Origin of the sequence: Micromonospora sp. WMMD712 (genome assembly GCF_029581295.1) — a bacterium.
GTDB lineage: Bacteria > Actinomycetota > Actinomycetes > Mycobacteriales > Micromonosporaceae > Micromonospora > Micromonospora carbonacea.
In genome coordinates this window covers 4,293,853-4,350,258 of the sequence record NZ_CP120743.1, presented here as the reverse complement: position 1 = coordinate 4,350,258, position 56,406 = coordinate 4,293,853, and the positions used below count along the sequence as shown (strand labels likewise).

55 protein-coding genes (1 of these 55 only partly in view) are annotated in these 56,406 nt (G+C 75.4%); 22 read left to right on the top strand and 33 right to left on the bottom strand.

Annotated elements, in window-relative coordinates; all coding sequences use genetic code 11:
• The 3 genes from O7633_RS18785 to O7633_RS18775 form a co-directional block, all read left to right on the top strand.
• Positions 1-374 carry the 3' portion of a MogA/MoaB family molybdenum cofactor biosynthesis protein gene (locus O7633_RS18785; protein WP_074478309.1) on the top strand. Its footprint begins 97 nt before the window's first position, so 374 of the gene's 471 nt are visible here — the last part of the coding sequence; its start codon lies beyond the left edge, outside the window; it ends in the stop codon at positions 372-374.
• 69 nt (positions 375-443) lie between these two features.
• Positions 444-1,706 (top strand): molybdopterin molybdotransferase MoeA, encoded by a 1,263-nt coding sequence (locus O7633_RS18780; protein WP_282323361.1) that lies wholly within the window; start codon positions 444-446, stop codon positions 1,704-1,706.
• Between the two features lie 13 nt (positions 1,707-1,719).
• The gene (locus O7633_RS18775) at positions 1,720-2,151 is read left to right on the top strand and encodes a molybdenum cofactor biosynthesis protein MoaE (RefSeq protein WP_282323360.1); all 432 of its coding nucleotides are present in this window, start codon (positions 1,720-1,722) and stop codon (positions 2,149-2,151) included.
• Here O7633_RS18775 and O7633_RS18770 read toward each other — a convergent pair.
• Together O7633_RS18770 and O7633_RS18765 are read right to left on the bottom strand one after the other, a co-directional pair.
• Positions 2,138-3,583 carry a glycosyltransferase 87 family protein gene (locus tag O7633_RS18770; RefSeq protein WP_282323359.1) on the bottom strand — a complete coding sequence of 482 codons (1,446 nt, stop codon included), beginning with the start codon at positions 3,581-3,583 and terminating at the stop codon, positions 2,138-2,140. The genes O7633_RS18775 and O7633_RS18770 overlap by 14 nt on opposite strands.
• A 215-nt stretch (positions 3,584-3,798) precedes the next feature.
• The gene (locus tag O7633_RS18765) at positions 3,799-4,344 is read right to left on the bottom strand and encodes a DoxX family protein (RefSeq protein WP_282323358.1); all 546 of its coding nucleotides are present in this window, start codon (positions 4,342-4,344) and stop codon (positions 3,799-3,801) included.
• Positions 4,345-4,560: 216 nt separating this feature from the next.
• On the opposite strand from O7633_RS18765, the gene O7633_RS18760 reads away from it, so the two are divergent.
• Complete coding sequence (locus O7633_RS18760; protein WP_074478176.1) at positions 4,561-5,106, top strand: N-acetyltransferase; 546 nt, start codon at positions 4,561-4,563, stop codon at positions 5,104-5,106.
• 61 nt (positions 5,107-5,167) lie between these two features.
• Here O7633_RS18760 and O7633_RS18755 read toward each other — a convergent pair whose 3' ends face one another.
• From O7633_RS18755 to O7633_RS18745, 3 genes are all read right to left on the bottom strand, one after another.
• The gene (locus O7633_RS18755; protein ID WP_074478174.1) at positions 5,168-6,403 is read right to left on the bottom strand and encodes an ATP-binding protein; all 1,236 of its coding nucleotides are present in this window, start codon (positions 6,401-6,403) and stop codon (positions 5,168-5,170) included.
• A gap of 145 nt (positions 6,404-6,548) precedes the next feature.
• Positions 6,549-7,403 (bottom strand): hypothetical protein, encoded by an 855-nt coding sequence (locus O7633_RS18750; RefSeq protein WP_282323357.1) that lies wholly within the window; start codon positions 7,401-7,403, stop codon positions 6,549-6,551.
• A 72-nt stretch (positions 7,404-7,475) separates the two neighbouring features.
• Positions 7,476-7,958 carry a hypothetical protein gene (locus O7633_RS18745; protein WP_278136291.1) on the bottom strand — a complete coding sequence of 161 codons (483 nt, stop codon included), beginning with the start codon at positions 7,956-7,958 and terminating at the stop codon, positions 7,476-7,478.
• Positions 7,959-8,888: 930 nt separating this feature from the next.
• Between O7633_RS18745 and O7633_RS18740 the strand changes: the two genes are divergently transcribed.
• Together O7633_RS18740 and O7633_RS18735 are read left to right on the top strand one after the other, a co-directional pair.
• Complete coding sequence (locus O7633_RS18740; RefSeq protein ID WP_282323356.1) at positions 8,889-9,863, top strand: EamA family transporter; 975 nt, start codon at positions 8,889-8,891, stop codon at positions 9,861-9,863.
• Between the two features lie 10 nt (positions 9,864-9,873).
• The gene (locus tag O7633_RS18735) at positions 9,874-10,638 is read left to right on the top strand and encodes a prepilin peptidase (protein WP_282323355.1); all 765 of its coding nucleotides are present in this window, start codon (positions 9,874-9,876) and stop codon (positions 10,636-10,638) included.
• 142 nt (positions 10,639-10,780) lie between these two features.
• On the opposite strand, the gene O7633_RS18730 is transcribed toward O7633_RS18735, so the two are convergent.
• From O7633_RS18730 to O7633_RS18710, 5 genes are all read right to left on the bottom strand, one after another.
• A complete protein-coding gene (locus O7633_RS18730) occupies positions 10,781-13,969 on the bottom strand; it encodes a UvrD-helicase domain-containing protein (protein ID WP_282323354.1) in 3,189 nt (1,062 codons plus the stop codon).
• Between the two features lie 103 nt (positions 13,970-14,072).
• Positions 14,073-15,317 carry a metallophosphoesterase gene (locus tag O7633_RS18725; RefSeq protein WP_282323353.1) on the bottom strand — a complete coding sequence of 415 codons (1,245 nt, stop codon included), beginning with the start codon at positions 15,315-15,317 and terminating at the stop codon, positions 14,073-14,075.
• A gap of 9 nt (positions 15,318-15,326) precedes the next feature.
• Positions 15,327-15,590, bottom strand: coding sequence for a MoaD/ThiS family protein (locus O7633_RS18720; RefSeq protein WP_282323352.1), 264 nt, complete (start codon positions 15,588-15,590; stop codon positions 15,327-15,329).
• 3 nt (positions 15,591-15,593) lie between these two features.
• The gene (moaA, locus tag O7633_RS18715; RefSeq protein WP_282323351.1) at positions 15,594-16,682 is read right to left on the bottom strand and encodes a GTP 3',8-cyclase MoaA; all 1,089 of its coding nucleotides are present in this window, start codon (positions 16,680-16,682) and stop codon (positions 15,594-15,596) included.
• Positions 16,679-17,596 carry a fructosamine kinase family protein gene (locus O7633_RS18710; RefSeq protein WP_282323350.1) on the bottom strand — a complete coding sequence of 306 codons (918 nt, stop codon included), beginning with the start codon at positions 17,594-17,596 and terminating at the stop codon, positions 16,679-16,681. Before O7633_RS18710 ends, moaA begins: the two co-directional genes overlap by 4 nt.
• 163 nt (positions 17,597-17,759) lie before the next feature.
• Here O7633_RS18710 and O7633_RS18705 point away from each other — a divergent pair, with 163 nt between their 5' ends.
• Both O7633_RS18705 and O7633_RS18700 read left to right on the top strand, forming a co-directional pair.
• Positions 17,760-18,800, top strand: coding sequence for a DUF4192 domain-containing protein (locus tag O7633_RS18705; RefSeq protein WP_282323349.1), 1,041 nt, complete (start codon positions 17,760-17,762; stop codon positions 18,798-18,800).
• A 280-nt stretch (positions 18,801-19,080) separates the two neighbouring features.
• The gene (locus tag O7633_RS18700) at positions 19,081-20,580 is read left to right on the top strand and encodes a cellulose binding domain-containing protein (protein ID WP_282323348.1); all 1,500 of its coding nucleotides are present in this window, start codon (positions 19,081-19,083) and stop codon (positions 20,578-20,580) included.
• A 238-nt stretch (positions 20,581-20,818) separates the two neighbouring features.
• Here the strand turns inward: O7633_RS18700 and O7633_RS18695 are convergent, their stop codons facing one another.
• Complete coding sequence (locus O7633_RS18695) at positions 20,819-22,180, bottom strand: helix-turn-helix domain-containing protein (RefSeq protein ID WP_278130378.1); 1,362 nt, start codon at positions 22,178-22,180, stop codon at positions 20,819-20,821.
• Between the two features lie 153 nt (positions 22,181-22,333).
• A complete protein-coding gene (fdhD, locus tag O7633_RS18690; protein ID WP_282323347.1) occupies positions 22,334-23,215 on the bottom strand; it encodes a formate dehydrogenase accessory sulfurtransferase FdhD in 882 nt (293 codons plus the stop codon).
• Positions 23,216-23,333: 118 nt separating this feature from the next.
• On the opposite strand from fdhD, the gene O7633_RS18685 reads away from it, so the two are divergent.
• Together O7633_RS18685 and O7633_RS18680 are read left to right on the top strand one after the other, a co-directional pair.
• Positions 23,334-23,882, top strand: coding sequence for a sigma-70 family RNA polymerase sigma factor (locus tag O7633_RS18685; RefSeq protein WP_348776296.1), 549 nt, complete (start codon positions 23,334-23,336; stop codon positions 23,880-23,882).
• Between the two features lie 38 nt (positions 23,883-23,920).
• A complete protein-coding gene (locus O7633_RS18680; RefSeq protein ID WP_282323346.1) occupies positions 23,921-24,613 on the top strand; it encodes a hypothetical protein in 693 nt (230 codons plus the stop codon).
• Between the two features lie 50 nt (positions 24,614-24,663).
• Here O7633_RS18680 and O7633_RS18675 read toward each other — a convergent pair whose 3' ends face one another.
• Positions 24,664-25,095, bottom strand: coding sequence for a hypothetical protein (locus O7633_RS18675; protein ID WP_282323345.1), 432 nt, complete (start codon positions 25,093-25,095; stop codon positions 24,664-24,666).
• Between the two features lie 132 nt (positions 25,096-25,227).
• Complete coding sequence (locus O7633_RS18670; protein ID WP_282323344.1) at positions 25,228-25,833, bottom strand: flavoprotein; 606 nt, start codon at positions 25,831-25,833, stop codon at positions 25,228-25,230.
• A 356-nt stretch (positions 25,834-26,189) separates the two neighbouring features.
• Between O7633_RS18670 and O7633_RS18665 the strand changes: the two genes are divergently transcribed.
• The 3 genes from O7633_RS18665 (at position 26,190) to O7633_RS18655 (ending at position 30,152) form a co-directional block, all read left to right on the top strand.
• A complete protein-coding gene (locus tag O7633_RS18665; protein WP_282323343.1) occupies positions 26,190-27,380 on the top strand; it encodes a hypothetical protein in 1,191 nt (396 codons plus the stop codon).
• A 73-nt stretch (positions 27,381-27,453) separates the two neighbouring features.
• On the top strand, positions 27,454-29,565 hold the full coding sequence (locus tag O7633_RS18660; protein WP_282323342.1) for a tetratricopeptide repeat protein: 2,112 nt from the start codon (positions 27,454-27,456) through the stop codon (positions 29,563-29,565).
• Entirely contained in the window at positions 29,562-30,152 is a 591-nt protein-coding gene (locus O7633_RS18655) for a flavin reductase family protein (RefSeq protein ID WP_282323341.1), read from the top strand. Before O7633_RS18660 ends, O7633_RS18655 begins: the two co-directional genes overlap by 4 nt.
• Here the strand turns inward: O7633_RS18655 and O7633_RS18650 are convergent.
• A complete protein-coding gene (locus O7633_RS18650) occupies positions 30,139-33,051 on the bottom strand; it encodes an AAA family ATPase (RefSeq protein WP_282323340.1) in 2,913 nt (970 codons plus the stop codon). The genes O7633_RS18655 and O7633_RS18650 overlap by 14 nt on opposite strands.
• A gap of 222 nt (positions 33,052-33,273) precedes the next feature.
• Here O7633_RS18650 and O7633_RS18645 point away from each other — a divergent pair, with 222 nt between their 5' ends.
• From O7633_RS18645 to O7633_RS18635, 3 genes are all read left to right on the top strand, one after another.
• Positions 33,274-33,873 (top strand): NTP transferase domain-containing protein, encoded by a 600-nt coding sequence (locus O7633_RS18645; protein ID WP_282323338.1) that lies wholly within the window; start codon positions 33,274-33,276, stop codon positions 33,871-33,873.
• The gene (locus tag O7633_RS18640) at positions 33,870-34,124 is read left to right on the top strand and encodes a DUF6457 domain-containing protein (RefSeq protein WP_074478143.1); all 255 of its coding nucleotides are present in this window, start codon (positions 33,870-33,872) and stop codon (positions 34,122-34,124) included. Before O7633_RS18645 ends, O7633_RS18640 begins: the two co-directional genes overlap by 4 nt.
• A 149-nt stretch (positions 34,125-34,273) precedes the next feature.
• Complete coding sequence (locus O7633_RS18635; protein WP_282323336.1) at positions 34,274-35,410, top strand: hypothetical protein; 1,137 nt, start codon at positions 34,274-34,276, stop codon at positions 35,408-35,410.
• 282 nt (positions 35,411-35,692) lie between these two features.
• Here O7633_RS18635 and O7633_RS18630 read toward each other — a convergent pair whose 3' ends face one another.
• Entirely contained in the window at positions 35,693-36,148 is a 456-nt protein-coding gene (locus O7633_RS18630; protein WP_043960922.1) for an Lrp/AsnC family transcriptional regulator, read from the bottom strand.
• Between the two features lie 59 nt (positions 36,149-36,207).
• Between O7633_RS18630 and ddaH the strand changes: the two genes are divergently transcribed.
• Positions 36,208-37,041 carry a dimethylargininase gene (gene ddaH / locus O7633_RS18625; protein WP_348776295.1) on the top strand — a complete coding sequence of 278 codons (834 nt, stop codon included), beginning with the start codon at positions 36,208-36,210 and terminating at the stop codon, positions 37,039-37,041.
• Between the two features lie 76 nt (positions 37,042-37,117).
• Here ddaH and O7633_RS18620 read toward each other — a convergent pair whose 3' ends face one another.
• Together O7633_RS18620 and O7633_RS18615 are read right to left on the bottom strand one after the other, a co-directional pair.
• Positions 37,118-38,323 (bottom strand): ABC transporter substrate-binding protein, encoded by a 1,206-nt coding sequence (locus O7633_RS18620; RefSeq protein ID WP_282323331.1) that lies wholly within the window; start codon positions 38,321-38,323, stop codon positions 37,118-37,120.
• 78 nt (positions 38,324-38,401) lie between these two features.
• A complete protein-coding gene (locus O7633_RS18615; RefSeq protein ID WP_282323329.1) occupies positions 38,402-39,199 on the bottom strand; it encodes a prolyl oligopeptidase family serine peptidase in 798 nt (265 codons plus the stop codon).
• 94 nt (positions 39,200-39,293) lie between these two features.
• Between O7633_RS18615 and O7633_RS18610 the strand changes: the two genes are divergently transcribed.
• Positions 39,294-39,896: a bacterial proteasome activator family protein gene (locus O7633_RS18610; RefSeq protein ID WP_074478295.1), complete on the top strand. Its 603-nt coding sequence runs from the start codon at positions 39,294-39,296 to the stop codon at positions 39,894-39,896.
• A gap of 40 nt (positions 39,897-39,936) precedes the next feature.
• On the opposite strand, the gene O7633_RS18605 is transcribed toward O7633_RS18610, so the two are convergent.
• The 3 genes from O7633_RS18605 to O7633_RS18595 all read right to left on the bottom strand — a co-directional run bounded on the left by O7633_RS18605 (position 39,937) and on the right by O7633_RS18595 (position 42,535).
• Positions 39,937-40,749: an HAD family hydrolase gene (locus O7633_RS18605; protein ID WP_178066937.1), complete on the bottom strand. Its 813-nt coding sequence runs from the start codon at positions 40,747-40,749 to the stop codon at positions 39,937-39,939.
• Complete coding sequence (locus tag O7633_RS18600; RefSeq protein ID WP_178066936.1) at positions 40,749-41,570, bottom strand: HAD family hydrolase; 822 nt, start codon at positions 41,568-41,570, stop codon at positions 40,749-40,751. The genes O7633_RS18605 and O7633_RS18600 overlap by 1 nt, the downstream gene beginning before the upstream one ends.
• 278 nt (positions 41,571-41,848) lie before the next feature.
• Positions 41,849-42,535 carry a hypothetical protein gene (locus O7633_RS18595; protein WP_278130354.1) on the bottom strand — a complete coding sequence of 229 codons (687 nt, stop codon included), beginning with the start codon at positions 42,533-42,535 and terminating at the stop codon, positions 41,849-41,851.
• 160 nt (positions 42,536-42,695) lie between these two features.
• Here O7633_RS18595 and O7633_RS18590 point away from each other — a divergent pair, with 160 nt between their 5' ends.
• The 3 genes from O7633_RS18590 (at position 42,696) to O7633_RS18580 (ending at position 44,516) form a co-directional block, all read left to right on the top strand.
• On the top strand, positions 42,696-43,127 hold the full coding sequence (locus O7633_RS18590) for an OsmC family protein (protein ID WP_043960915.1): 432 nt from the start codon (positions 42,696-42,698) through the stop codon (positions 43,125-43,127).
• 127 nt (positions 43,128-43,254) lie between these two features.
• Positions 43,255-43,596 (top strand): metallopeptidase family protein, encoded by a 342-nt coding sequence (locus tag O7633_RS18585; RefSeq protein WP_074478293.1) that lies wholly within the window; start codon positions 43,255-43,257, stop codon positions 43,594-43,596.
• Between the two features lie 197 nt (positions 43,597-43,793).
• Positions 43,794-44,516 (top strand): AIM24 family protein, encoded by a 723-nt coding sequence (locus O7633_RS18580; protein ID WP_074478126.1) that lies wholly within the window; start codon positions 43,794-43,796, stop codon positions 44,514-44,516.
• 102 nt (positions 44,517-44,618) lie between these two features.
• On the opposite strand, the gene pheA is transcribed toward O7633_RS18580, so the two are convergent.
• The 5 genes from pheA to O7633_RS18555 all read right to left on the bottom strand — a co-directional run bounded on the left by pheA (position 44,619) and on the right by O7633_RS18555 (position 48,240).
• Positions 44,619-45,575, bottom strand: a complete 957-nt coding sequence (pheA, locus tag O7633_RS18575) for a prephenate dehydratase (protein ID WP_178066933.1) — start codon at positions 45,573-45,575, stop codon at positions 44,619-44,621.
• Between the two features lie 9 nt (positions 45,576-45,584).
• Complete coding sequence (locus O7633_RS18570; protein WP_278136290.1) at positions 45,585-46,112, bottom strand: hypothetical protein; 528 nt, start codon at positions 46,110-46,112, stop codon at positions 45,585-45,587.
• Positions 46,113-46,369: 257 nt separating this feature from the next.
• On the bottom strand, positions 46,370-46,753 hold the full coding sequence (locus O7633_RS18565; RefSeq protein ID WP_278130349.1) for an ACT domain-containing protein: 384 nt from the start codon (positions 46,751-46,753) through the stop codon (positions 46,370-46,372).
• 112 nt (positions 46,754-46,865) lie between these two features.
• The gene (locus O7633_RS18560; RefSeq protein WP_278130347.1) at positions 46,866-47,324 is read right to left on the bottom strand and encodes a hypothetical protein; all 459 of its coding nucleotides are present in this window, start codon (positions 47,322-47,324) and stop codon (positions 46,866-46,868) included.
• Positions 47,325-47,499: 175 nt separating this feature from the next.
• Entirely contained in the window at positions 47,500-48,240 is a 741-nt protein-coding gene (locus tag O7633_RS18555) for a hypothetical protein (protein ID WP_043960910.1), read from the bottom strand.
• A gap of 164 nt (positions 48,241-48,404) precedes the next feature.
• Between O7633_RS18555 and O7633_RS18550 the strand changes: the two genes are divergently transcribed.
• Positions 48,405-49,601, top strand: coding sequence for an arginine deiminase (locus tag O7633_RS18550; protein ID WP_282323328.1), 1,197 nt, complete (start codon positions 48,405-48,407; stop codon positions 49,599-49,601).
• A 58-nt stretch (positions 49,602-49,659) separates the two neighbouring features.
• Here the strand turns inward: O7633_RS18550 and O7633_RS18545 are convergent, their stop codons facing one another.
• From O7633_RS18545 to O7633_RS18515, 7 genes are all read right to left on the bottom strand, one after another.
• A complete protein-coding gene (locus O7633_RS18545; protein WP_282323327.1) occupies positions 49,660-50,550 on the bottom strand; it encodes a DUF5926 family protein in 891 nt (296 codons plus the stop codon).
• A gap of 72 nt (positions 50,551-50,622) precedes the next feature.
• On the bottom strand, positions 50,623-51,039 hold the full coding sequence (locus O7633_RS18540; protein WP_176735029.1) for an ATP-binding protein: 417 nt from the start codon (positions 51,037-51,039) through the stop codon (positions 50,623-50,625).
• A 78-nt stretch (positions 51,040-51,117) separates the two neighbouring features.
• Positions 51,118-52,572 (bottom strand): PAS domain-containing sensor histidine kinase, encoded by a 1,455-nt coding sequence (locus O7633_RS18535; protein ID WP_282323326.1) that lies wholly within the window; start codon positions 52,570-52,572, stop codon positions 51,118-51,120.
• 172 nt (positions 52,573-52,744) lie between these two features.
• Positions 52,745-53,536 (bottom strand): glycerophosphodiester phosphodiesterase family protein, encoded by a 792-nt coding sequence (locus O7633_RS18530; protein ID WP_282323325.1) that lies wholly within the window; start codon positions 53,534-53,536, stop codon positions 52,745-52,747.
• Positions 53,537-53,547: 11 nt separating this feature from the next.
• Positions 53,548-53,883, bottom strand: a complete 336-nt coding sequence (locus O7633_RS18525) for a rhodanese-like domain-containing protein (RefSeq protein WP_282323324.1) — start codon at positions 53,881-53,883, stop codon at positions 53,548-53,550.
• A gap of 115 nt (positions 53,884-53,998) precedes the next feature.
• On the bottom strand, positions 53,999-54,937 hold the full coding sequence (locus tag O7633_RS18520; RefSeq protein WP_282328594.1) for an LCP family protein: 939 nt from the start codon (positions 54,935-54,937) through the stop codon (positions 53,999-54,001).
• A 190-nt stretch (positions 54,938-55,127) separates the two neighbouring features.
• The gene (locus O7633_RS18515; protein WP_282323323.1) at positions 55,128-56,354 is read right to left on the bottom strand and encodes an LCP family protein; all 1,227 of its coding nucleotides are present in this window, start codon (positions 56,352-56,354) and stop codon (positions 55,128-55,130) included.
• Positions 56,355-56,406: the final 52 nt, after the last annotated feature.

Below are 56,406 nucleotides of genomic sequence, written 5' to 3'. Positions count from 1 at the left end.
TGGGCTGCCAGGTCGACGACCCGGTGGTGGTGCCCGACGGCGAACCGGTCGGCGCGGCGCTGCGGGCGGCCCGGGCCGACGGGGTCGACGTGGTGCTGACCAGCGGCGGCACCGGGATCAACCCGACCGACCGCACCCCCGACGTGACCCGTGCGCTGCTCGACCACGAGATCCCCGGCATCGCCGAGGCGATCCGGGCGCACAGCCGGGACCGGGTGCCGACGGCGGCGCTGTCCCGGGGCGTCGCGGGGGTCGTCGGCCGGATGCTGGTCGTCAACCTGCCGGGCTCCACCGGCGGCGCCCGCGACGGGCTCGCCGTCCTCGGCCCGATCCTCGCCCACGCCGTCGACCAGCTCCGCGGCGGCGACCACTGAGCGACCGGCACCCGGGACGGCGCGGCCACTGGCCGGGTGGGTTCCGCCGGCCGACGATAGGCTCGGCCGGTGAGCACGGAAACCGCGTCCGCCGCGGAGCAGGTCGCCGTACCGCCGCCGGCCGGCTGGGAGGAGGCCCGCTCCCGGGTGTACGCCGTCGGCCTCGCCGCCGCGCTGCCCGCCGTCGGCCGGCCGCTCGCCGAGACCGACGGGCACACCCTCGCCGAACCGCTGACCACCCGCACCGACCTGCCCGCCTTCCCCACCTCCAGCGTGGACGGCTGGGCGGTGCGCGGGGAGGGGCCGTGGCGGGTCGTCGGCCGGGTGCTGGCCGGTGGCAGCCCGGCCCCGCTGACCGACGACGGCACCACCGTCGAGATCGCCACCGGCGCGATGGTGCCCGATGGGGTCACCGCGATCCTGCGGGTCGAGGAGTCCACCCGCACCGCCGACGGCCGGGTCGCCGGCACCCCCCGGCCGGCCCCGGAGTGGCGCGAGCCCGGCGAGGAGGCCCGCGCCGGTGAGGAGCTGCTCCCGGCGGGCACCCCGGTCGACCCGGCGGTGATCGGCCTCGCCGCGTCCTGCGGCCACGACACGCTGCGGGTGCGCCGGCCGCCCCGCGCCGCGCTGCTGGTCTTCGGCGACGAGCTGCTGACGTCGGGGCCGCCGGCCGCCGGCCGGGTGCGTGACGCCCTCGGGCCGGCCGTGCCGGCGTGGCTGCGCCGGTACGGCTGCCAGGTGCGCCCGGCCGACGTCGTCGGCCCGGTGGCCGACACCCTGCCGGCGCACGTGGCGGCCCTGCGCGCGGCGCTGGCCACCGCCGACCTGGTCTGCACCACCGGCGGCACGATGCACGGCCCGGTCGACCACCTGCACCCCACCCTGGAGGCGCTCGGCGCGGACTACGTGGTCAACACGGTCGCCGTCCGCCCCGGGTTCCCGATGCTGCTGGCCCGGCTGGTCGACCCGGACGGCCGGGTCCGCTTCGTCGCCGGCCTGCCCGGCAACCCGCAGTCCGCGATCGTCGCGCTCGTCTCGCTGGTCGCGCCGCTGCTGGCGGGCCTACAGGGCCGGCCGATGCCGGTGCTGCCGCACGCCACGCTGGCCGACGCGGTGCCGGGGCGGGGCGACCACACCCACCTGGCCCTGGTCCGGCTGGACCGCGTCGCCGGCACCGCCCACCCGGTCCGGCACGTCGGGTCGGCGATGCTGCGCGGGCTGGCCGGCGCGGACGGCTTCGCGGTCATCCGCCCGGGCACGACCGGCGAGCCGGGCGCGCGGGTGCCGGTCGTGCCGCTGCCCCTGCTGCCCGGGGAGCGGTCGTGTCCGTGAGGAGGGGCATCCGGTGACGATCGAGGAGTCGACCGTCTTCGGCTCGGTCACCACCGAGCCGCTGGACCTGGCCGCGCACGAGGCGGCGGTCGCCGACCGGCGGGCCGGGGCGGTGGTGTCGTTCCAGGGCGTGGTCCGCGACCACGACCACGGCCGCGCGGTGCTCAGCCTGGAGTACGAGGGGCACCCGAGCGCCGCCGCCGTGCTCCGGGAGGTCGCCGCCGAGGTCGCCGCCGACCCCGACGTCTACGCGGTCGCCGTGTCGCACCGCGTCGGCCCGCTCGTCATCGGCGACGCCGCCCTGGTGGCGGCGGTGAGCACCGCGCACCGGGCCGCCGCGTTCGCCGCCTGCGCCCGGCTCGTCGACGAGGTGAAGGCGCGGCTGCCGATCTGGAAGCGGCAGGTGTTCGCCGACGGCACCGAGGAGTGGGTCAACTGCCCCTGACGGCGCTGGCGGCGCGGCCGAACCGGTCGGCGTAGAAGGCGGGCTCGGCGCCCGGCCGCCACGGCAGCGCGGCGACCAGGACGATCAGCGCCACGGCCAGCGAGTTTTCCATCAGCGCGCCGAACAGGCCGTCCTGGTAGTGCGACACCTCGGGGAGCTGGTGCTCGTACGGCCAGATGGGCGAGATCAGGAACAGCAGGTAGAGCCCCACCGCCGCCGCGCCGTGCCGCAGGCCGGTAAGCGTCGGATACCAGATCGGCGGGCGCAGCCCGTTGACCCCGGGGAGCCCGCCGTAGGACGACGCCGGGCCGGTCCGCTGCGCCACGCCCCGGCTCGCCTCGCGGCGGCGCAGCGCGGCGTCGGCCAGCACGACGATCGCCGGGATGACCCAGACCAGGTGGTGCGACCAGGAGATCGGGCTGACCACGTTCGCGGTGAGGCCGACCAGGGTGAACGCGGTCAGCTCGTCGCCGTCGGCGCGCGCGCTGACGGCCCGGGACAGCCCGAGCGCGAGCACCAGCACCGAGAACGACAGCCAGAGCAGCCCGGGGGTCTCGATCGAGTCGTAGAGGCGGGCCAGCAGGCCGGCGAGGGACTGGTTGGGGGTCATGTCGGCCGCGCCGACCCGCTCGGTCTGCCAGAGCACGCCGCCGAAGTAGGCCCGCGACTCGGTGCCGACCAGCGCGAAGCCGGCGAGGGTCACCCCGATCGTGGTGCCGACCGCCGTGGCCGCCGCACGCCACTGCCGGGTGATCACGAGGTACACGACGAAGAGCGCCGGGGTCAGCTTGACGGCGGTGGCCAGGCCGATGCCGACCCCGGCCCACGCCCCGCTGAACACGAACCGCCGCAGCGGCCCGGCCGCGTCGTCGAACCGGGTGCCCCGCCGGGCCCGCCAGCGCAGCCCGATCAGGTCGGCCATGATCAGGGCGAACAGCAGCAGGTTGACCTGCCCGTAGCCGAGGGTCTCGCGCCCCGGTTCGAGGGCGATCGCCATCGGCGTCGCGATGCCCACCGTGTACCACAACGGCCAGCCCAGCCGGTCGACGACCGGCCGCAGCAGGCCGGCCAGGACGAGGGCCAGCGCGCCGATGCTGGCCAGCGCGTTCAGCCAGCCGGCGACGTCGACGGGCACCAGCGCCATGGGGAGCATCACCAGCGCCCCGAACGGGGGGTAGGTGAAGCCGAGCGTGGTGGAGGGGGCGATGAACTCGTACAGCTCGTTGCCGTTCGCCCACCACACCACCGCGCCGTGGTAGATCTTCATGTCGAAGAAGTTGTAGGGCCGCCCGAAGGCGCCGATCGCGAGCCACGCCGCGTACGCGACGGTGGCGATCACACCGGCGCGCACCGCCGTCCTGCGGTCGACCCCACGGGTCGCGCGACGGACCGGGGCGAGGCGGTCCATCCGTCGTCCGACGGTCGCCGGCACGTCGTGGCCACCCCCATACCAAGGTCGTCCTGCCCGTCCAGGTCCAGCACGGAGCCTAGAACGGCGCCTCACGTTGATGCCTCCCGCGTTATGCGACCGTGTCCGATCCCACACTGGTTTTTTACATTTCCACCGCGTTAACGCCTACCGGGCGGTTCAGGTAATTCGTGGCGTTGGTGGGGGCGGGCCGCCGCCAGGAGGGGTCGCGCCGCAGGTCAGCCGGGCAGTCGACGGGCCGTGGCCGCCGAGCGTACGGCGATCCGGGCCTCGCGGCGGGCCGTCCGGACGGCCCGGGCCACCGACCGTCGCGAGTGGCCGATCCGGTGACCGGCCCGCCACCGCAGGCCGGGCCTGCCCTCGGTGTCGGCGGCGGCCAGCAGCAGCCCGCCGAAGAGCCCGAGGTTCTTCAGGAAGTGGACCTGGTTCTGCATGCGCTCGGCCGGGTCGGCGTTGTTCCAGAAGGGATGACCGGCGGCGGTGGTCGGGATCAGCGTGGCGGCGAGCAGCAGCGCGGCCGGGCGGGTGAGCTTCCCGGTGGCCAGCATCAGCCCGCCGACGAGCTGGGTGGCTGCGTTGGCGCGGACCAACGTCTCGGTGTCGGTGGGAATGCGGGGGGAGACCTGCTGGAGCAGCGGGGTCACCCGGTCGGTGACCGGCTTCGCCGCCGACACCAGCCGCCCCGGGTGCTGAAGGTTGCGGGCGCCGCTGACCACGAAGATGCCGCTCAACATGACGCGGGCGAGGGAACGCACGGGTGTCATGGGTCAGTCATACCCCGTCGCGGGCGTCGCCACCCCTGCAACGGCCCGATCCGATCGGCGACCGTGGACGTCGCGGCCCCGGCTGCGGCTGCGGGCCGGCGCGGCGGGCAGCACCCGTCGCGCGCCCGACGCGGCCCAGGCGCGCGACGCGGGAACGCCACGCCGATCGGGGCGACCGTCGGTGGTGGACCCGGCCCGGCGGGTAACCTCGCCCGGGTGACGACTCTGCGGCTGCGTCCCGAGGGCCCGGCGGACACCGGCCCCGTCCGGCGGGTGCTGACCGCCGCGTTCGCCCGTCCGGACGTGTCGACCCCGCCCGAGGTGGGGCTGGTCGAGGACCTGCGCGGCACCGACGCCTGGATTCCCGAGCTGGCCATGGTCGCCGAGTACGGCGGCGAGGTGGTCGGCTGCGCCCTGCTCACCCGGGTCCACGTCCGCGGCGACGGCGGGAGCGCCCCGGCGCTGGCCCTCGGCCCGGTGGCGGTCGCCCCGCACCGGCAGCGGGTCGGGCACGGCACGGCCGTGGTGCAGGCCGCCCTGGACGCCGCCACCGAGCTCGGCGAGCGACTCGTGGTGGTGCTCGGCGACCCGGCCTACTACCGGCGGTTCGGCTTCACCCGCGCCGACCGGATGGGGCTGAGCAGCCCGTGGTCCGGCCTGGGCGAGCCGTGGCAGGCGCTGGTCCTGCCCCCCAGCACCAGCGGGGACGGCCCCGCGCCCCGGGGCGAGGTGCTGTTCCCGCCACCCTGGTCGAAGGTCTGACCACCCGCGCTCCGGCCGCCCGCGCTTTGACCACCCGGCGCTCCGACCACCCGGCGCGCGCTCAGGCCGGCTGGGTGCGCAGGTAGCGGCCGAAGTGCGGGACGGTGAACGCGACCGTGCCGCGCTCCCCGGAGTAGATCAGCCCCTTCTTGATCAACGCGTCCCGCGCCGGGGAGAGGCTCGCCGGCTTGCGCCCGAGCGCCCGGGCGATCTCCGCGGTCGGCACGGCGGCGTCCATGTCGTCCCGACCGCCAGCGTCCCCCTCCACCAGCGACAGGGTGGCCATCGCGCGCATGTACTCGCGCTCGGCCGGCGTGGCCCGCTCGAACCGGGAGCCGAAGAAGCCCACCGCCAGCTCGGCCTCCGCCTCGGGGGCGGCCACCCGGACGTCCGCGTCGGTGATCGGGGACCGTGGCGCGTGGTCCCAGGTGGCCTTGCCGTACGCCTGGACGAAGTACGGGTAGCCGCCCGACTTCTCGTAGAGCAGGTCGAGGGCCTTTGGCTCGTACGCGACCTCCTCGCGCTCGGCCGGCGCGCAGAGCGCCTGGTCGGCGGCGATCCGGTCGAGCCGGTCGATGCGCTGGTAGCGGAACAGCCGCTCCGAGTACGACTTGGCGGCGCTGAGCACGGCCGGCAGGTGCGGCAGGCCCGCGCCCACCACGATCAGCGGCGCGCCGAGCTGCGACAGCTCGTGGCAGGCGGCGCAGAGCGCCGAGACGTCCTCGGGGCCGAGGTCCTGCATCTCGTCGATGAAGACGGCGATGCCGGTGCCGACGTCGGCGGCCACCGCCGCGGCGTCGCTGAGCAGCTCCACCAGGTCGATCTCGATGTCGCCGGAGTCGGCCCGGCCGGTCGCGGCCGGCACGTCGATGCCCGGCTGCCAGCGGTCGCGCAGCTTCGGGGCCGCGCCCGCCCGACCCGTCGGCGCGGACCGCTGGGCGAACGCCTTCAGCACCCCGAGGAACGCGTCGATCCGGTCCGGGGCCCGGTGCCGGGGGGCCAGCTCGCGCACCGCCATGTGCAGCGCGGCGGCGACCGGGCGGCGCAGCGACTGGTCGGGTCGCGCCTCGATCTTGCCGGTGCCCCAGAGCCGGGTGATCGCCTGCGAGCGCAGGGTGTTGAGCAGGACGGTCTTCCCCACGCCACGCAGGCCGGTGAGCATCAGGCTGCGCTCGGGGCGGCCCCGGGCGATGCGCTCCAGGACGACGTCGAAGACGTCCAGCTCCCGCCCCCGCCCCGCGAGCTCGGGCGGGCGCTGGCCGGCGCCCGGCGCGTACGGGTTGCGGACCGGATCCACGAATCGCACAGTATCGGGCCGTCTAGCTGCGAGGCTAGACATCCGTAGAGGACCCTACCGGCGTGTCGCCGGCCGTCGAGGCAAAACTAGGGCTGTCTAGCGTCCACGCTAGACAGCCCTAGTTTCGGGTAGCGGACGCGCTCCCTCAGCCCGTGCGTCGCTTCAGGCAGAGCACGTAGTCGAGGGCATTGATCGGGTTGTCGCTGACGAAGTTGGCGGTCGCGTCCGGCGACGCCGTCTTGCACCGGTCGCCGTTCGTGGTGCCCGGGATGCGCAGCAGGACCTCGTACGTGTCCGGTCCGCACGGGACCTTCCGCAGGTCGGCGTTGGCGTCCGTGCCGTCGTTGACCACGCAGTCGCCCCTGGCGAAGTCCCCGTCGTCGTCCTCGGTGGGGCTCGGCTCGGCCGTGGTCGGGGCGGCCGTCGGCACGTCGCTCGACTCGCCCGTCGGCACCGCCGACGCGGTCACCGTCGGCGCGGCGGAGCCGTCGTCGTCGGCCGCCTGCCAGATCCCCCACCCGGCCAGGCCGAGACAGGGGCAGAGCAGCAGCACGACCACCAGGGCGATGATCAGGCCGATCCGGCGGCCCCGGCCCGGCGTGGGCGCGGCGACGGGCGGTGGCCCGTACCCCGGGGGTGGCGGCGGGCCCCACGGCGCGGCCGGGCCCGGCTGGCCGGCGGGCGGGAAGGGCCCGGGGGGTGGGTACCCGCCCGGCTGGCCGGCGGGCGGGAAGGGGCCGGGCGGCGGGTACCCGCCCGACTGGCCGGCCCCGGGCCCCGGCGGCGGGTAGCCCGGCTGCTCGGTGGGGTGGCCCGGCTGGCCCGGCGGATAGCCGGGCGGGCCCGGCGGATACGCGGCCTGGCCCGGCGGATACCCCGGCTGGTCACCGCCGGGTGGCGGGCCCCACTGCGGCAGGGTCGGGTCGACCGGCGGGCCGGCGGGCGGCCTGGCGTACGGGTCGTCGGGCGCGCCGGAGCCGGGCGGTCCGAAGGATGACATCTCTCCCCCAGGGGTGTGGCGGACGGAGGGCGCGGCACCGGACGAGCGGCGTCAGCGCAGCTTCGGCGCGGGTCAGCGGAGCTTCAGGCAGAGCACGAAGTCCAGGGTGTCCAACTGGCTGTCGAAGAAGTACCAGTTGGTGTAGCCGGCCACCTTGGCGCACTTCGCCTCGGCGTCCTTCTCCCCGCTGGTCTGCCCGTCGAACCGGCGCAACACCTCGTACGTCTTCGGGCCGCACGGGCTGATCAGCAGCTTGGGTTTGCCGCCCGACGGCCCCTCGTTGCGCACGCACTGGCCCACCTTGACGAACCGGGGATCCGCCGACGACTCGGGCGCCGGGGCGGTGGGCGCGCTCGTGGACGCCGCCGGGGTGTCCTCCGGCGTCGGACCGGCGCTGGGCGCGGCGGGACCCGCAGCGGGCGGCGGATCGTCCTGCCGCAGCAGATACCACACGGCCGCGCCGCCGACGAGCGCGAACACGACCAGGGTGGCCAGCACGGCGATCAGCGGACCCCGACCGCGCTTACGGCCCGCCTCGCCGGGGTAGGGCGGCAGCGGCTCGCCCGGATATGGCGGGCCCGGCTCGCCCGGGTAGGTCGGCACTCCGCCCGACCTCGGGTAGGGCGCGGGGGCCTGCCGGTCGTCCACGTACCGGTCCCCGGGGTGCGCCGGGCCCGCCCCCACCGGCCGGTAGACGTCGGTGTGCCCCGGGTCGTGCGGCCCCGGCCCGCCCCACGGGCCGGGCTGCGGCTCGCGGGGGCCGCCGGCCGCGAACCGGCCGGGGTCGCCCGGCCACGGCGCCCGGTCGGCCGGCGGGGGCCCGGGCTGCGGGGAACCGTACCGCCCGGCGGGACCCGGCTCGGGCGGATACCCGGCGTACGTCGGATCGGGACCCGGCTCCGGCCGGTAACCCGGATGCTGGCCCGGCTCGGGCGGGCGGCCGCGCTGCGGGCCCGGCTCGGGCCGGTAGCCGGACTGCGGACCCCCCTGGGGCGGAAAGCCGGACCGCGGGCCGGGCTCGGGCGCATAGCCCGGGCCGGGCGAGGGCGGATAGCCGGGGTGCGGGCCCGGCTCGGGCGGATAGCCCGGCTCGGGCCGGTAGCCGCCCTGCGGGTGCGGGGCCGGGTGCGGGGCGGGCCGGTAGCCGCCCTGCTGGGCCGGGCCGGGCCGGTGGCCGCCCTGCGCCGGGAACCCCGGCTCCGGCGCGCCCGGCCGGCGCGGCGGCGCGTCCGGGTCCGCCCAGGCGTCGTCCCCCCAGGAGTCCTCCGCCCACGGCTCGGCCGGCGTGCCGTACCCGTCGTCGGGTCGTCGCCCGGGTCTCGCCCCGGCGGGACCCTCACCCGGTGGTCCGTAGTTCGACATGCACACCCTCCTACCCCGAGCGGTGAGGCCGGCCACCAACCAGGGACGCCGACGCCGTGGTCACCGTAGCGTGGCGAACCGATGACATCACCACCCCGGCGGGTTACGCCACCCCTACCGAACGTGCCGGATCCGACCGGCGCGGCCGCCGCGCCGGCGGCCCGACCGGCGCTGATCTGGGCGGCACTGGCCGTCGTCTTCGTCCTCTGGGGCTCCACCTACCTGGCCATCCGGGTCGCGGTGGAGTCGCTGCCGGCCCTCACGTCGGCCGGCCTCCGGTTCGGCGCGGCCGCCGTCGTGCTCGCCCTCGTCCTCCGGGTACGCCGGGGCGCCGGCGCCCTGCGCGTCGACCGGCGGCAGCTCGGCTCCGCCGCGCTCGTCGGCGTGCTCCTGCTGGCCGGCGGCAACGGACTGGTGGTGCTCGCCGAGTCGGGGCCGCCCGGGACGGCGGTGCCCTCCGGCATCGCGGCGCTGCTCGTCGCCACGGTCCCGCTGCTGGTCGTCGTGCTCCGTACGCTCGGCGGCGACCGGCCCCGGGTGTGGACCTTCGCCGGGGTGACGCTGGGCTTCCTCGGCCTGGTCCTGCTCGTGCTGCCGACCGGCGGATCGGCAGCGGCACCGCTGGCCGGCGCGCTGACCGTGGTCGCTGCGGCCACCTGCTGGTCGGTCGGCTCCTTCCTGGCCGGGCGGCTACGGATGCCCACGGACCCGTTCGTCGCCACCGTCTACGAGATGGTCGCCGGTGCCGTGGCGCTGACCGTGCTCGCCGCCGCCCGGGGCGAACTGCGGGACCTCGACCCCGGGCAGGTCACCGGACGGTCCTGGCTGGCCCTCGCGTACCTGATGGTCGCCGGCTCGCTGGTCGCCTTCACCGCGTACGTCTGGCTGCTGCACCACGCGCCGATCTCGCTGGTGTCCACCTACGCGTACGTGAATCCGGTGGTCGCGGTCGCGCTCGGCGCGCTGCTGGCCGCGGAGCCGGTCACCGCGCAGGTGCTGCTCGGCGGCGCGGTGATCGTCGCCGGGGTCGCGCTCGTGGTCAGCATGGAACGCCCCGGACGGCGTACCGGGGCGGCGGCCCGACCGGCCCGGCGGTAGCGTCCGGCCGGTGCCCACCACCGGCGTGCTCGCTCTCGCCCTGACCGGCAGGCCGACCGTCGGAGTCCTCGCTCTCGCCCTGACCGGAGCGGTGCTCGGGGCGTTCGTGCCGTGGCTGGCGGGGCGCTGGGCCGGCGTACCCCGGCTCGATCCTGCCCGGGTCGGTGCCGGTCGACCCAGTGCCGGTCGATCCAGTGCCGGTCGATCCGGCGCGGGCCGGCGCGGCGCGGGCCGGCGCGGCGCGGCCCGGGGGAGGGCGGTGGCCTGGGCGGCGATGGCCGCCGTGGTCTTCGCCGGGCTCGGTGCCGCGCCCAGCGTCGGCCCGGCGCTGCCGGCGTTCCTCGCGGTGGCGGCGGTCGGCCTGCTGCTCGCGGCGGTCGACCTGGCCTGCCTGCGGCTGCCGGACCCCCTGGTCGGCCTGGCGGCGCTCGGCGCGGCGGCCGGGCTGGTCGCGGCGGCGGCGGCCGACGGCCGACCGGGCCGGCTGCTCGCGTCGCTGACCGGGGCGGGGCTGTCGTTTCTCGGGTACGCGCTGCTCGCCCTCCTGCCCGGCTCGCGGCTCGGCTTCGGCGACGTGAAGCTGGCCGCCGTGCTGGGGCTGCCGCTCGGCTGGCTGGGCTGGCCGGCGCTGCTGACCGGGCTGGCCCTGCCGCACGTGCTGCACGGGCTGGCCGTGCTCGGCCTGCTGGCCGCCCGCCGGATACGCCGGGACACGCTGCTGCCGCTCGGGCCAGCCCTGCTCACCGGTGCCTGGCTGGCGACCCTCACCGCCTGAGCCGCCCGCCACCGCCCGCCCCGTGCTGGCGGCACCTGCGCGCCGTGCCCGCGCTCACCGTGCCCGCGCCGCCGCCCCCACCGTGCCCGCCGCGAGAAGGGGACCCTTCTCTACCTCAGGCGTTAATAGGGGGCCCTTCCTTTCACAGCAGGCGGAGCTGGCGGTCCTTCGGGCGGCGGGGCTCCGCCTCGCCGAGGCGCTCGAACAGCCCCGGGTCGATCACGTCGAGGAACGGCGTCGGCCGGCAGTCCCGCTCCGCTCCGTGCCGGGCGCGCCGGGCCGCGTGGCTGACGTAGAGCCGGTCCTGGGCCCGGGTGAGGCCGACGAAGAACAGCCGCCGCTCCTCGGCGATCGCGTCCTCGTCGGGCGTCGAGCCGGGCCAGCGCAGCGGGAGCAGCCCGTCCTCGCAGCCGACGAGGAACACGACGGGGAACTCCAACCCCTTCGCGGCATGCAGGGTGAGCAGGGTGACCGCCTCGGCGCGCGGGTCGAGGGCGTCGACCTCCGCGCCGGTGGCGAGCTGGGACAGGAACAGCTCCAGGTCGTCGCCGCAGCGGCGGGCCAGCGGGGTGAGCAGGTCGACGGCGGCGCGGACCTCCTCGGGGCGTACCACGCCGGAGCCGTCGAGGGTGGGCGCGGCGAACCGGTCGGCGACCACCTGCGCAGCGAGCCGCACCCGGGCGGGCAGGCCGCCGGAGCCGTCGGCGTGCCGCAGCTCGCGGGCGATCGCGGCCACCCCGGGCCGGTCGCGCAGCCGGTCGTGCGAGCGCTTCTGCACGGGCACGTTGGCGCGGGCCAGGGCGTCCACGATGGGGGCGGCCTGCGCGTCGGTGCGGTACAGCACGGCGATGTCGGAGAAGGACAGCGAGGTGGACCGGCCGTCGATGCGCCCCGAGTCCAGCGACCGGTGGGACAGGCCGCCGACGAGGTCGTCGACGGTGCGTACGACGAAGTCGGCCTCGTCGGCGACGGACGCGGCGGCGTACCGGCCGACCAGCGGGGCCTCCGGGTCGAGCCGGGCCGGGTCGAGCCGGCGGCCCCGGACCAGCGACGACGGCGCGATGGCCTGGACGGCGGCGGCGAGGATCGGCGCGGAGGAGCGGTAGTTGCGGTTGAGCCGCACCAGGCGGGCGTCGGTGAAGTCCTGCGAGAAGCGCAGGAAGTAGCCGACGTCCGCACCCCGGAACGAGTAGATCGCCTGGTCCGGGTCGCCGATCGCGCACAGGTTGCCGTCGGCGGGGCTGAGCAGCCGCAGCAGCTCGTACTGGACGGCGTCGACGTCCTGGTACTCGTCCACGAAGATCCACTGCCAGCGGTCCCGGTAGCGCTGCACCAGCTTCCGGTCGGCGCGCAGCAGCTCCACCGGCAGGGTGAGCAGGTCGTCCAGGTCGACCAGGTCCCGCTTGCGCAGCAACGCGGTGTACGCCGCCTGGTCCTCCCCCGCCTCGGCCTTCGCCGCCGCCCGGTCGGCGTCGTCGGCGATGCGGAAGTCGGCCGGCAGCCCGGCCGCGCCCGCGTTCTCCCGCAGGACGGTCAGGCCCAGCGAGTGGAACGTGCCGACGGTGATGTCCTCGGCGACGGGCCCGAGCAGCCCGTCGAGGCGGTGCCGCAGCTCCTCGGCGGCCCGCCGGGTGAAGGTGATCGCGAGGCAGCGCTCCGGGAACACGTTCAGCTCGGCGCACAGGTAGGCGATCCGGTGGGTCAGCGTGCGGGTCTTCCCGGTGCCCGGGCCGGCGACGATCAGCAGCGGCCCGCCCGGCGCGGACGCGGCCACCCGCTGCATCGCGTCCAGCCGGTCCAGCAGCCCCGTGCCGACCTCCTCCATCCCGGCGAGCATCGGCTCGAACGGCTCGTGCGGGGAGGGCTGCGGCGGGATCGGCGGCGGCGGGGCCGGCGGCGCGGGCTTCCGCTTCGGCTCGGCCTTCGCGGCGGCCGGGCGCTTCGCCTTCGCCGCCGGCTCCGCGGCCGGTCGCTGCGCCGGCACGGGTACGTCGAACAGCGTCTCCGCCTGCGCCCCCGCCCCCTTCCCGCCCAGCTCCGCCGGGTCGAAGAGGGTGATCACCCCGTATTCGCCGTCGTAGCCGGGCACCCGGCGCACGTCGCCCCGGCGCAGCCGGCCGATGCCCTCGGCGAGCAGCTCCCCGCCGACCCGGCCGATCTCGTCGAGCGGGGCGCGGGTCAGGATCTCCAGCTCCGGGCCGAGCGCGGCCACCAGGTCGTTGAGCTTCCCCTCGACCTTCTTGGACTTCGGGCCCACCCGGTTCAGCTCGCCGAGGATCTCGGCCAGCGGCACCAGGTGGGTGACGTCCCGGGCGTGGGCCGGCCGGTGCCCCTCGGGCCGGTCGGCCAGCTCCTCGACGCGGCTGAGCACGCCGACGGTGAGCGGCTTGCCGCACTCGGGGCAGCGCCCGCCCGCCGCCCGGGTCCGCTCCGGCGACCAGTTGACGCCGCACAGCCGGTGCCCGTCGGCGTGGTACTTGCCCTCCTCGGGGAAGAACTCGATGGTGCCGGCGAGCCCGTCGCCGGTGCGCAGCGCCTCGCGGATCGCGAAGTAGTCGCGGCCCGTGGCGAAGACCGTCGCCTCGCGGGCCAGGGCGGGCGGCGAGTGGGCGTCCGAGTTGGACACGAGCTGGTAGCGGTCGAGGCTGCCGACCCGCCAGTTCATCTCCGGGTCCGACGACAGCCCGGTCTCCACCGCGAAGACGTGCCCGGCCAGATCGGCGTAGCAGTCGGCGATCGCGTCGAACCCGGACTTCGAGCCCAGCGCCGAGAACCACGGCGTCCAGATGTGCGCCGGCACGAGGTAGCCGTCCGGGCTGGCCTCCAGGGTGATCTCCAGCAGGTCCCGGGAGTCGAGGCCGAGGATGGGCCGCCCGTCGGAGGCGATGTTGCCGATCCGCCCGAGGGTGGTGTTGAACCGCTCCACCGCGTCGAGGTCGGGCAGGTAGACCAGGTGGTGCACCTTGCGGGTACGGTCGTCCCGCTTGTAGATCGTGGAGATCTCCACGCTGAGCATGAACCGGACCGGGTCCGCCTCCGCCTCGCTGGCCAGCCGGGGCGGCAGCCGGCGGGCGACGTCCCGCTCCGTCTCGGGGGAGAGCCGGTACAGGCCCGGCTCGGCCGGGTGCAGCGTCTCCCGCAGGTGGTCGTACCAGGCGGGGTGGGTGAAGTCACCGGTGCCGAGCACCCCGACGCCCTTGCGCCGGGCCCACCAGGCGAGGTTCGGGGTGGTCAGGTCGCGGCTGCACGCGCGCGAGTACTTCGAGTGGATGTGCAGGTCCGCGACGAACGGCGAGGGGCCGGCCGGGGGTACGGCGCTGAACGGGAGCACGCCGCATCCTGTCACGCCCGCCCCGACGCCCGCCCGCCGCCACGCGTACGCGTGACCTGAGCAATCCTTGTCTGGACACCGGGGCGAGGGCGCGGTACGCCGATCAGGGCGCGCGCAGCTCCACAAGGGTGACCTGGGGGTTCGCCCCCACCCGCACCGGCGGGCCCCAGAAGCCGGCGCCGTTGGTGACGTACACCTTCGTGCCGTCGACCTCGCCGAGACCGGACACGACCGGCTGCTGGAGCCGGACGGCCAGGTTGAACGGCACCATCTGGCCGCCGTGGGTGTGGCCGGACAGTTGCAGGTCCACGCCGAACTTCGCGGCCTCGACGGCGGCCACCGGCTGGTGGGCCAGCAGCACCACCGGGCGGACCGGGTCCCGGTCGCCGAGCGCGGCGGCGAAGTCGGCGGGACCGGCCAGCCCGGTCCCGGCGGCGGTGACGTCGTTCACCCCGGCCAGGTCGAGCACCCCCGCCGGGGTGCGGATCTCCTGGCGGACGTTCTGGAGCACCCGCAGGCCGAGCCGGTCCACCTCCCGCACCCACTCCTCCACGCCGGAGTAGTACTCGTGGTTGCCGGTGACGAAGAAGCTGCCGTAGCGGGAGCGCAGGTCGCCCAGCGGGGCCGCCGCCTCGCCCAGCTCGGCGACCGACCCGTCGACCAGGTCACCCACGACCGCGACGAGGTCGGCGTCCAGCCGGTTGATCATCGCGACGATGCGCTCGGTGTGCGCCCGGCCGCGCAGCGGGCCGAGGTGGATGTCGGAGACGGTGGCGATGCGCAGGCCGTCCATGCCGCGCGGGAGCTTTGCCAACGGGATCTGCACCCGGTCCAGCCGGGGCGGGCCGAGGGCGTTGGAGACCCCGTACCCGACGGTCCCCGCGGCCGTGAGGCCCGCGAAGATCGCCGCGCTGCGGGCCAGCAGCAACCGGCGGGCCGGGTCGTGGTCGGGCGGGTCGACGGCCTCGGCGGCCGGCGGGTCGGCGACGCCGGGCGCCCCGACGAGCACCGGCTCCGGCGCGGCGGCGGCCGGCTCGGCGGCGACGGCCCGGCGGCGCAGCGCCAGCCGGGCGACCAGCAGCGGCACCTCCAGGACGACCAGCACGACCAGCAGGTAGAACATCAGGGCCAACCACACGTAGCCCGGCCAGGCCAGCCAGTAGAGGCCGTTCTGGGTGCCGGCGAGCGTGGCCGGCACGAGCAGCGTGAGCAGCGCCGCCGCGACCGCTCCGGCCCGGCGCAGCCGCCGCGACCGGGTGGTGTCGGCGACCAGGCGCTTCCACAGGTAGAGGTGGATGAGGCCGATCACGATCAGCACGAAACCCACCAGAGCCACAACCGCCAACACCGAGCCTCCTCAGCCACCCGCGAACGGCGGCAGCACGTCGATCGTCGCCCCTGCCGGCAGCGGTGTCCGGCGATCGTGACAGGTCACGCCGTCGACCAGGAAACTCGCCACCCTCAGCACGGCGGCGAGGCGCTCGCCGTGCCGTCGTGTCAGTTCGTCCGTGAGTTCGTCCAGACCGCGGCCGGCGGATGCGGTCTCCTCGGCCGTGCCGGCGGCGGCCCGCGCCCCGGCGAAGTAGCGGATGGTGAGCTGGTCGGGCACGTCGTGGCGCACCGGTCACCCGCCGATCGCGGACATCGGCCGGGCCGGCTGGAGGAACGTCGGGTCGTCGATGCCGTGCCCGGCCCGCTTGCCCCACATCGCCGCCCGCCACCGCCGGGCCAGCTCGTCGTCGTCCGCCCCGGCCCGCAGCGCGCCGCGCAGGTCCGACTCCTCGGTGGCGAAGAGGCACGCCCGGACCTGCCCGTCGGCGGTGAGCCGGGTGCGGTCGCAGTCGCCGCAGAACGGCCGGGTCACGCTGCCGATCACGCCGACCCGGGCGGGACCGCCGTCGACCAGCCACGTCTCGGCGGGGGCCGCGCCCCGCTCGGCCGGGTCGGGGGTCAGGTCGAACCCGGTGCGGGGCAGGCCGGCCCCGGTGTGCGGGTCGGCTTCGACGCGCGCGCCGGCTCCGGTGGGCGGGTCGGTTCCGGCGCGCAGGGTGGCGAGGATCTCGTCGGCGGTGACCATCGCGGCGCGGTCCCAGCCGTGCTGGGCGTCCAGCGGCATCTGCTCGATGAACCGCAGCTCGTAGCCGTGGGCCAGGGCGAAGCGGAGCAGCGCGGGGGCCTCGTCGTCGTTGACGCCCCGCATCAGCACACTGTTGATCTTCACCGGGGTGAGCCCGGCGGCGGCGGCCCCGGCCAGCCCGGCGAGGACGTCGGCGAGCCGGTCGCGCCGGGTCAGCCGGGCGAACCGAGCGGCGTCGAGGGTGTCCAGCGACACGTTCACCCGGTCCAGGCCGGCGGCCCGCAGCGCCGGGGCCAGCCGGTCGAGCCCGAGCCCGTTCGTGGTCAGCGAGATCCGGGGGCGGGGCGTCAGCGCGGCCACCGCCGCGACGATGCCCACCACGCCGGGACGGATCAGCGGCTCCCCGCCGGTGAACCGCACCTCGGTCACCCCCAGCCGCTCCACCGCCACCCGCACCAGCCGGACGATCTCGTCGTCGCTCAGCAGCTGCGGCCCCGCCAGCCAGGGCAGCCCCTCGGCGGGCATGCAGTAGGTGCAGCGCAGGTTGCACTTGTCGGTCAGCGAGACGCGCAGGTCCCGGGCGACGCGGCCGTACCGGTCGACGAGGACGCCGTCGGTCCCTCGCGCGGCGGTCACCGTTCGACGGTAGCGCGCCCCGCTCCGCGCAGGGTGTCCCGGGCGGCGGCACCGACCGCATCGCGGTACGCCGCGCCGAACAGGGCGGTGTGCACCAGCAGCAGGTGCAACTGGTGCAGCGGCACCCGCTCGCGCCACCCGTCGGCCAGCGGCCACGCCTCCCGGTAGGCCGCCATGATCCGCTCGTGGTGCGGCGGGCCGCCGAACAGCGCCAACTGGGCCAGGTCGGTCTCCCGGTGCCCGCCGTGCGCGGCCGGGTCGACCAGCCACGCCCGCTCGTCGGCCCCCCAGAGCACGTTGCCCGGCCACAGGTCGCCGTGCACCCGGGCCGGCGGCTCGTCGCCGCCGAACTCGCCGACCCGCTCGACGACCTGTTCCACCAGGGCGGCCTCGACGGCGGTGAGCGCGCCGGAGTCGACCGACATCCGCAGGTACGGCAGCAGCCGCCGCCGGGCGAACCACGCCGGCCAGGGGCCGGCATCAGGCGTGTTGTCCTGGGGGAGCGCGCCGACGAAGCCGGCCCACTCCGCGCCGAACGCGGGGGCCCCGGCACGGTGCAGCGCGGCCAGCTCCCGGCCGAACCGCTCGGCCGCCTCCGGCGTCGGCTCGCCGGGCTCCACCCAGTCGAGCGCCAACAGCTCCGGCAGCGCCACCACCACCTCCGGTACGGCCACCGCGCCGGCGTCCCGCAGCCAGCGCAACCCGGCCGCCTCGGCGGCGAAGAAGCCCTCCGGCACGGGCCGCCCCGCCCGCTGGGCGGGCCACGTCTTCGCGAAGACCGAGTGCCCGTCGTCCAGGGTCAGCCGGGACGCCGCGCAGACGTCGCCGCCGGCCACCGGCGTCTCCCGGATCCGCTGGTGGGTGAGGAACGTCGGGAGGTGCTCCGGATGCGCCCGCAGGTACGCCAGGTCCATGTGCGCAAGGTAGCCGTTACGCCGCCCTGCCGTGCGCGCCGCCCCTTCGGTGCGTCGTCGATGCAGTGCGCTGAGCTGGGTGAATACTGTGCGTAGTGTGGATGGCGCGGCGTGTCGTCCACAGGGCCTCCGGAGGTGCCCCCGCCCGGCCCACGCTGCCTGCATGACCCGTACCGACCCCGCCCGGCTCACCGTCCGGTCCCCCGCCGACCTCATCGCCGCCGTGCCCTACCTGCTCGGCTTCCACCCCGCCGACAGCGTGGTGGTGGTCGCCCTGCAGGGCCGGCGGATCGTCTTCGCCGCCCGCGCCGACCTGCCCGGTCCCGGCGACGACCCGCTGGACCCCGCCGTTCACCTGGCCGGCGTGATCGCCCGGCAGGGGGCCGAGTCCGCCACCGTGCTCGGCTACGGCGACGCGTCGGGGGTCACCCCGGCCGTCGACGCGGTACGCGACTCGCTGGCCGAGGCGGGGCTGGCCGTCCTCGACGCGCTGCGGGTCACCGGCGGCCGATACTGGTCGTACCTGTGCGACGATCTGGCCTGCTGCCCGCCCGACGGCACCCCGTACGACACCGGCACCAGCGAGGTCAGCGCGGCGGCCGTCTTCGCCGGCCAGGTGGCACTGCCCGACCGGGCGGCCCTGACCGCGCAGGTGGCCCCGTTCGGCGGGCCCGCGCGGGTGGCGATGCGTCACGCGGTCGACCGCGCCGACCGCAAGCTGGACGCTCTGATCACCGCAGCCGGCGAGGCCGACCTGCTCGGCGGCCGGGCGTTGCGCCGGGCCGGCATCGACGCCGTCCGTGCCGCCCTGCGGGCGAGTCGCCGGGGCGAGCGGCTCACCGACGACGAGGTGGCCTGGTTGACCCTGCTGCTGACCCACCTGCCCGTCCGCGACCACGCCTGGGAACGCACCGACGGGCGGGACCGGGACATCGCCCTCTGGACGGACGTCCTGCGCCGGGCCGAGCGGGATCTGATCGCCGCCCCGGGCTCGCTGCTCGCCTTCGCCTGCTGGCGGGCGGGGCAGGGGGCGCTCGCGGCGGTGGCGCTGGAACGGGTGCTGGAGGCGCACCCGAGCTACTCGCTCGGCCTGCTCCTCGACGACCTGCTGCGCCGCGGGGTGCCGCCGTCGCGGCTCGACGGCTGGCCGGCGAACCGGCCCCCGGGGGTGCTCCGTCGCCGTCGACGTCGCCGTGGTCCCTGATCCTTCAGGCGGGTGCTGGTCGGCCCGCCCGTCGTGTTCGCTGGCCTGCTGGTGGAGTTGGCGCGCCGGTCCCTCCTGACTGTGTCGTCGCCTGCGACGGGTCCTTGATCGTCTGCTGGAAGGTGAGACGACGCGCCGGCGGGAGTGTCCGAAAACGACAGACGATCATGAAAGTGCTCGTCGGGTGAGCCGGGGAGGCGGCCGGCAGGACGGGCGGCAGGAGCCTCCTGCCGGGCGTCCTGCCTGGTTCGGGCGTACCACCGTGGGTTGACTCTCAGTCATGAAACGAACCTGGAAGGTGACCTCCCGCGTCCTCGCCGCAGGGGTCCTCGCCGGTGCCACGGCGCTGGCCGGTCCGGGGGCGGCCCCCGCCCCCGCGCAGGCCGCCCCCGCTCCCGGCGCGGAGGGCACGACGATCCTCGACCTGATCCCGGGCGGCACCCGGGACAGGATGGTCGCGCAGGTGCCGCTGGTCGACGCCGCGACCGGGCTGCGGGCCGCCGTGGAGCGGGGCCCGGCACGCGGGTACGCCGGGATCGGGCTGGTCGGCGACCACGTCACGCTCTGGTGGAAGGGTGGCCTCCCGGCCGACGTCGCCTCGGCCGTCGCCGTCGCCCGCCGGATCGCGCCGGTCGAGGTCGCCAAGGCGACGTACGCCAGGACCGAGCTGGCCGCCGCAGCCGCGCGGGTCGCGCCCGTGGTGGATGGCGACGCGGGCGACTCGGCGTACGACGTGCGGTTGCGTACCGACGGTTCGGGCATCGAGATCGCCGTCGACGACGCCGACGCGGCGCTGCCGAAGCTGCCGGCGACCGGGGTGCGCACCACGATCGTCGAGCGGGACCGGCTGGTTCCCCGCTCCCGCGAGGACGACTCCGCGCCGTGGAACGGCGGGGCCCGGATCTGGAACGACTCGGGCGCAGGCTGCACCGTCGGCTTCGGTGTGCGCGAGGTGGCAACCGGCACCAACCACCTGCTCAGCGCCGGGCACTGCGGCTCGGTGGGGTCGCAGTGGAGCGACGGCCAGGGCGAGCCGATCGGCGTGCAGACCCACAAGAACGCCGACCACGACACGATGCTCATCGGCACCGCGTCGGCCGGCGGCTGGCTCTACGTGGGCGGCTCGAACGACGAGGTGAAGGCCCGGGTGGTCGGCTGGACCGAGGTGTTCCCCGGCCAGCTCCTCTGCCAGTCCGGCGCGACGTCGGCCTGGGAGATCGGCGTCCCGGTCTGCAACCTTGAGGTGCAGTTCCACTACGACGACCGGGAGGACCTGGTCGAGGCCACCCAGCTCGACGGCGACGAGTCGGCCCGCAGTGGGGACAGCGGCGGCCCGGTGTACGCCGTCAACGCCAACGGCACCGTCCTGGCCGCCGGCACCACGACCCGTTCGGCGGGCCCCGGTTTCGGCTTCCAGGACTTCGCCACCGCCCGGGACGACTTCGGCGACATCGTGCCGGTCACCGGGACGGCCGCCACCTGCCGGGTGTCCTTCACCGTCGTCAACTCCTGGGGCACCGGGTACGAGGCGGCAGTCACCGTCTACAACGACGGCCCGCAGGTCACCGGCTGGAACGTCGGCTGGACGTTCGGCGGGAGCCAGGTCGTGCAGGGGCACTGGAACGGCGTCTTCCAGCAGACGGGCGCGTCCGTGACGGTCACCAACGAGAACCACAACGCGACGATCCCGTCCGGTGGATCGGTGAGCTTCGGCTTCACGGCTAGCGGGTCCGCCACCAACCCGGCCCCGTTCACCCTGAACGGCGCCACCTGCTCCTGACCCCAGCTACCCACCACGGGTGGGTCCCACCGGGCGGGCACCCGGTGGGACCCACCGTTCTGCCGGCCACGCCGAACCCTCCGCACCGAACCGCCCCCGTCCGCGCCGCCCCCGTCCGCGCCGAACCGCCCGCTGCGCCGCCCCCGCCAGCGCGCGCCGCCTCCGCCCGCGCGCCCCGGCCGCCCGGGCGTGAGAAGGGGGCCCTTCTCTACCTCAGGCGTTAACAGGGGGCCCTTCCTTACTCCTCCAGCGCGAGGAGTTCGCGGGCGTAGATGCGGGTCAGGCCGTGGAAGGCGTACCGGTCGCCGCGGGGCAGCAGCAGGCCGGCGTCGACCAGATCCTCGGCTGCGGCCGCCGCGCTCTCGACGTCGACGCGCGTGACGGCGGCGAGCAGGCCGGCGTCGAACTCCGTCCCCGGCACGAGGGACGCCCGCCGGAAGACCCCGGCGACCGTCGCGCCGAGCCGGCGGTACGACACGTCGAACGCCGCCCGGATGTCGAGGTCCCCGGCGGTCAGCGCGGTCAACCGGCGGCGCGGGTCGGCGAGCTGGGCGACGAGCTGGGCGACGGGCCAGCCCGGCCGGCTGGCCAGCCGGTTTCCGGCGACCCGGATCGCCAGCGGCAGCCGGCCGCAGAGCTCGACCAGCTCGGCCGTGCCCGTCGGGTCGGCGGCCAAGCGGTCCTCGCCGGTGATCGAGGCGAGTAGCCGCCAGGCGGCGTCCGGGGCGAGCAGCCCGACGGTGACGCGGACGGCCCCGGTGAGCCCGGTGAGCGGTCGCCGGCTGGTGACCAGGGTCAGGCAGTGCCGCGCGGCCGGCAGCAGCGGGCGTACCTGTGCCTCGTCGGCGGCGTCGTCCGCCACGATCAGCAGCCGCCGGTCGCGGGTGAGGGTGCGGAACAGCCGGCCCCGCTGTTCCGGCGGCCCGGGGATGGCCTCCTCGGGCACGCCGAGCGAGCGCAGCAGCCCGGCCAGCGCCTCGGCCGGGTCGACGCTGCCGGCGAGCGCGGCACCGGTGAACGCCCCGCCAGCGGACGCCCCACCGGCGGATGTGCCGTCGGTGAATGCCCCGTTGGTGGGCCCGGTGTGGGTGGGCGCGGTGCCGTGCAGGTCGAGGAAGAGCTGGCCGTCGGTGAACGCGGCGCCGAGGCGGTGCCCGGCGGCGACGGCGAGGGTGCTCTTGCCGGTGCCGGGCGGGCCGTGCAGCACGACGACGGAGGCGGTGGTGGCGCTGCCGTCGGTGACCCCGCTGGTGAGTTGGGCCAGCACGGCGAGCTCGGCCTGCCTGCCGACGAGGCTCGGCACGGCGGCGGGCAGCTCCGAGGGGACCACCGGGGACGCGGCGACGCCCCCGGGGCCGGGTGGCGGGCGGTGGCCGGCGCGGGCCAGACCGACGAAGCGGTCGCGGTCCACGCCCGCGAGGCCGAGCGCGTCGGCGAGCAGCGCGACCGTACGACGCTGGGGCGTCCGGACCCGGCCGCGTTCCATCTCCCGGATGGTGCGGACGCTGGAGCCGGACGCCTCGGCCAGCTCCTCCTGGGTCAGGCCGCGGGTGCCCCGCAGCGCCCGGAGCCACTGCCCGAAACCAGCTCGATGTTGCATGCCGACGCGCATGTCCCCCCACAGCCGTTGACACGTCCGCGCTCACTGAGCGTGTGTCGATCGTGGCACGGTGCTTTGGCGCGGCGGTATCCACAGTGGCGTGAGCATCGCCATAACAACCGGTGAGTAACCGGCCGACGCCGGCGATGCCGGTCAGGCCCTGCCGGCGTCGGCCTGCCCCGGCGGCCCGATGCGGTGGGCGCCCGTGTAGACGTTCATGGTCCGGCCGCGCAGGAAGCCGACGAGGGTCATGCCCGCCTCCTCGGCCAGGTCGCCGGCCAGGGTGCTGGGGGCGGAGACCGCCGCGAGCAGCGGCACCCCGGCCATCCACGCCTTCTGGGTCAGCTCGAAGCTCGCCCGCCCGGAGACCAGCAGCAGGTGCCCGGCCAGCGGCAGGCGGCCCTGCCGGACGGCCCACCCGACGACCTTGTCGACGGCGTTGTGCCGGCCGACGTCCTCGCGCAACACCACCAGTTCCCCGTCGCCGGTGAACAGGCCGGCCGCGTGCAGCCCGCCGGTGCGGTCGAAGTGACGCTGGGCGGCGCGCAGCCGCTCCGGCAGCTCGGCCAGCAGGGCGGCCGGCACGGTGAGCGGGTCGTCCGCGACGACGTACGGGGAACGGGTGCGCACCGCGTCGATGCTGGCCTTGCCGCAGACCCCGCAGGAGCTGGTGGTGTAGAAGTTGCGGGTCGGGTCGGCGGCCGGCTCGGGCACGCCGGGGGCGAGCACCACGTCGACCACGTTGTACGTGTTCGGGGTATCCGGGCCGGCGCAGAGCTGGGCGGTGCGCACGTCCGCGTCGCCGCGGATCAGCCCCTCGGTGAGCAGGAAGCCGATCGCCAGGTCCAGGTCGTCGCCCGGGGTGCGCATGGTGACCGCCAGCGGCCGCCGCCGCCCCGACCCACCCGGCCCGACCCGGATCTCCAACGGCTCCTCGACGGAGAGGCTGTCCGGCCGCCGGGTCGCGACGCGGGCCGGCTCGGCGGCGTCGAGGTCGATCCGCAGCACGTTCCGCCGGTCAGTCGCCCGTCCCATCCCGCCATCCTGCCCGACCGGCCGCCGTGGCGAGGCGCGGACCCTGGCTGCCGCCGGCCGTGGCGGCGAGGCTTGTCGCCGGGGATGCAACGGATCCGGCGGCGATCCCGTAGCAGGGGTGTCCGAGTGGCAAGCGGGGACGAGAAGAGGTGGGTGGCCTGTGAAGCGGCCTTCCGAACGGGATCGCGAGTTCACCGAGTTCGTGACAGCCCGGCGCGCCGCACTGGTGCGCGTGGCGACGCTGTTGGTCTCCGGTGACCTGGCCAAGGCCGAGGACGTGGTGCAGACGGCGCTGACCCGGCTGTATCTGGCGTGGCCGAGGGTGCGGCCGGACACCGCGTACGCGTACGCCCGGCGGTGTGTCGTGAACGCGGCGACGGACGAGCGCCGCAGCCTGTTCCACCGGCGGGAGCGGGTGCACGCGCAGCTGCCCGACGTCGTCGCCGGCGAAGAGCCGGGCGGCGACGAGGCGAGGGTCCTGGCGTTGCTGGCCACCCTGCCGGCGGGCATGCGGGCAGCGGTGGTGCTGCGGTACGTCGAGGGGCTCAGCGTCACCGAGGCCGCCGACGCGATGCGGTGCAGCGAGGGCAACGTCAAGAGCCAGAGCGCCCGGGGGCTGGAGCGGCTACGGCGGCTCCTCCCCACGCACACGTACGACTACGCCTGATCCGACCCCTGATCCGACTGAACGAAGGAGTTACCGACATGTCAGACGTCATGGACGTCCTGCGGACCCTGCCGGGTGCCGTCACGCCCGACCGGACCGACCCGGACGTGGTCGCCGGGGACGTGGCCCGGGGGCACCGGGCCCTGACCCGCCGCCGGCGGCAGCGCTTCGCGTGGTCCGGCGCCGCCGTGGCCGCCGTCGCCGTCGCCGTGGTGGGCGTGGGGCAGTTCGGCGGGGCCACGCCCACCACCACGGCCGCGCACGGGCCCGCCCCGACGGGGACGCAGGCGGTCCGGCTGCGACTCGTCGCCTACACCGGCGCCCAGCCGGTCGGCTTCAAGGTGAGCACCGTGCCGCAGGGCTGGCAGGTGGTCTCGTCGGACCGGAGCATGTTCGCGGTGACGCCGCCCGGCCAGCCCACGGCCCCGCCCGGCCCCGGGCGCGCCGTCAGCCTCCAGGGCAGCATCGCGGTGTCCCTGCAGAGCCTGTCCCGGCTTCCCGAGGGCGCGCCCGTGACGCGGGTCGAGGTCAACGGCAGGGCGGGTCAGCTCGGCTTCCCGTGGGAGGCGAAGGGCAAGCTGTCGGACATCCGGTGGCTGATCTTCCCGGACGCCTCGGGACGGCAGGTCCTGGTGCAGGTCCCGGCGGCGCTGGGCCTCGGCGACGACCAGATCGTCCGCTTCGCGGAGGGCGTCACCGTCACCGCCGAGGCGCAGACCGTGGGCGGCTGATCCACCAGCCTGCACGGCGGCCAGCGCCTCGACGGACCTCGGGGTTCGGGTCAGGCGTTCGGTGACTTGCCGAGGCTCACACCGTTGGCCGCTCCGACCGAGTTGACCGGACCGCTCTGGGTGAGGGTCCGCCCGAAGCAGACCGACCACGAGTTCGCCCCGACCCCCGACGACGAGCAGACCCAGTCGCCCAGGTAGCCGCCCGAGGAGGTGTACAGGTCCATCGCCGCTGTCACGGAGTAGAGGCTGGAGCGGTTGTTGCGCACGATGACCGCCGCCTGGACGGCTCCTCCGCCCGAGGACCTGATCGCGCAGACCTGCGCGAGCACGTCGGTGACCACCGTCTTGGTGCTGGCGCAGTGCCACGTGCTGGGGCTGGAGGTGATCGGGTTGGTGTTGCCGTAGGCACGCCAGGAGCCGGCTTCCGTGGCCGCGGCGGGGCCGGCCGTCGCCAGGCTCAGCCCGAGAACGGTGCTTGCCACGGCCGTGGATCGCACGGCCATCCGGGTGACTCCCATGTGTATCCCCTCTCGGCTCCGATGGAGATGGAACTGGGGCTGGAGCCTAGCGGGGCGTCCGATTTCGGTGGGACGCGCATTTTACATTGACTTTTCCTAATGATTTTGGTTGCCGGTCGGTTCCTCCGCCTCACCGGAGAGGGCCTCGGCCTCACCGGCCAGGACGCTCTCCAGCCAGCTCGCCACGAGTTCGGCGACCGCGTCCGGCGGGGGCATGGCGATGCCGACCGCGTTCTCGCGTCGCCACAGCTCGAAGATCACCCGCTCCTGCGGTTCGACGACGGTGTGGCCCCCGTCGCGCAGCGTCTCCACGTGCCCCTGGGTGGTCTTCTTCGTCCACATCGACCTGTTCATGCTCGGGAAGAAGATCGCCGGGCGTTCGCTGGCCAGCAGGGCGGTCTGCGCGGGGGTGCCGGCCAGGCCGAGCGCCGCGGCGGCGATCGTGCCGGCGGTCGCCGGCAGGACCACGATGCCGAGCGAGCGCCTGGCGAACTCGGTCGGGTTCAGCTCGGGGTCGCCGCTGGCGTACACCTCGTCCGCGTACCAGGCGGCGACCTGGGGCTGCACGAACCGCTCGGCGCTGGCGGTGAGCAGCACCCGCAGCGGCAGGTCGATCTCCTGGCGCAGCCAGGAGAGGTAACCGGAGGTGGCCATGGCGGCGCTGGAGCCGCAGATGATCACCGAAAGCGCGTCGTCTCGCATCCGGACAGCGTCGCGGCGCGGGGACGCCGGGGACATGGGGGAACGGCCCCATCTTCGCCCCCGCCCACAGACGGGAGTTTGGGGGCCGTCCCCCATGCCGTCGGGCATGCCCGGCTGGCAGGTTCGTCCTCAGCCGGCCGCCCCAACGACCAGCCGGCCGAGGAGGTGAACGGAAATGAAGAAGATCACGATCCGCAAGACGGGCTCCATCAAGCTCACCACGTCGGCGCCGCTGTACTGCACCGACTGCTGCTGACCGGTTCGGCCGTCCCGGCCCCCGAGCCGGGACGGCCGTCGCCGGGTCCACCCCTGGGAGGCCCCCACCCGCAAGGCCCGGTCCACGCGCTGGAGGAGCGATGTCAAGCACCCGCCTGGAGTTCCATCCGCTCACCTACGTGCCGGAGCGGGACGGGGTGACGGTCGGCCGGGTCGACGCCGCGTCCTTCGCCCTGCTGCCCGAGGACGGTGTCGCGCTGCTGCGCCGGCTCGCCGACGGGATGCCGGTCGGTGAGGCCGAGCAGTGGTACCGGCACACCTTCGGCGAGCCCGTCGACATGGCCGACTTCGTCGACACGCTGCGCGAACTCGGCTTCGTCCGCGCCGACGGGGAACCGCCGGCCACCGCGCCGGAGGTACGCTTCCGCCGGCTCGGCCGGGCCGCCTTCTCCCCGCCGGCCTGGGCCGCGTACGCGCTGATCGTGGTCGCCGCCGCCGTGGCCATGGTGTCCCGGCCGGAGCTGCGGCCGCACGCCTCGAACGTCTTCTTCGTCCCGTCGCTGCTGGCCGTGCAGCTCGGGCTGGCCCTCTGCCAGTCACCGGCCATCCTGTGGCACGAGTGGTACCACCTGCTCGCCGCCCGCCGGCTCGGCCTGCCGACGAAGCTGCGGGTCGGCCGCCGGCTCTACTACGCGGTGGTTGAAACCGAACTGGACGCCCTGCTCACCGTGCCGGCCCGGCAGCGCTACCTGCCGATGCTGGCCGGGCTGCTGGCCGACGCGGTGCTCTTCGGCGCGCTGGTGCTCGTGGCCTGGGCCGGCCTGTCCGACGGCCTGTCCTGGCCGGGACGGCTCGCGCTGGCGGTGGCGTACACGGTGCTCCTGCGGATGTCCTGGCAGTGCTACGTCTTCCTGCGCACCGACCTGTACTACGTGGCGACCACGGCGCTGGGCTGCACCAACCTGGACGAGGTGAGCCGCGCCTGGCTGCGCGACCGGCTCGCCTGGCTGCCCGGGGTGCGCCCCGCCGGGCGGCCCGACGACGACTGGTCCCCGCGCGACCGGCAGCTCGCCCCCTGGTTCGCGCTGATTACCTGCGGGGGAGTGGCGGCGCTGCTGATCACCGTCACGCTGTGGACCGCGCCGCTGGTGCTGGAGTTCGCCTCCCGGGTCTTCACCGCCCTGGCGCACGGCTCGCCCACCGGCCCCGGCTTCTGGGACTCGGTCGGCTCGCTGCTGCTGGTCACGTTCGAGATCGTGCTGCTGCCGCTGCTCGCCGGGCGTACCCGACGGCGGGCCGCCCCCGCCGCGGAGCCGACGCCGGCCGGCTGACGGCCCCGCCCGGCCGCCTCCCCACCGACACCCCACCGCGAACCAAGGCCCCACCCAAGCGAGGAGCAACGGCATGACTGCACACCAATGGCGGATCGGGCCGGCGTCGGTCGACGGCGAGCAGGTCGATCTCGCGGTCGACTGCCATCGGGGCCTGCGCGGCCCCTACACCGGGCTGGGCAGCGTGCTGCGGCAGCTCGTGCCGCAGGCGTACGAACGTTGGCCCGACCTCGTGCAGCGGCACCTGACCGAGATCCTGTCGGCCGCACCGGAGCTGCGCGGGACGATCGACGCGGCCCCCGAGACGCTCACCTCGCTGGCGGTGCCCGAGGAGCGGACCCGGATCTACCCGGCCAACCGCACCCGCCGGCTGGCGCACGGCGCGACGGAGTTCCTCGCCGGCCACGCCACCCGCGCCGGCCGCCTCCCGCTGCGGCTCGCGTTCGACCGGGTGGACCAGGCGGACCCCACCGACCAGGAGTTCCTGGCCATCTTCCTGCGACGGGTGCGACCCGACGTGGTGCGGGTGCTCGTCGGCACCGACGGCGCACCGCTGGAGCCCGAGCTGACCGGCGCCCTCGACCGGTACGCCGACCGGCTGCCGGAGCTGCCCCGGGCCGCCGGCCCGGCCGGGCGCGGGCCGGAGGAGCTGCTGCGGGCGTACGTCGACGCCGACGGCACCTCCACCGACCCGGCGGAGTCGGCCGCGTACCGGCGGGCCGACCCGCAGGCGCGGACGGCGCTGCACGACGCGCGCGCCGCGCTGCTGCGTGCGCGGGGCGAGTGGAGCCTGGAGCTCGGCGCGATCCCCTGGCACCTGGAGCGGGGCAGCGACCCCGCCGGGGCCGGCGCGGAGGCGTTGTACGAGGCGGCACGGCACTGCGGCGCGCTGGGCTACTACCACGCGGTGATCGACTACGGGACCCGCGGCCGGGCGATCGTCGACCCGGACACGCAGATGGAGCGGTTCTGGCTGCTCAGCACGCGGGCGAGCTCGGCCATGGTCGTGCTCGGCCGCACCGTCGAGGCGGAACCGACCTACCTCGACCTGCGTAGCCGCTACGCGGACCCCGAGTTGCAGATGTCCACCGGGTACGCGCTGGCCATGCTCTACACCCGTTTTCATCCCGAGGAGCTGAAGGATCACCACCTGGCCCGGGGCTACATCAACAACTCCATCGCGATCGCCTCGCTCCTGCCCGACCCGCAGAAGCGCGCCTTCCACTCGGTGTTCCAGAACAACGGGCTGGCGCTGATCGAGATGCGGCTCGGCCGGGTGGCGGCGGCGCTGCGGCTGGTCGACGACGGGCTCGACCGGCTCGACCGGGAGCTGCCCGGCGACAAGCACCGGCTGCACCGCTCGGTGCTCGTGCACAACCGGGGCAAGGCGTACCTGGCCCTGGGCCGGTTGGAGGAGGCCCTGGTCGACCTGACCCGGGTCATCGAGCTGGACCCGAACTACGCCGACTACTACTTCGACCGGGCCGACGTGCGGCGGCGGCTCGGCGACCTCACCGGCGCGGTGGCCGACTGCGACACGGCGATCAGCCTGTCGCCGCCGTTCTTCGAGCTGTACTACAACCGGGCGGACCTCAAGGCCGAGCTGGGCGACGCGGCCGGGGCGATCGCCGACTTCGGCTACGTGGTGGAGCTGGAGCCCGACCAGCTCGACGCCCGGGTGAACCTGGTCAGCCTGCTGCTCGACGACGGGGCTGTCGACGCCGCCCGCCCGCACGTCGAGGAGGGGCTGCGGCGGCACCCCGCCGAGGCCCGGCTGCTGCACCTGCGGGGCGTGCTGGCGCTGGCCGACGGAGCGGAGGCGGACGCCCGCCGCTACCTCGACGAGGCGCTGGCGGCCGACCCGGGGCTGGTCGCCGCGCTGGCCAGCCGGGCCGCCCTCGCGTTCGACGGCGGGGACCACGGCAGGGCCGTCGCCGACCTGACGACCGCGCTCGCGGCGGACGGCGACAACCCGGACCTGCTCTACAACCGGGGGTTCGTCCACGAGGCGGCCGGCCGGTGGGCGGAGGCGGTCGCCGACTACGACCGGGCCCTGGAGCTGCCCGGCGCGGACCGGGCGGAGCTGATCGGCCGGCGCGCCCGCTGCCAGGCGGAACTCGACGGGACCGCCGCCGGCGGGCCCGGCGGGGCGGCCGGGCGGCCGGACCTGGCCGGCGCGCGATGACCACCACGGTCCCCCACCGCGCGACGACCGAACGGGACCGGGCCGTCCCCGCCGGCGGCCCGGAGCCGGACCGGGCCGCTCCGGTCGGCCCGGGGCCGGACCGGGTCGTCCCGGTCGGTGGGCCGGAGCTGCGGGAGTTCATGCGGAACTGGGCCACCGGCGTGGCGGTGGTCACCAGTCGCGCGGCCGGGCACCCCGTCGGCTGCACCGTCAACGCGTTCACGTCCGTGTCGCTGCGTCCGCCGCTGCTGCTCGTCTCGCTGGCCCGGACCAGCCGCACCCTCGCCGCGATCACCGCCGAGGGCGGTTTCGCGGTGAACCTGCTGGGCCGCCGGCAGCGCGCGCTGGCCGACCGGTTCGCCACCGGCGTCGTCGAGGACCGGTTCGCCGGGGTGGCGTACCGCGCCCTCGACGGGATGCCGCTGCTCGACGGGGCGATGGCGGCGGCCGTGTGCGCGGTGACCCAGCTGATCGCCGCCGCCGACCACGTGCTGGTGCTCGGCGCCCCGTACTGGTGCGAGGCCACGGGCGACGCCGACCCCGCCGTCTTCCTCGGCGGCCGCTACCGGACGGTCAGTCCGGCCTGACCTGCTCGCGGACCCGGGCGGCGTAGCGGCTCAGCGCCGCCCGGTTGGCCTGCTCGGTCTTGGCGATCAGGCTCGCCACGTGCTTTTCCACGGTGCGCGGCGAGATGAACAGCTCGCTGGCGATGCGCCGGTTGTCGGACCAGTCCGCCATCAGCTGGAGCACCTCGTACTCCCGCTCGGTCACGCCGATCATCCGCAGCGGCTGCGGGACCCGGCTCCCGGTGCGCCGGTGCGGCACCACCACCCCGAGGTCGCGTAGCTGGGCCCGGCAGGCGCGGGCCGGCGCCGGCACCCCCGCCAGCCGGAAGTACTCCTCCGCGCCGCGCAGCCAGTCGACCGGCTCACCCCACCGGTCGGCGTGCGCGCAGGGTGCGACGAGCCGCAGCCCGAGGTGGAGCGCGACCGGGTGGGCAGGGGCCCGGCGGAGGGCCGCCACCGTCGCGCCGGCGGCCTCCCGGTCGCCCCGCCGACCCAGCAGCACCGCCCTCGCCAGCAGGGCGAACTGCCGGTTCCAGTGCAGCCGCCCGGCGGGCGTGCCACCGGCGTCGCCGCGGCGCACCCCGTCGGCGTCGCCGCGCAGCACGGCCAGCAGCAGGGCCAGCCCGTGCTGGCCGGCGAGCGGATAGGGCGCGGGACAGCCGGCGTCGTACGCCGCCGCCCGGTCCAGCTCCCGGCGCGCCCGCACGGGGTCCTCCTCCAGCAGCGCGCACACCGCCCCGGCCATGCCGTACGCGAGGGCCGCCGCCTCCCCGCCGTCGCCCGGCAGGCCCGCCAGCACCGCGTCCAGCTCGTGCCGTCGCCCGCGGTGCCCCGCGCAGACAGCCCGGACGAGCGACAGCAGCGGCCCGGACTCGCCCAGCCCGAGCCGCTGCGCCTCGGCCACGCACTGCCCGACGAGCCGCTCGGCCCCGGCGTACTCGGCCCGCAGGGCGAGGTCCCAGGCGAGCCGGACCTCGACCGCGTGGCGCAGCGCGTGGGCACCGAGCTGCCGGGCCCGTTCCGCGCCGCGGGCCAGCCCGTCGGCGTCCCCGGTCAGCAGCCACCGCTGCTCGGCGAGCAGGACGGCGGCCCGGGCGCGCCACAGCGGCAGGTGGTGCCGCTCGGCGATCCGGCGCATCCGGGTGAAGCAGGGCTGGGCCCCCTCCGGCCCGGTCCGGCGGGCCAGCACGCCCCGCGCCTGCCAGCCGAGGCAGGCGATGCCGGGCAGCCCGGCGCTCTCCGCCGCCGCGGCGGCGCGCGTGGCGAGCCGGGTGGCCCGCCCCGGGGCGTCCAGGCCCAGGTGTGCGGCGACGGCGTCGACCGGCGCGGTCTGCCGCTCGGACGCGCCGGGACCGAGCAGCGTCCGGGCGGATTCGAGCTGCGCGGCGGCGTCGGCGCGCCGCCCGGCGAGCAGGGCGAGCCTGGCGAACAGGACGTGCACGGCCGCCAGCCGCTCGGGCGGGACCGCCGGGTGGCACAGGTCGTCGAGGCTGTCGAGCAGCCGCAGCCCGCGCCCGGCCTCGCCGCTCTCCAGCAGCGCGCACAGCAGCTCGTGCAGCACGTCGGCGCGCAGTGCGACGTCGACCCCCGCCGTCGCCAGCCGCCACGCTTCGTCGAGGGTCGCGGCGGCCGACCCGAGCCGCCCGGCGTTGAGGTCCCGACGGCCGGCGAGGGCGAGCAGCCGTACGGCGCCCGGCACGTCGCCCGCCAGCCGGGTGAGCCTGGCCGTGAACCGGCACCACTCCCCGGGCAGGCCCGGGTGCAGCTCGTTCACCGCGTCCACCGCCTGATCCGCGAGAGCGGCCTGGTCGGTGGGGGTGAGCTGGCCGAGCAGGGCGACGGCGGTGGTGGTGGTGTGGAACGCGTACCAGTCGTGGTCGCCGCCCTCGGCGGTGACGAGGCCGGCAGTGACCGCCGCGCGCAGGTGCCCGAGCAGGTCGTCCTGCCCCATCTTCAGCGCCAGGCCGAGCACGGAGACCGGGAACCGCTCGCCGATCACGGCCGCGGCGGTGAGCAGGTGCCGCCCGGCGGGGCCGAGTCGTTCGGCCTGGTCGGTGACGCTGCGCCGCACGGTCGTCGGCACCTCGGTGCGTACGCCGTCGACCAGCCGGCACCCGTCGGCCTGCACCACCAGGTTGCCGCTGTCCAGCATGGCGCGGAGCAGCTCCGCAGCCAGGAACGGGTTGCCGGCGCTGTCGCGGCAGAGCCGGTCGAGGACCGGCTCCGCTATCCGCTCGGCGTCGAGGCCCAGCCGGGACGCCACCAGCAGGCGTACGGCGTGCCGGCCCAGCGGTCCGAGGCGCAGGACCGTGCCGCTGTACCGTCGGCCCAGGGCCTGCGCCAGGTCCCACGCCGGCCCCGGCTCGGCGCGGAGGGTGGCCAGCAGCAGCGTGCCCTGGTCGGCGAGGTTGTCGGCCAGGTACTCCACCACGGCCAGGGTCGCCGGGTCGGTGTCGTGCAGATCCTCCAGGGCGAGCAGGCAGCCCCGCCCGGCCCCCGTGACCGAGAGCAGCCGCAGCACCGCCTCGGCGAGCAGCACGGGCGACGGGGAACCCGCCGCACCCGCCGCCAGGTCCACGGGGATGAGCCGGCCGAGGGCGGACCGGTAGGGCCGCAGGCTCGCGTGTTCGAGGACGGGCCCGGTGCGGGACAGGGGGGCGAGCGCCTCGGTCAGGGGGCGCAGCGCCACTGCCCGGCCGGTCGAGCCGGCGCGGCCCAACAGCACCGCCATGCCGGCCTGCCGCCCGTGGTGCGTCGCCTCCAACGTCAGTCGGGACTTCCCCAGGCCGTCGCCGCCGACCAGGAAGATCGCTCCGCCGCAACCCGCACGGGCCTGCTCCAGCGCCTCGCGCAGCAGCGCACGCTCGGAGTCCCGGCCGACCAGCACGGGCAGCTCCGGGTGGTGGTCACCTGCTGACATGTGCACCTTCCGTCCACCTCGAAGAACGTCCCGCCCGGCTGAAGGAGCGGTCGTGACCGGCCGGACCGAGGAGTGGGGCGGACATCGGAACGTAACGTTCCTGAGTCGTCACTCTAGGAAGTAAGTAACAAGATTTACAGGCCCGCCGGATCGACCTCCGGCGCTTCGCCTGTCGACTGGGCGACATGCTCCCACGGCCCCACCTGGCGGTACGGTGACCGCGTGGGGGACTGGGCGGCGGTCGTGCTGGCGGGCGGGGCCGCGCGCCGGATGGGCGGCGTGGACAAGCCCGGCGTGCCGGTGGGCGGCCGGTCGATGCGCGACCGGGTGCTCGACGCCGTCGCCGACGCCGACGTGCGGATCGTGGTGGGCCCGGCCGGCCCGGTGCCGCCGGGCGTCCGGTCGACCCGGGAACGCCCTCCGGGCGGCGGGCCGGTGGCCGCCGCCGCGGCGGGCGTGTCGCTGCTGCCCGCCGGCACGACGGCCGTGGCGCTGCTCGCCGCCGACCTTCCCCTGCTCACCCGGGGCGCGGTACGCCTGCTGCGCGAGCACCTCGCCGATCCGGCCGTGGACGGGGTGTGCCTCGTCGACGGCGACGGCCGGCGGCAGCAGCTCTGCGGGATGTGGCGGGTCGCGCCGCTGCGGACCGCGCTCGGTCGCCTCGCCGCCGCCCGGGGCGGCTCGCTCGACGGCGCGGCGGTGCGGGCCCTGCTCGCCGGGTTGACGGTGCGCGACGTGCCCTGGTCCGGGACGGGCCCGCCGCCCTGGTTCGACTGCGACACTGACGAGGACGTACGCCGGGCGGAGGAGTGGACACGATGACGGTGCTGGAGGACTGGGTGACGGCGGCCTGCGCGGAGCTGGGCCTCGACCCCGCCGAGGTGCCGGTGGCGGTCGTGCTCGACCTGGCCCGGGACGTCGCGCACCAGGTGCTGCGGCCGGGGGCGCCGGTCTCCGCGTACCTGCTGGGGTTGGCCGTGGGGCGCGGGGCCGACCCGGCCGTGGCGGCCGACCGGCTCGGCGCGCTGGCCGGCGGCTGGCCGGTCGAGCTGGGCGACCGGCCCCCGGCCTGACGGCCGTGGTGGCCCCGGCCTGACGGCCGGCTCCCGGCCCGCCGGTCCCGGGCCGACGGCTGCCCCGGGCAACGGTGTCCGATCCCGGTCCGGCCCGATCCGGGTTCCGGACGGCCTGGGTAGGGTGATCGCAACGGACGGAGGCGATCATGACGGTAGGCCACCCCTCGACGCCGGCCTCGGACCCGCCCGGCGGCCCCCCGGAGCACGGCGGCCCGTCGGCGTCCGACGGCCCGTCGGAGCACCAGCACGAGTCGATCCTGCTGGACGAGCCGACCACGGCCGACCTGCGGGCGAAGGTGACCCAGGCGTGGCGCGAGTTCGCCCGGGCCCTCGCCGAGCGGCTGCGGGAGCTGCCCGCCGGCACGCACGTCGAGCTGACCCTCGACCCCACCGCCTCCGGCACGGGCGACGCCATCTACTCCATCAGCATCGACCTCGCCGACGACGGCCGGCTCTCCGCGTGGGCCGTCGGCAACGCGACCCTCCCGCAGGGCTACCGGCTGGACCGGGCGGCCGTCGCCGACATGGTGGCACTCGGCTGGTCGCCGCCCGGGGTGGTCGAGGGCTCCGGCGAGAACTTCGGCCTCACCGGCGACACCGCCGAGGCGACCCGGCTGGCCGCCCTGCTCTCCCGCACCCTGCGGGACGTCTACGGAGCACCGCACCCGGCGTTCCTGGTCTACCTGGTGCACGACGCCGAGGGCGGGCCCGTGCCGGTGGAGCCGCTGGGCACCGCGCGCAGCGAGTTCGGCCCGGACCAGGACGTCGAGGCGGACCTCGACGAGGCGCTGGCCGCCGCCCAGGGGCCGCGCACCGACGTGCTGGCCCTGGCCGAGCAGGTGCGGACCGTGGTCTCCGCCATGCTCAAGTCCGACTCCGACAAGTTGCAGGTCGACTCCGACGGCGACATCAACATCCGGGCCGGGTCGGCGATGGTCTTCGTCCGGGTCCGCGACAATCCACCGCTGGTCGACGTCTTCTCGCCGGTGCTCACGGAGGTCGAGCCCACCGAGCGGCTCTACGTGAAGCTGTCCGAGCTGACCAACCGGATGCCGATCGGGCGGCTCTACTGCGCCGACGACACGGTGTGGGCGTCCATCCCGGTGTTCGGCCGCGACTTCCAGGCCACCCACCTGATGCTGGCCGTGCAGGTGATGACCGGCCTCGCCGACGAGCTGGACGACCGGCTGCACGGCGAGTTCGGCGGGAAGCGGTTCTTCGGCGAGGGCGACAAGCCCGGCCGGCGGGACCAGGGCGAGCACCGCACCGGCATGTACCTCTGAGGCCGGCCGCCGGCAGCCCCGAGCCGGCGGCAGCTCTGCCGGCCGCGGAGCCGCGACGACGGAAGGCGGGTGGGGCCCGGTCGGCCCGAGTGCCGGGCCCCACCCGCCGGTTCGGTGGGTCAGGTCGCGGGGAGCCAGGCGAGCCTGACCGGCCCGGCGACGCCGGCCGGGTCGTCGGCCCGCAGGCCGGCGGCGGCGGAGGTTGCCCGGGTCATGCCCGCTTCGACGCCCCGTGCCCGACTCCGGTTCCCGCGCCCGGCCGGGCCGCTCAGGTCGGCGTCCTCAGGTGGAGGGGCCGACGCCGGGGGACTCGGCGAGGCGGGAGAGCACGATGGTGCTGCGGGTGGAGGTCACGAACGACTCGGCGCGCAGCCGTTCGAGGGCCTCCTCCAGGTGCGAGATGTCCGCCGCGCGCAGGTGCACCAGCGCGTCCGCCTCCCCGGAGACCGTGTACGCCCCGACCACCTCCGGATGCCGTCGGACGGCGACCCCGATCTGGGCCGGGGTGGTCCGCCCGGCGCAGAACAGCTCGACGAACGCCTCCGTGGTCCAGCCGACGGCGGCCGGGTCGACGACGGCCGTGAATCCCCGGATCACCCCGGCGGCGCGCAGCCGGTCCACCCGGCGCTTGACGGCCGGGGCGGAGAGCGAGACCCGGCTGCCGATGTCGGCGTACGAGGCGCGGGCGTCGGCCACGAGCAACGCAATGATTCGCTGATCCACCGCGTCTATCTGCAACGTTCCGCCCTCAGGAAGCAATGGTCGTGGCTGTTACCAAGGTTCGAGGCTACCTACTCTTGGTGTCCGTGAACCAGCACCGGATCCCTCGAAAGCGGACATACCTCATGTGTTCGCCCGAGCACTTCGCCGTCGCGTACGCGATCAATCCGTGGATGGACGTCACCACGCCCGTCGACGCGGAGCTGGCGGTCAGGCAGTGGGACCGGCTGCGCGAGACGCTGCTCGGCCTCGGCCACAACGTGCACCTGCTCACCCCCGAGCCCGGCCTGCCCGACATGGTGTTCGCGGCCAACGGCGCATTCGTCGTCGACGGGACGGTCTACGGCGCCCGGTTCAAGCACGAGCAGCGGGCCGCCGAGGCCGCCGCGCACCGCGCCTTCTACGAGGAGCGGGGCTGGCACTTCATCGCCCCGAACGAGACCAACGAGGGCGAGGGCGACTTCGCCTACCTGCCGGACGCGTACGGCGGGCTGGTCCTCGCCGGCCACGGCTTCCGCACCGAGCTGCCGGCGCACGCCGAGGCGCAGGAGGCGCTCGGCCGGCCGGTGGTGTCGCTGCACCTGGTCGATCCGCGCTTCTACCACCTCGACGTGGCGCTGGCCTCGATCGACGACGGGAACGTCGTCTACTACCCGGGTGCCTTCTCGGCGGCCAGCCAGCGGGTCCTCGCCCAGCTCTTCCCCGATGCGATCGTCGCGGACGACATCGACGCCCTGGCGTTCGGCCTGAACCTGGTCAGCGACGGCGCGAACGTGGTCCTGAACAGCGAGGCGTCCCGGCTCGCCGGCAAGCTGAAGGCGGCCGGCTACACCCCCGTGCCGGTCGAGCTGACCGAGGTGCGCAAGGGCGGCGGCAGCGTGAAGTGCTGCATCGCGGAGCTGCGCGCCTGACCGGGGCGGCCCGCCCGCGCACGGGCCGGTCCCGCCTGGGGGGAGGCCGGCCCGCGCGGTGTGGTCGGGCGGGCGTTCAGCCCAGCGTGGCCAGCTCGTTGATCAGGACGTTGGAGAGCACCTGGCCGTCGCGTTGCACCTTGCGCAGGTACCACTTCTGCTGGGGTGTTCGCGGCTGGTTGAACTGCCACGCCCCGCGCGGGCTGTCGATCTGGCCGATCTTGCCCAGCGCCAGGTTGACCTGCTGCGGGGTCGGGTCGCCCCCGGCCAGCCGGATCGCCTTGTCCAGCACCTGCGCCGCGTCGTACGACGCCATCGCGTAGGTGGTCGGGGACGCGCCGTGCGTCTTGCGGTACGCCGACGCGAAGGTGCGGTTGGCGGTGTTGTTGAGGTCGGCGGAGTAGTTGAGCGAGGTCACGATGTTGCGCGCCTCCACCTCCTGCACCTCGTCGAGCACCGTGCCCTCGGTGAGGAACCCGGGCGCGTAGACCGGGCCCGTCCATCCCTCGCGGTAGAGCTGCTTGATGAACTGCACCGCCGCCGGCCCGGCGAAGTGGCAGAAGATCGCGTCCGGCTGGCGGGCCAACGCCGTGCGGATGTCGGCCGCGTACGCGGTGCCGCCGGGCGTGCTCGTGGTGTCGGTCCAGATCACCGGGTCGGCGATCCGGGGGTCGCTGGACCCGGCCGTGCTGAACTGGGCCTGGAGCCCCTGGATCACGTCCCGCGAGCCGAGGTTGTCGGGGGCGACGATGGCGACCCGGCTGCCGGCGGGCAGGCGCTGCGCCATGTAGGGGCCGATCGCCCGGCCCGGCTCGTCCAGCACATAGGAGGTGCGCCAGATGTAGACGACGCTCTGGAGGCTCTTCGGCGAGGCGTTGGAGCCGATCAGCGGCACCCGGGCCTTCTCCACGGTGTCCCGGATGCCCACCATGACGGCCGAGTTGACCACGCCGGTGAGCGCCAGCACGCCCTGCTTGAGCAGGCTGTCGACGGCCGCCTGGCCGGTCTTGGCGGTCTCGCCCTCGTCGGCGGTCACCACCGTCACGGGATGCCCGCCGAGCTGCTGGCCGTTGAGGGTGAGATAGAGCTGGAAGCCGTTGACGATCTCGTCGCCGATGGCCTTGAAGCCACCGGTCTGCGGTGCGATGAGACCGATCTTGACCGGCTTGCCGGTGGGGGCCGCCGGCCCTTCGTCGCCGTCCGTGGCGCAGGCGGCGGTCAGGCCCGTGGTACCGAGGGCGGCCAACAATTGGAGTGCCCGCCTGCGGTTCATCTGGGACACCGAATTCCTTCCGGGAGCTGAGCTGGGCCGATACCGTCCCCTCGGCGTTCTACCGGTTCGGCGACGCTGCGTCAATGTTCAGTGATCAAAGTGCAAGGTTCGCAGCCCACGGGCCACCTCCGGCCAGGCGGCCGACTCGGGGTCGATGAGCCCGAAATGCTCGCATTCGGGAAGCTCCACGAGCTGCACCGGGCTGCCGGCCGCCCGCGCGGCGGCGGCATATGACCGGCTCACCTCCACCGGCACCTGCCGGTCCAGCAGGCCGTGCAGGATCACCGTCCGTGTCGGGGTGGGCACCAGCCGGCGGGGGTCGGCGGCGGCGTACCGCAGCGGGCGCTCCGCCGGCCCGCCGCCGAGCAGCGCGGCCACCGCCCCGCCGTCCAGGTCCAGCCGGTGGGCCTCGGCCAGGTCCGCGACGGGGGCGAGCGCCAGCACCCCCGCCACCGTCCCCGGCGCGGTGGCGGCGGCGTACAGGGCGAGGTGGCCGCCGGCCGAGTGGCCGACCAGCAGCGGCGGCCCGGGGCGCACCCGGTCGCCCAGCACCGGCCCGGCCAGCCCGGGCAACGCCGCGACCCCCGCCAGCACGTCGGCGAGGGTGCCCGGCCAGCCGCCGCCCGGCTGCCCGGTGCGCCGGTACTCCAGTTGGGCCACCGGGTAGCCGAGCGCGGCCAGCGCCGCCGCGAGCGGCCCGGTGTGGCCACGGTCGTACTCGGCCCGCCAGAAGCCGCCGTGCACCACCACGACCAGGGGCAGCGGCGGGCCGTCCCCCGCCGGGCGGCGCAGGTCGGCGACCTGGTCCGGGTGTCCGCCGTAGGCGACGGTGGCGTCCGGCGCGGGGGCGGGGCGGTCGAGCACGGAGCGGGGGTCGGCGGGCATGCCGGCGACGGTAGCGCGGCGGACGGCCCCGCCGGGGGACACCCGTCACCAGGTGCCGGTCCCGACGAGCGGGCGGCCCACCGCCTGGGTCAAGATGGAACGCATGACCGAAGCGCACTCCGCTGGACAAGACGACGAGCCGGGCCACGACGGCACCGGGCGATCCGGCACCGTGGTGGTGGTCGGCCCGGACGGCCGCCCGGTCGGCACCGTGCAGACCGACGACGCCGCAGGCGAGGACCCGACCCGGCTGGTCGAGCAACCCGCCAAGGTGATGCGGATCGGCAGCATGATCAAACAGCTGCTGGAGGAGGTCAAGGCCGCCCCGCTCGACGACGCGAGCCGACACCGGATGCGGGAGATCCACGAACGGTCGATCGTCGAGCTGAAGGAGGGCCTGGCCCCCGAGCTCCGCGACGAGCTGGAGCGGATCTCGCTGCCCTTCACCGAGGACAAGGCACCCAGCGAGGGCGAGCTGCGGATCGCCCACGCCCAGCTCGTCGGCTGGCTGGAGGGGCTGTTCCACGGCATCCAGGCGGCCCTGGTGGCGCAGCAGATGGCCGCCCGCGTCCAGCTCGAGCAGATGCGTTCCGGCCGGCAGGCGCTGCCCAGCGGGCCCGCCGGGATGATGCCGGGCATGCCGGGCATCGGCCACCCGCAGGGCGGCGAGGGGCACAGCACCGGGCAATACCTCTGACACCGTCGCGCGCCGGGTCCGCGCGGGCCCGGCGCGCGTCTCACCCCACCCCGAAGACCTTCTCCAGGTACGCGGCCACGCCGTCGGCGGAGTTCGCCGCCGTCACCTCGTCGGCGATCGCCAGGACGGCGGGGTGGGCGTTCGCCACCGCCACCCCCCGGCCGGCCCAGGTCAGCATCGGCACGTCGTTGGGCATGTCGCCGAAGGCCAGCACGTCCCGCTCGTCGATCCCGAGCCGGGCGCAGTACCAGGCCAGGCCCGCCGCCTTGGTCACCCCGGCCGCCGAGATCTCCACCAGCCCCGTGTACGACGAGTGGGTCGCCTCGGCCAGCCCGCGCAGCGCCCCGGCGACCACCTCCAGGAACACGTCCGGGTCCTGCTCCCTGGCGCGGGCCAGCAGCTTCACCGCCGGCACCGAGTGCAGCTCCTCCGGCGAGGTGATCGCCCGGATCGCCTCCGCGTCGGCGTCCCAGCGCAGCGGATAGCCGGCCTCGTGCCGCATCTCCCGGCTGTCCACGATCTCCACCGCGAAGCTGACCCCGGGCACCTCGGCCCGCAGCCGCCGGGCCACCTCGGCGAGCAGCTCCGGCGCGAGCGGGTCGGCCCGGAGCACCTCGTCGGCCACCGGGTCGTACACCACCGCGCCGTTGGCGCAGATCGCCGGCAGCGGCTCGGCGAGCTGCTCGTACACCAGTTGGAGCCAGCGGATCGGGCGGCCGGTGACCAGCACGACCGGCGTGCCCCGCGCGGACATCCGGGCCAGCGCGTCGCGGGTGCGGGGGCTGAGCGTCCGCTCGTCGGTGAGCAGGGTCCCGTCGATGTCCGTGGCGACCAGCCGAGGCGTCTCTCCCATCACCGGGAGAGTAGTCGGTCCAGGTAGACCGCGACTCCGTCGTCGTCGTTGCGCAGCGTCACCTCGTCGGCGGCGGCGCGGACGGTCGGGTGGGCGTTGGAGACGGCCACCCGGGACCACCCGGCCCACTCGAACATCGGCAGGTCGTTGGGCATGTCGCCGAAGACCAGCACGTCGGCCGGGTCCACCCCGAGCCGCTGCGCCACCACGTGCAGCCCGGACGCCTTGTCGACCCCGGGCGGGGAGATCTCGACGAAGCCGAGCCCGGCCTGGGTGAGCGCGGCCACCTCGGGGCCGATGATCCGGCGGGCGGTCTCCAGCAGCGCGTCGATCTGGTGGTCGGCGGTCCGGGCGAACGCCTTGATCACGTCGGTGGCGAGGCACTCGTCGCGGGTGCGCGGCTCGAACAGGTCCGGGTACGGCCAGCTCGGGTGGTAGTCGCCCCAGAGCGGGGCGCCGGCCTCGCCGGACGCCTCGACCATCACGGTGAGCGGACCGACCTCGGCCTCCAGCTCGGCGAGCAGCCGCGCCAGCACCTCCCGGGGGAGCCGCTCCTCGCGCAGCACCTCCGGCCCGGCCGGGTCGCTCTGGTCGACCACCCAGCCCCCGCCGGCCAGCACCAGGAAGTCGGCGGCCCGGATGTCGTTGCGGGTGAGCTCGGTGAGCCGCGGCCCCCGGCCGGTCGCCCCGACCACCGGAATGCCGGCGGCCCGCACCCGGTCGAGCACCTCGTGGGTGTACGCGGAGACGGTCTCGTCGCTGCGGACCAGCGTCCCGTCGAGGTCGGTGGCGATCAGCTTGGGCAGCCCCGGGCGGGTCATGGCTCCTCCTTCGCCCGCCGCCGTCGCGCCGGCCCTGTCTCTGGGTCGTCGGTGCCTCGACCGGCAGTGACGGCGGGCAGCCACCGTACCTCGCGCAACCGGGCGCGACCATGGCTTCCCGACGAACCGGGCGGCAACTCGACACCACGCCCAGGTTGCGCGGCTCCTGGCCGGGGCGGCCCCCCGGGTCCGGCGCCGGCCGGGGCCGGACCTCCGGGTGAGCAGGGGACCCTTCTCGACCGTGGGCGTTAACAGGGGGCCCTTCCTTGCGCCGGGCGCTACTCCGGGCGGGCGAAGGGGGCCGTCGGCTGCACGGTGAGGTCGACCGGCCCGGGGAGCGCGTCGGTCTCCTCGGCGGGCGGGTGCTCCACGCGCGGCGAGCCCTCGGCCGGCGGCCCGGCGTCGGCCCGGCCGGCGAGGTAGAGCGCCGCCGCCAGCAGCACGCAGGCCGCGAAGGCCGCCACCAGCCCCCGGCCGTACTCCACCTGGAAGCCGTCCTCGGAGGAGTAGAGGGCCTGCCGGCCCGAGTCGTCCAGCGACAACGAGGCGGCGACCAGGACGCCGATCAGGGCCGTCGACAGGGCGAGGCCGGCCACCCGCGCGTCGTGCCGCACGGCGGCGCTGCCCCGCAGGGCCAGGGCGGCGGCCGTGACCAGCGCGAACAGGCCCACCAGGTAACCCAGGCCGAAGCCACCCACGTCGGACACCCCGCCGGGCACCCGCAGCGTGTCGCCCTCGGGGCCCCCGGTCGGCACGGTCATCACCAGCCACTCCCCGACCAGCGAGGCGAACGCGGCCACCGCGCCGAGGCCGGCCGCCACCAGCGGGATCCGCCGGTCCCGCCCGAGCCGGGACAGCGGGCGACCCACCCGCCCCGGCGGGTCGGGCTCGGACCCACCCCACTCCAGGACGGTGGCGTCGCCGGACCGGCTGTCCTGCCGGGGGATGGGAAGCTCCTCGGACATCGGCCACCTCTCCGCGTTCGCGGGCCTGGACCCCGTGGGCCTGAGCCGAATCATGACACAGCAGACACGGCGTGGCCGGGAACGCGACCCGCCGCGATCGGCGTGGACGGATCCCGGGCAGCGGGTCGCCCGCCGCCCGGCTTTCGGTTAGCGTCGGCTCATGCCTATCCGTACCGCTTCCGCACGTTGGCAGGGTGACCTCACCGAGGGCTCCGGCACGGTCCGCACCGGCAAGGGCGGGCTCCAGGGAAACTACTCCTTCAAGTCGCGGTTCGAGGAGGGTGAGGGCACCAACCCCGAGGAACTCATCGGGGCGGCCCACGCCGCCTGCTTCTCGATGGCGTTCTCCAAGCAGCTCGCCGACGCCGGCGCGACCGGCACGTCGGTGGAGACCACCGCGAAGGTGCACTTCGACAAGACCGACGCGGGGATGACCGTGACCCGGATCGACCTGGAGACGGTCGGCCAGGCCCCGGGGCTGGACGAGGCCCAGTTCGCCAAGCTGGCCGAGACCGCCAAGGAGAACTGCCCGATCTCGCGTCTGCTCTCCCCGGGAGCGCAGATCAGCCTCACGGCCCGGCTCGCCTCCTGAGGCCCTCCGCGCCCACCTGACACGGAACGGTCCTCATCCGCACCGGATGGGGACTTTTCCGTGCAAGCAGGATCTTGGGCACCGGGCGTCGGGCCGGCTCTGGGACAATGGGTGCGTGGCGGTCCAGATGAGCCGGGAGCGCTTCGAGGAGCTGGTCGGGGACGCCCTCGACGAGGTTCCCGAGGAGCTGCTGGGGCTGATGAGCAACGTGGTGATCCTGGTCGAGGACGACCCGCCCCCCGGCGACGGTGACCTGCTCGGCCTCTACGAGGGCCACGCCCTCACCGAGCGGGGCTGGGACTATGCGGGCGTCCTGCCGGACCGCATCTTCATCTACCGCCACCCCATCCTGCGCATCTGCGACAGCGAGGAGGACGTCGTCGACGAGGTGGCGGTGACGGTGGTGCACGAGATCGCCCACCACTTCGGCATCGACGACGACCGGCTGCACGACCTCGGCTGGGGCTGACGGGCGGCGTTACCGCCCCCTCCGTCCGGTCCGCGCCGGCGTCCTCGTGTCCCCGTCCGTCCCGTCCGCGCCGGCGTTCCTGGCCTATCCGTCCGGTCCGCGCCGCGCGACGACGGGCCGGCCCCGCTCGGCCGATGTCACCGCTTGCGCTGGTCACCTACCCTCCGGGCAGACACCCCGAGTCAGGAGGCTTTTCCATGCGCAGCGCGCTGTTCTCCGCCGAGAACCTGGAGAAGGAGTCCGCCCAGCCCGGCATGCGGCTGCAGAACTCCAAGATGTTGAAGATCGAGCTGAACGGCGAGGCGATGGCCCGGGTCGGGTCGATGGTCGCCTACCAGGGTCAGGTGCAGTTCCAGGCGCTCGGCTCCGGCGGCCTGGGCAAGTTCCTCAAGCAGAAGCTCACCGGCGAGGGCGTCCCGCTGATGAAGCTCAGCGGCCGGGGCGACGTCTTCCTCGCCGAGCTGGCCAAGGACGTGCACATCATCGACCTGGAGCCCGGCGACGCGCTGTCGATCAACGGATCCAGCGTGCTGGCCTTCGACTCCACCCTGCAATACGACATCCGCATGGTCGGCGGCGCCGGGATGGCGTCCTCGTCCGGCCTGTTCAACTGCGTCTTCACCGGCCACGGCCGGATCGCGATCACCACGAAGGGCACCCCGGTGGTGCTCAACGTCGACGCGCCGACCTACGTCGACCCGCAGGCCGCCGTGTGCTGGTCGGCCAACCTCCAGACCGGCTACCACCGGGCCGAGCAGCTCGGCCTGGGCACGCTGCTGGGGCGCAGCACCGGCGAGGCGTTCACGATGAGCTTCGCCGGGCAGGGCTTCGTGGTGGTGCAGCCCTCCGAGGAGCCGCCGATCGCGGGCAGCGGCGCCCAGGAGCAGCAGGGCGGCCTGCTCGGCGGCCTGCTGAGCTGACCCGTCGCCGCGCAGGCGACGAACTGGCCCGGGCGGGGGCGCCCCGACACGGGGCGCCCCGGTGTCAGCCCGCCGACGCGGGCCGGGCCGGCGAGGCCGCGCTCAGCTCAGCTCGCCGGCACGCAACCGGGCCAGCCAGGCCGACGCGTCGGCGTAGTCGGCGTCCGACAGCCCGGCCGGCGCGGGCACGGGCCGGTCGCCCGCCGGCTGCGCCCACCGGTGCCGGGGGTACGACCCGAGGAACCGCACCTGGGCGCAGACCCGCCGCAACCCCTGCAACGCCTCCCCGAGCCGTGGCTCGGCGACGTGGCCGGTGCAGTCGAGGAAGAAGACGTACCGACCCAGCGCCTCGCCCGTCGGGCGGGACTCGATGCGGGTCAGGTTCACCCCGCGCACGGCCAGCTCCATCAGCACCGACAGCAGCGCGCCCACCCGGTCGTGGGCGATGTAGACGGCCAGCGACGTGAGGTCGTCCCCGGTGGGGGGCGAGGGCGGGCCCGGGCGGGACAGCAGCGCGAACCGGGTCACCGCGTCGGGATGGTCGGCGATCTTGTCGGCGAGCACCGCCAGCCGGTGCCGGGCGGCCCCGATCGGGGCGCAGATCGCCGCGTCGAACTCGCCCGTCGCCGCGCCGGCCGCGGCGGCCCCGTTGGAGAGCACGTCCACCACGACCGCGTCCGGCAGGTGGGTGCGCAGCCAGCCCCGGCACTGGGTGGACGCCTGGGGATGGGCGGCCACCGAGCGGATCTCCTCCGGCGACGTCCCCTGCCGGGCGCCGAGCACGAACTCGACCGGCAGGATCACCTCCCGGGTGATCACCAGCGGGTCGCCCTCGGCCAGCTCGTCCAGGGTCACCCCGACCGCGCCGCCGATCGAGTTCTCCAGCGGCACCAGGGCCGCGTCGGCCTCCCCGGCGCGGACGGCCTCCAGCGCCTCGCCGACGCTGCGGGCGGGCGTGCGGGTGCCGCGCTCGGCGGCCGGCACGGTGCGCAGCGCCTGCTCGGCGAAGGTGCCCTCGGGGCCGAGGTAGACGAAACGGGTGGGCGGTGTTCCCGGCATGCCGCCAGCCTACGCACCCGGCACGGTGCCCGGGACGGCGTCGCAGGCGAGTGCCCGGATGCCGGGCGGCCCGGCGACGCGTACCTCGATGGTGCAGACGTCGGTGCCGGCGGTGACCAGCTCCAGGTCGCCCGGCCGGCCCCGGGTCACCACCTGCAACTCCTCGTGCCCGGTCACCCGCAGCACCGTGTACTGCCAGTCCCCGGCGCAGAACGGGCCGTCGCCCGCCCGCACCGAGACCGAGCCGGACAGCACCCCGGCCGGGCCGCGCAGCAGCGCGACGACCCGGTCCACCGACGGGCCGTCGCGGCAGGGGCCGGCGACCAGGTCGGAACCCGGGGTGGTCGGCGGCACCGCCGCGGGCGGGGTGACCGGCGCCGTCGGGCCGGTGGGCGTGGCGGCGGCCGACGCGGCGGGACCGGGTGGGCCGGTCGGGCCGGTGCTGGGCAGGGCGGCGGGCTGGCGCAGCTCCGGCGGCGTGCCGCAGCCGGCGAGCGTGACGGCGAGGAGGGCGAGCAGCCCGATCGCGCCGGGCAGGCGGGCGGAGCGGCCGGGCAGCCGGATGGAGCGGCCGGGCAGCCGGGCGGGACCGGAGCGACCGGGCGCGCGGGACGGGCCGGAGGCGCCGGGCGCGCGGGACACCGGTCGGTGCGGTGCGGATGGCGGCACGGGCCGATCCTTGCATCGGAGAACGTCGTTGCGGCCGGGATGGCCGAGCTCATCGTAGGAGCCATCGGCGCGGCCGTGAAGGCCCACCGGGCCGGTCTCGCGGGGGCGACCGTCCAGGGCGGCCGTCAGTCGAGGACGCGGTGGCCGGCGCGGCGCAGCGCGGCGGTCGCCTCGCCCAGCCGTACGGCGGGCACGAGCACGTGGTCGGTGTCGTACGTGGAGAAGGCGACCGGATCGACCCGCGCCTCGGTCAACGGGCCGATCAGCGCGGCCAGGGTGCCGGTCACCGCCTGCCCGAGCGGGCCGACGATCCGCAGGCACCGCCAGTCGGTCTCCACCTCGCCCGGCGCGCGGGGGGCCGGGCAGATCACGGAGACCCCGTCGGCGGCCCAGCTCACGCTGACCACCTCGGCGTCGCCCAGTTCGCCCCAGAGGGCGGGCCCGAGGACGGCACCGGCGGCCAGCCGGCACACCGCGTACTCCCCCGGCAGCAGAGCGACATCGACCATGAGGGCACCCTACGGCCTGGCGGGTGCCCGCCACAGCTCCCCGAGGGTGCGGCGGACGCCACATCTGCCCAGGTCAGGGCGGTGCTGCGCGGACCGGACGGTGGGAGGTGGATCAGACCTCGGAGAAGAAGGTCAGCGACCCGGTGACCTGCCCGTCGGTCAGCACCGGCGTCGAGATGGCGTCGACCGTCGGGTCCGTCCGGCCTGCCGTCGCGGCCTGCACCCGCAGCAGCCCCCGGGCGAGCCGCCCGGAGTGCAGGGCGAGCAGCGGCGGGATCTTGTCGGTCTCCTGCTCGGTCAACTCGCCCCGGTGGGCGGTGAAGTCGAGCAGCCGCAGACAGCCGTCGAGCAGCGGCAGGCCGATCACGTCGTCGGGGCGGCCGAGGCAGAGCAGCTCGCAGCCGGCCGCGGACACCGCGACGACCCGGGTGTCGGTGTCGATCAGGAGGCAGGGCTCGTCGGCCCGGGCCACGGTGGCGGACCACTGCCCGAAGTTGTCGGACCCCTGCTCCAGCGGTGTCCGGGCGGTGGGCGCGAACACTTCCGAGAGCGAGAGTTCGACGTGGGCCACCGCGCCTCCTATGTACACCGACGGTCTGTCCACGCTAACCGGTCGTCTGGGCATCGCCGACCGCGCTGGGGCCGCCGGGCCGCCGGGGTCGGTTGCCCTCACCCGGGCGTCCGGCGCCGGCGCGGCCGGTGGTTGCTCCGGGTACGGGCCGGACCGCGTGGCGTCGCGGGAGACGTTACCGGCGGTTGGCCGGCTTGTCAGCCGCCGTTCGGCCGCCGTCGTACCACCGGTAGTCGCCGGCGGGACGGTAGGTGCCGTTCATCCAGGTCCCCGGGTGCTGCGCCACACGGGCGAGTTTCTCGGCCGTGGCCGGGGTGATCCGGTTGCCGCCCGCCACGAGCAGGCGGTCCAGCTCGCGGTGGGTGGCCATGAGGCAGTCCTTCGGCAGGCCGTACACGCTGATGACGCCCGAGCCGACGAAGGTCAGCACCGGCGTCACCGGGATGGGCAGCCCCACCGCCTGGGACAGCACCTTGCTCGCGCGCTTGGCGTCGCGGCGGGCCTCGGCCACGTAGGGCGGGCGCTTGCCGTTGATCTGCACCACGTCGCCGGCCACCAGCACTCGGGCGCGGCCGTGGTCGGCGATGGTCACCGCGAACAGGCCGCCCGGCCCGATGGCGAGGAACCCGGCCCGGTCGTCCTGGGCGGGGTCGAGGAGGAGGTCCGTGGTGTCCGTGCGGGGCCACTCGACGACGTGCCACCCCGGCCCGAGGTGGTCGAGCCGGCCCAGGGCGCGGGCCCCGGCCGCTTCCAACCGGCGGGCCCCCCGCTCGGCGCGCCGCCGCCGGGCCCACTCCAGGGGGCTCGGACGGGTCGGGTCGAGCACCCCGGGGGCATCCGCCCTGGGGTGTGGCACCGAGACGGGCGGCAGTGCCCGTGCGGTGGGTGCGGCTCGACGTGCGGGAAAGACAGTCATCGCGACCTCCGGCAAAAGGTCCCTCGAAGTTATGTCCTCACTACCCTACGTTGACATACCGGGTACCCGGCAAGTCGGAGCGCCGGAGTGAGTGTGGATGAATGCCATATTCATCCACAGACGTTTTACCGGATGCCGCCAAACCCTGCCCTACCCTTGGCCGGGTGACCCACTACGTGGACAGTGAAGTCGGCCGCCTCGGCACCGTGCTGCTGCACCGGCCGGGCCCCGAACTGGCCCGACTCACCCCCCGGAACAACGACTCGTTGCTGTTCGACGCTATCCCATGGGTCGGACGGGCACAGGAGGAGCACGACGCGTTCGCCGCCGAGCTGCGCGCCCGCGGGGTGGAGGTGCTCTACCTCGCCACCCTCCTCGCCGAGACCCTCGCCGTCGCCGAGGCCCGCGCCGAGCTGACCGAGCAGGTGCTCAGCTCGCCCCGGCTGGGCGACACCCTGCGCCGCCGGGTGGCCGACCACCTCGCCTACCTCGACCCCGCCGCCCTCGCCGACGTGCTCGTCGCCGGGCTCGCCCACGAGGAGCTGCGGATCAGCAGGGAACGGCCCGGTGGGCTCGTCTACTCCCTGATGGACCGGCACGACTTCGTCATCGACCCCCTGCCCAACCTGCTGTTCACCCGCGACTCGTCACTGTGGATCGGCGACCGGGTCGGGGTCACCAGCCTGGCGATGCCCGCCCGCCGAAAAGAGACGAGCATCACCGACGCCATCTACCGGCACCACCCGCGCTTCGTCGGCACCGAGTTCGTCTACCACCCCGGGCTGGAGCACCTGGAGGGCGGCGACGTGCTGCTGCTCGCCCCGGGGGTGCTCGCGGTCGGGGTCGGTGAGCGGACCACCCCGGCCGGGGCGGAACGGCTCGCCCGGCAGGTCTTCGCCGCCGGGCTGGCGCACACCATCCTGGTGGTGCCGATCGCCCAGGAGCGCGCCACCATGCACCTGGACACCATCTGCACGATGGTCGACGTCGACGCCGTGCTGATGTACGCGAACGTGGCGAGCACCCTCGCCGCGTACACGGTGGTCGCCGGCCCCGACGGCGAACCGCAGGTGGACGGGCCCGCGCCGTTCCTGCGGGCCGCCGCCGACGCGATGGACCTCGACCAGCTCCGGGTGATCGACACCGGCCTCGACCCGGTCACCGCCGAGCGGGAGCAGTGGGACGACGGCAACAACACCCTCGCCATCGCCCCCCGGCTCTGCGTCGGCTACGAGCGCAACACCGGCACCAACGCGCAGCTGGAGCGGGCCGGCATCGAGGTGATCCCGATCGCCGGCTCCGAGCTGGGCTCCGGCCGGGGCGGCCCGCGATGCATGTCCTGCCCCCTGGTCCGGGAGTAAGGAAGGGCCCCTTGTTAACGCAAAACGTTGTACAGGGGACCCTTCCTAACACTTTGGCTCAGCGCAGGGTGAGCTGCCGGCCGAGCAGGCCGTGCCGGGCGCGGCGGCCTGCCGCGTCCAGCGGCTCCTTCTCGGCGAGGGCCCCGGCGTAGCGCCCGGCGAACTCCCGCACCGGCTCCTCCCAGTCGGCCGCCGGGACGTCCTCGGGCAGGTCCCAGACCGGCACGAGACGCCCGTGCGCGCGGAACATGCCGGCGAACTTCGTGCCCCCGGCCAGGGGCAGCGTGCCGGCGGCGCTCAGCCGCGCCAGGGCGTCCAGCGCGGCGTCCTCGTCGTCCGGGAGCACCCAGCGGACGTGTGCCTTCTCCGGCACCCGGCACCAGTACGCCGCCCGCGCCGCCGCCAGCCGCACGGTCGGGTAGACGGCCGCGTTGGCCCGCTCCAGCGACGCCTGGACGGTCGGGTCGTCGGCCGCCCCCGGGTCGAGCCAGAACTCGAAGCCCTCGTGCATGCTGACGTCCAGCGGCCCGTCGACCAGGATGTCCTGGAGGCGGGGGCCGGGGCCGGGCAGCGGCGGCACCGTGACCGTCCGGCCCGGCTCGGTGCGCAGCGCGCAGAGCAGCGCCTCGGCCAGGTCCCGGGAGACGTCGCCCGACTGCTGGTGGCGCTGGAGCCCGACGAAGACGCGACCGTCGGCCTTGGTCATCGCCGGCGCCGCCATGGGCAGCACGGTGGCCAGGGTGACCGGCCGGTCGCCGTGCTCCTCGACCAGCTCGGGGACGAGCCGCAGCGGCGCGGAGGCGGCGGGGACCAGCTCGCGCAGGGCGATCCACTCCGGCTCGTCGGCCATTCCCTCGAACGGTCGGGGCACGAAGACGTCCCGCACCTTCTCCCGCTTCCCGGTGACGGCGACGTCGGCGGCCCGCTGGATCCTTCTACGCTTGCTCACGGCGAGACAGCCTAGAGCCCGTTGCCGGCCGGGGTGGGCAGGACCCGCCCCGCACGGATGGTCCGGCGCGGCTCAGCCGGCGGCGACGAGATCGGTGCGCGGCGTGGCGGCGGGCTCGAACTCGGCCCACACGCTCTGCCCGAGGCCGTCCCGGTCGACGCCCCACCGGCTCGCCAGGCCCGCGACGATGTGCAGGCCACGGCCGTCGACCGCGTCGGGGCCGGCGACCCGGACCAGCGGCCCGGCGGCCGCCCCACCGTCGGTGACCCGGAGCTGGACGAACGGCCCGTCGGGGGTCCGGCGCAGCCGCCAGGCCACCCGCACCACCCCGCCGGGAAGCGCGTCGGCGTGCCGGACGGCGTTGCCGACCAGCTCGGCCAGGACCGCCACCAGGTCGGCCAGGAGCACCGGCGGCACGACGTCGGCCAGCTCGTCGGCGAGCCGGTGCCGGGCCAGGCGCGCGCCGGTCGGGTGGTGCGGCACCACCACGCACCACGACCGCTCGACCGGCTCTCCCGCCACCGCCGCCCTCTCTCGCCCCACGACGCCCCGGCCCGCCGACCGGGCTCACCCGCGGGGCAGCCGGACCTCTGCGACCGTACCGCCGCCCGGCCTCGGCCGGAGCGACACCCAGCCATTCTGCTGTTCAACGATCCGGCGGACGAGATAGAGGCCGAGCCCGGCACCCGGGTATCCCCGGCGGTCGCCGGACTCGCCCTGCCAGAACCGGTCGAACGCCCGCTCGACGTGCTCCGGCCGGATGCCGATGCCCCGGTCGGCGACCCGGAACGAGACGGTCCGCTCGTTGCTCTCGGCGGTGATCTCGATCGGGGTGTCGGGCGGGGAGTACTTGTCGGCGTTGGTCCCCAGCTCGGTCAGCACCGTCGTCAGCGACTGCCGGGTGCCGAGCGCCCGGGGCAGGCCCTCGGGCACGTCGAGGACGACCCGGCGGCGCAGGTCGGTGGGCAGGTCGGCGACGGCGGCCCGGAGCGCCTCGCCCAGGTCGAAGGGGACGGACGGCTCGCCGGGCCGACCCTCGGTGGCCGAGGTGAGCAGCCGGTCGACCAGCCGGGCCAGTTCGTTGGCGCGCTGCCCGATGACCCGGGCGGCCTGCCGCCGGTCGGCGTCGGTCAGGGAGTCCCAGTGCTCGGTGAGGGTGTCCGCGTACCCCTTGATGACGGTGACCGGCGTGCGCAGCTCATGGCTGGTCACCGCGACGAAGAGGTCCCGGTCCTGGTCGCGGAGCTGTTGGTCGGTGATGTCCCGGAAGGTGACCACGCGCAGCGCCCCGGGGCCCGGCAGCTCGCCTGAGGTGATCTTGATCCAGCGGCCGTCGGGCAGCCGGTGGTCGAGGACCTGCCCGGACGGGGGGAGGGGGAACGGCAGCGCCCGGTTCAGCGACTCCGCGACCGTCCGGCCGGTCACCTGGGCGGCGGCCGGGTTCCAGAGCCGGACGCGCCCCTCCCGGTCGACCACGGCGAGCCCGTCGGCCAGCGCCGCGACCACCGGGCCGTCGCCGTGCACCGGCAGGCCGCTCTGGTCGCTGTACATGTGGGCGATGCAGGAGGCGATGTACGCCACCACCTCGTGCTGCCCGGCGGCCGTCGACGCGTCGTCGTCCGGATAGAACGCGTGCAGGCTGCCGACGGTCAGCCCGCCGATCTCGGCGCGGGCGGCCACCATCCGGCGCAGCCCCCGGTCGACCAGCTCGGCGCCGATCGGGCCGGGGATGCGGTCCACCCGGATGTCGCGGACCCGCGGGCCGGAGAGCAGGCAGACGGTGGCCGGGTCGGTGGGCGACACGGGCCGGCCGACGGCCCACTCGGCGCCCCCGGTCGCGGCGATCACCCGGCCGCCGGTGGGCGCGAACTCCACGAAGGCGGTGCTGGCCGCCCCGATCGCCGGCTGGACCACCTGGAGCAGCTGGGCGAGGACGGGCAGGCCGACTTCACCAGAGTTGATCATCTCGATAACCCTGCCATGGCCGGTTATCAGGGCGGCGAGGTCGGTACGCTCCGGCATGTCCCGAGTGTGCCGCGCCGACCCGTTCCCCGACACCCCCGCGCGGGCGGCCCCGGCACCCGCGCCGCCCGGCGAACCCGGCCTGACCAGCCAGCGGACCACGCCGCCCCGGCGGTTCACCGGCCCCGTCCGGCCGGGTGGCGGCCTCGGCGGCCGACGCCGCCCGACCCGTTCACCGGCCCAGCCGGGCCAGCGCGTGCGCCGGCCGGTCGGTGATGATCCCGTCCACCCCGACGTCGAGCACCAGGTCCAGCTCGGCGGGCTCGTTGACGGTCCAGACGTACACCTGGTGGCCGGCGGCCCGCAGCGCGGGCACCAGGCGCGGCCGGGCCCGGACCAGCTCGACCCCCGGCCCGGCGATGCGGGTGCCGAACGGCAGGCGGCCGAGGCGCAGCCAGCGCGGCAGCACCTCCAGCAGGAGCACCGTGGGCAGCCCGGGGGCGAGGTCGCGGACGCGCCGCACGGCCAGCGGCGAGAAGGACATCACCGTGACCTGGACGGGGGCGTCGGGGCGCGGTTCGGCCAGGCCGTAGCGGCGCAACAGGGCCACCAGCCGGCGCTCCACGTGCCCGCCGTACCGCGAGGGGTGCTTCGTCTCGATCAGCAGCCGCACCGGGCGGCCGGCGGCCAGCACCGCGTCGAGCAGCCGCGCCAGGGTGAGCAGCCGGGTGCGCGACTCGTCCGGCAGCTCGTCGCCGTCGGAGGGCCCGCAGCCCGGGTGCCAGGAGCCGAAGTCCAGCGCCTCCAGCTCCGCCAGCGTGCGGACGCTGACCAGGCCGGTGCCGTTGCTGGTGCGCTCCAGCCGCCGGTCGTGGACGCAGACCAGGTGCCCGTCGCGGGTCAGCCGGACGTCGCACTCCAGCCCGTCGACGCCCTCGTCGAGGGCCCGCAGGTAGGCGGCGAGGGTGTGCTCCGGCAGGTCCGCCGAGGAGCCGCGGTGCGCGAAGACCAGGGGGGCACCCATGCCCGTCGCTCTCAGATGACCTGGCCCGGCCCGCCGTCCCCGGTCACCACGGGTCGGCCGACGGCAGCCCACTGGCGCATGCCGCCGTCGGCGTTGCGCACCTGGTCCCAGCCGTTGTTCCGCAGGTAGGCCACCACCTGCGCCGAGCGCCCGCCGGAGCGGCAGATGACCGCCACGTCCCGGTCGGTGGGCACCTCGGCCATCCGGGCGGGCAGCTCCATCATCGGCAGGTGGTGGGCGCCGGGGGCGTGCCCGGCGGTCCACTCGTCGTCCTCGCGGACGTCGAGCAGGTAGGTGTCGTCGGCGATCTCGGTCACGGGCACGGTGGGAACCTGGGGTCCGAACACGGTCACCAAGCCTAGAGCCTCGCCCTGCCGCCCCGTCGGGGGTGTGCGAATCCGGGCGGGTCGGGACGAATGCGCAGGTCAGCGGCGGGCGGGCGCGGCGGGGTGGGTGCGGGGCTCAGAGGTGGGTCACCCAGCGCGGGTTGGCCTGCGCCCAGGCGGGCATGCGGGCGCCCCGGACCGCGTCGAAGAGGGCGTTGCCCCCGGCGTCGAGCACGACGTACGAGATGCCGTCGATGGTCTGCGGATGGGAGGGCACCTGGATGCCCGTCAGCGCGTCCGGGGGGAGGTCCCGGAGGGTGAGCAGCAGATCCTCCAGGGGCACCCCGTTGGTGTCGACGGTCAGCGACGCGCCGACCGCCCGGATGAGCCGGTCGAGCCGCACCGGGTCGCGGCGCAGGTTCGTCGCGCCGGCCCGGTCCAGCATCGCCCGCAGGAGCTGCTGCTGGTGGCGCTGCCGGTCGTAGTCGCCGCCGGGCAGGTCGTAGCGCTGCCGGACGTAGTCCAGCGCCCGCGCGCCGTCCATCTGCTGACAGCCGGGGCTGAACAGGGTCCCCGTGTGGATCGAGCGGACCTCGGTGTCGACGCACATGCGCACCCCGCCGAGGAGGTCGATCACCTGCCGCAGCCCGGCGAAGTCGATCAGGGCGGCCCCGTCGAAGCGCAGCCCGGTGAGCCGGGTGAGGGTGGCCGAGAGGAGCTGGACGCCGGCCTCGCCGCCGCCGCCGTGCTCGTAGGCCGCGTTGAGCTTGTCGCTGCCGCCGCCGTAGCCGTTCGGGCCGGGCGGGACGGCGACCAGCAGGTCGCGGGGGAACGAGACCAGGTAGGCGCTCTTCGTGTCGGCCGGCACGTGCACCACCAGGATGGTGTCGGAGCGCTGGTCGTCGCCGGCCGCGCCGGGCCGCCGGTCCGAGCCGACGAGGAGGTAGTTGAGCGCCCCGTCCAGGTCCGTCCGGTCGCGCCGGGCGTCGGTGTCGAGCAGGTCCTCCCGCGTCACCGTGCGCTCGTAGCGGTGGCCGAGGGCCCGGAGCCCGACCACGGCGCCGGCGGCCAGCAGCGCGAGGGCGAGGCCGACCCCGAGCAGGATCCGGCTCCAGCGGGGTACGCGTCGACGGGCCGGTCCCCGCCGCCCCCGTCCGAATCCCCCCGACCTGGCCGTGACGCCCCCCGCCGCCGTACGTGAATGTTTCTCACGTCAGGCTACGGGGGGCGTCGGGTCGCCGGGCAAGTTTCCCCTGATCAGGGTGCTACTTGCGGGTCGACAGCACGTTCGGGTTGGCGTAGACGAACTCGGCCAGCTTGTCGTTCTTGACCGCCTGGAACATCTCCATGGTCTGCGGGCTCAGCGACTCCTTCGTCCCGCTGGCGTTCGCGTGGAAGGTGCCGCCGTTGGTCCGCAGCGTGGTCAGGTCGTTGCCGGTGACCCCGCGCATCGTGTAGATGAAGTCGATGATCGGCACCCCGCCGGTGTCCAGCACGAACGCCTTGCCGGCCGCCTTGATCAGCCCGTTGAGCTTCACCGGGTTGGTCAGCGTGCCGTTCTCGGTCGCCTTCTTCGCCATCGCCTTGATGAGCTGCTGCTGGTTCTGCTGGCGGTCGTAGTCGCTGTTCGGCAGGCCGTAGCGCTGCCGGGCGTAGTCGAGGGCGGCCCAGCCCTTCATGTCCCGGCAGCCCTTCTTGTGCACCACCGGGGTCATCGGCTTGCCGGTCTTCTTCGCGTCGGCGTTCCACATCGGCTTGCCGTCGACGTACGACATGTGGTGCGACTTGACCTCGTGGCTGACGCAGATCCGCACGGTGCCGAGGGCGTCGATGACGCCCTTGAAGCCGCCGAAGTTGATGATCGCCGCGCCGTCGAAGCTGATCCCCGTCATCCGCTTGATCGTCTGCGCCATGAGCTGCGCGCCGCCCTCCCAGCCGCCGCCGTTGCGGGCGCCCGCCTGGAAGGCCGCGTTGATCTTGTCGGTGCCGCCCCCGTAGCCGCTCTTCTTGAACGCCGGGATCTGCGCCTCGGTGTCCCGCGGAATGGAGATCAGGTACGCCTGGTCGTGCGAGGCGGGGATGTGCAGCACGATGATCGTGTCGGCGCGGACGTCGTCGGCGGCCCAGCGCTCGCGGGCGTCCACGCCCAGCAGCAGCATGTCGATCGGGCCGTCCAGGCTCGCCCCGCCCTCGGCGTCGGACTTGCCGGCCTCGCCGAGCAGGTTGCGCTGGGCGATGTTGCCGGTGGCCTGGCTGATGAACGCCTTGCTGCCGACGATGGCGATCCCGCTCGTCAGCATCAGGATCGCGCCGAAGACGACGGTGAGGCGGGCCCACAGGGGGTCCTTGCGGCGCTTCTTCCGCTTGCGGGCGGGGACGTCGATGGGCGGTCGGCCGCCGCTGCGGGGCTGCGACGGGATGGCCGACGGAACCCGTGCGACCGCACCGACGGGCGCCTGCGACGGAGGGCGACGGCTGGTATGAACCGGCATGCGTGCTCCAGCTCGCGTGATCGGGGGGCGGGACCACTGTACGTACCGCTTC

Coding starts and splice junctions, on each gene's coding strand:
- O7633_RS18665 (WP_282323343.1), top strand. CDS start 26,190: ATGTCAAGCACCCGCCTGGAGTTCCATCCGCTCACCTACGTGCCGGAG.
- O7633_RS18695 (WP_278130378.1), bottom strand. CDS start 22,180: ATGCAACATCGAGCTGGTTTCGGGCAGTGGCTCCGGGCGCTGCGGGGC.
- O7633_RS18555 (WP_043960910.1), bottom strand. CDS start 48,240: ATGACTGTCTTTCCCGCACGTCGAGCCGCACCCACCGCACGGGCACTG.
- O7633_RS18515 (WP_282323323.1), bottom strand. CDS start 56,354: ATGCCGGTTCATACCAGCCGTCGCCCTCCGTCGCAGGCGCCCGTCGGT.
- O7633_RS18530 (WP_282323325.1), bottom strand. CDS start 53,536: ATGGGTGCCCCCCTGGTCTTCGCGCACCGCGGCTCCTCGGCGGACCTG.
- O7633_RS18705 (WP_282323349.1), top strand. CDS start 17,760: ATGACCCGTACCGACCCCGCCCGGCTCACCGTCCGGTCCCCCGCCGAC.
- O7633_RS18605 (WP_178066937.1), bottom strand. CDS start 40,749: ATGGGAGAGACGCCTCGGCTGGTCGCCACGGACATCGACGGGACCCTG.
- O7633_RS18750 (WP_282323357.1), bottom strand. CDS start 7,403: ATGTCATCCTTCGGACCGCCCGGCTCCGGCGCGCCCGACGACCCGTAC.
- fdhD (WP_282323347.1), bottom strand. CDS start 23,215: ATGGGACGGGCGACTGACCGGCGGAACGTGCTGCGGATCGACCTCGAC.
- O7633_RS18680 (WP_282323346.1), top strand. CDS start 23,921: ATGTCAGACGTCATGGACGTCCTGCGGACCCTGCCGGGTGCCGTCACG.
- O7633_RS18640 (WP_074478143.1), top strand. CDS start 33,870: ATGACGGTGCTGGAGGACTGGGTGACGGCGGCCTGCGCGGAGCTGGGC.
- O7633_RS18610 (WP_074478295.1), top strand. CDS start 39,294: ATGGAACGCATGACCGAAGCGCACTCCGCTGGACAAGACGACGAGCCG.
- O7633_RS18590 (WP_043960915.1), top strand. CDS start 42,696: ATGCCTATCCGTACCGCTTCCGCACGTTGGCAGGGTGACCTCACCGAG.
- O7633_RS18580 (WP_074478126.1), top strand. CDS start 43,794: ATGCGCAGCGCGCTGTTCTCCGCCGAGAACCTGGAGAAGGAGTCCGCC.
- pheA (WP_178066933.1), bottom strand. CDS start 45,575: ATGCCGGGAACACCGCCCACCCGTTTCGTCTACCTCGGCCCCGAGGGC.
- O7633_RS18565 (WP_278130349.1), bottom strand. CDS start 46,753: ATGGTCGATGTCGCTCTGCTGCCGGGGGAGTACGCGGTGTGCCGGCTG.
- O7633_RS18765 (WP_282323358.1), bottom strand. CDS start 4,344: ATGACACCCGTGCGTTCCCTCGCCCGCGTCATGTTGAGCGGCATCTTC.
- O7633_RS18615 (WP_282323329.1), bottom strand. CDS start 39,199: ATGCCCGCCGACCCCCGCTCCGTGCTCGACCGCCCCGCCCCCGCGCCG.
- O7633_RS18585 (WP_074478293.1), top strand. CDS start 43,255: ATGAGCCGGGAGCGCTTCGAGGAGCTGGTCGGGGACGCCCTCGACGAG.
- O7633_RS18700 (WP_282323348.1), top strand. CDS start 19,081: ATGAAACGAACCTGGAAGGTGACCTCCCGCGTCCTCGCCGCAGGGGTC.
- O7633_RS18710 (WP_282323350.1), bottom strand. CDS start 17,596: ATGGACCTGGCGTACCTGCGGGCGCATCCGGAGCACCTCCCGACGTTC.
- O7633_RS18655 (WP_282323341.1), top strand. CDS start 29,562: ATGACCACCACGGTCCCCCACCGCGCGACGACCGAACGGGACCGGGCC.
- O7633_RS18660 (WP_282323342.1), top strand. CDS start 27,454: ATGACTGCACACCAATGGCGGATCGGGCCGGCGTCGGTCGACGGCGAG.
- O7633_RS18635 (WP_282323336.1), top strand. CDS start 34,274: ATGACGGTAGGCCACCCCTCGACGCCGGCCTCGGACCCGCCCGGCGGC.
- O7633_RS18650 (WP_282323340.1), bottom strand. CDS start 33,051: ATGTCAGCAGGTGACCACCACCCGGAGCTGCCCGTGCTGGTCGGCCGG.
- O7633_RS18600 (WP_178066936.1), bottom strand. CDS start 41,570: ATGACCCGCCCGGGGCTGCCCAAGCTGATCGCCACCGACCTCGACGGG.
- O7633_RS18535 (WP_282323326.1), bottom strand. CDS start 52,572: ATGCCGGAGCGTACCGACCTCGCCGCCCTGATAACCGGCCATGGCAGG.
- O7633_RS18670 (WP_282323344.1), bottom strand. CDS start 25,833: ATGCGAGACGACGCGCTTTCGGTGATCATCTGCGGCTCCAGCGCCGCC.
- O7633_RS18595 (WP_278130354.1), bottom strand. CDS start 42,535: ATGTCCGAGGAGCTTCCCATCCCCCGGCAGGACAGCCGGTCCGGCGAC.